This window comes from Burkholderia sp. AU45274, from assembly GCF_030482505.1.
Lineage (GTDB): Bacteria > Pseudomonadota > Gammaproteobacteria > Burkholderiales > Burkholderiaceae > Burkholderia.
The window spans coordinates 737,473-795,143 of record NZ_JAUJQE010000001.1; the positions used below are offsets into that span (position 1 = coordinate 737,473).

Sequence of the window (57,671 nt, forward strand, 5' to 3'; positions counted from 1 at the left end):
CCGAACGTCGAGATCATGGGCTACCAGCCGTTCGCGGTGCTGCACGACCGGATGCGGCGTGCGAAGGCGTTCGTGTTCGCGGCCGAGGAGGATTTCGGGATCTCGGTGGTCGAGGCGCAGGCGTGCGGCACGCCGGTGATCGCGTACGGCAAGGGCGGCGCGCTCGAAACCGTGCTCGACCCGCAATCGGACCTGAACCCGACCGGGCTCTTTTTCGACGAACAGACGCCGCACGCGATCGTCGCGGCCGTCGACGATTTCGAGCGTGCGCCGCAGCGCTTCACGCCGACCGCCTGCCGCACGAACGCGGAGCGGTTTTCCGCCGATACGTTCCGGCGGCGCTTTCTCGACTATGTGGAAGCGGCGCTGCCCGGCTCGACCGCGCAGCGCGGCACGGCGATCGCGCCGATGCCGGCCGCGCGCGGCCCGGCGACACTCGTGCTCGACCAGAGCGGCGTGCTCGGCGGCGCCGAGCTGTCGCTGCTCGAGATCATGAAGCACATGCGCGCGAACGCCGATGTCCTGCTGTTCGACGACGGCCCGTTCCGCGCGGCGCTCGACGAGATCGGCGCGCGCGTCGACGTGGTCGACCAGGGCGCGCTCGCGGGCGTGCGCAAGCAGGGCGGCGTGTCGGTCGGGGCGGTGAAACAGCTCGTGCGGCTGGTGCGCGACGTCGCGCGCCGCGCACGCCGCGCCGAGGTGATCTACGCGAACACGCAGCGCGCGATGGTGGTCGCCGCGCTGGCCGGGCGGCTCGCGCGCAAGCCGGTGGTGTGGCACCTGCGCGACATCGTCAGCACCGACCATTTCGGCAGCAAGCAGTTGATGGCGATCAAGTACTGCGCGCGGCTCGGCGTCACGCGCGTGATCGCGAACTCCGATGCGTCCGCGCAGGCGTTCCGGACGTTGACGGGCTTCACGCCGCAGCACGTCGACGTCGTGTTCAACGGCATTTCGGCCGAGCCGTTCGACGCGCTGGAAGGCGTCAGCCAGGCCGCGCTGCGCACGCGCCTCGGGTTGCCCGAAAACGCGTGGCTCGTCGGTTCGTTCAGCCGCCTCGCGCACTGGAAGGGGCAGCACGTGCTGCTGGAAGCCGCCGCGCGGCATCCCGACATGCACGTGGTGCTGGTCGGCGCGCCGCTGTTCGGCGAGGACGAATACGCGGCGCAGCTGCACGAATACGTCGCGCGGCACGGGATGGACGAGCGCGTGCATTTCCTCGGGTTCCAGCGCGACGTGGCCGCCTGCATGACGGCGGTCGACGTCGTCGCGCACACGTCGATCACGCCCGAGCCGTTCGGGCGCGTGATTGTCGAGGGGATGCTCGCGCGCCGGCCGGTCGTCGCGGCCCGTGCGGGCGGCGTCGTCGAGATCATCGAGGACGGCGACAACGGGCTGCTCTGCGCGCCGGGCGACGCGGCCGCGCTGGCCGACGCGCTGGCTACGCTGAAGCGCGACGGCGCGCTGCGCGAGCGGCTCGTCGCGAGCGGGCGAGCGACGGCGGTGCGCCGGTTCGGCACCGAAACCTACGTGGAGCGGGTCGAGAAGATCCTCGCGGATACGGCGAAGGCCGCGAAGGCGAAGAAGCGGTAAGCGGCGCGAGCCGGCGGGAAACGGGCCCTCATGCGGCGGTGTGCTGCGTGGGGGCTTTGTTTTTCAGCGCCGGGGGCCTTTGTCGGGCGGGTGGTGGGCAGGTTGTTGTGCGCCGCGTGGGGCGTGCTTGGCCGGTCGTTGATTGGGACGGCGTGGTTGGCGACGCGAGAAGGCGGCGCCAGAACGTGACGCCAGAACGTGACGCCAGAAGGCCGCGCCCAGGCAGTCCCGATGGTGAAAGGCGGTCGAGGGCGGCTCATGCGGGCCGTAGCGCGGCCCGACGCCCGAAGGCTACCCACCCCCCGCCAACCCGGTATGCCGGCGCGCTCAGGTCATGAAAAAGCCCCCGCGCAGCGCACCGCCGCGCGAGGGCTCGGGAAAGCGTTCCGGCCGGATCAAACAGCCCGTTCGGGCGCCGGCGTCACGACCCGAGCGGGGCGAGCCGGCTTGAAGCTGGCCGACCACGTCATCGCGGGCCGTTCGAACATCCGGTAGAACACATACGCGACCGGGATCGCGGCGGCCATGAACGCGAACGACGGCCAGATCGACAGCTGCAGCTCGGAATGGAACAGCACCGAGCCGAGGCAGACGAACAGCGGCAGGTGGATCAGGTACAGCGAGTAGCTGAAGTCGCCGAACCAGCTCAGCACGCGCAGCGGCGGCGTCGGGCGCGGCGGACGGGCAAGCGCGCGGTACAGGAAGCACGCGAAGCCGGCCGACCACAGCTGGAACGCGCCGTACTGGCCGAAATGGAACGCGCCGCAGCCGGCGGCCAGCAGCACGGCGGCCGCGCCGTACCACGCGCGCGACGGCACGGCGGCCGCGCCGCGGGCCGGCTGCGCGCGCACGTCGGCGATCCACGCGCCGATCGTCCAGGACAGCCAGTACGACGTGAAGAACTGCAGGTCGTGCCGTTCGAGCAGCCACGCCGACGCGACGTTGACGAGCGCGACCGCGGCCACGACCGCCGGCATGCCGATGCGCCGGCGGATCGCGAACAGCAGCGGGTAGATCGCGTAGAACTGCACTTCGAGCGACAGCGTCCACAGCGCGCCGTTCGACCCGTATGTGTAGCCGGCAACGCCCTGCAGCGAGAACAGGTTCACGAGGAACGCGACGAGGCCGACGTCGCGGATCTTGTGGCTGACGGGCTCGATCTGCAGGCTGACCGAGTCGAGGGCGAGCGTAAACAGCAGCGCGGCGAGCAGCACCGGGTAGATGCGCGCGAACCGGCGCACCCAGAAGTTCGGCGCGTCGAGCCGGTACGCGGGATCGGCCGCGAGCTTGAGCGCCGCGTTGCGATGGATGCAGTAGCCGCTGATCACGAAGAAGATCGGCACGCCGGCGGAGCCCCACGCGAACGGGAAGGTCAGGTAGCCGGCGATCGCGCTCGGGGTGAGCGCATGGCCGTAAGCGTGATGGAAGCTTTGCATGCCGACCCAGACGACCTGGCGGCAGTGGAAATAGGCGACGAGCAGCGCCGCGAAGCCGCGCATCGCGTCGATCACGTGTTCCTTGTGATCGGCGAAGGGCGGCGCGGTCAGAGACGATCCGCTGAAAGCTTGCATGCGATTCGATTCCTTGCGACGGATGGACGGGAAGTTTCATCCAATCGTAATGCGCAAGAATTCGATCAATGAATAAAAAAATCTCGCCGGGAAATATCGCAATTCCACATCATGGGTTTATCGCGATCAGAAAGCGGTTCCGCGAGGCGGGTCAATTATTTACCGATTTTTTTCTGATAGTTTGAAGCTCCAGTTGATTGATGCAAGGAGCGGCAAGATGGACATGCATTGGATCGCGAGCGCTGCAGTACTGCTGGTCATGGCCGTGCTGTCGGCGTACCGTGAGGCGCTGAAGAACGAACCGATTCGCCCGGGTCTCGAACGGGGCGGCGTGCCCTATATCGAGGAATTCGAATCGTAAGAATTTGTATCTGGAAAATCGGTAATTTGTTTCTGCCTCGGCACTCGGTTCGGCAATATCGACCGGGTTGAAAGGATTATATTTTTTCCGGAATCATTGGGCAATCAGTCCATATCGAAAATGAGCGGAGTCGAATTGGCAGTACCGTCGATTCTCGATATGCCGTTCGGAACACAATCGCGCCGGGTCGCTGGTCGACGCGGCGCAGTCAACGCAATCAGGATGCGAACATGTTGAAAGTCACCAAGGCCGTGTTCCCCGTCGCCGGTCTCGGCACGCGGTTCCTCCCGGCAACGAAGGCGAGCCCGAAGGAAATGTTGCCCGTCGTCGACAAGCCGCTGATCCAGTACGCGGTCGAGGAAGCGATCAACGCAGGTATCACCGAGATGATCTTCGTCACCGGCCGCAGCAAGCGCGCGATCGAGGATCACTTCGACAAGTCCTACGAGATCGAGGCCGAGCTCGAGGCGCGCGGCAAGGAAAAGCTGCTCGAACTGGTGCGCGGCATCAAGCCGAGCCACGTGAACTGCTTCTACGTGCGCCAGCCGGAAGCGCTCGGCCTCGGCCACGCGGTGCTGTGCGCGGAGAAGCTGGTGCACGGCGAGCCGTTCGCGGTGATTCTCGCCGACGACCTGCTGCACGGCGAACAGCCGGTGCTCAAGCAGCTCGTCGACGTGTTCGACCACTATCACAGCTCGGTGATCGGGGTCGAGACGATCCCGCGCGAGGACAGCCGTTCGTACGGTGTCGTCGAAGGCCGCGAATGGGAAGAGGACATCATCAAGCTGTCGGGCATCATCGAGAAGCCGGCGCCGGAAGATGCGCCGTCGAATCTCGGCGTGGTCGGCCGCTACGTGTTCATGCCGACGATCTTCGATCACCTGCGCAAGCTCAAGCCGGGCGCCGGCGGCGAGCTGCAGCTGACCGACGCGGTTCAGTCGCTGCTCGCGAACGAGCAGGTGCTCGCGTATCGCTACTACGGCACGCGCTTCGACTGCGGCAGCAAGATCGGCTATCTCAAGGCCACCGTCGAGCTCGCGCTCCAGCATCCGGAAGTGAGCCGCGAATTCGAGGCCTACCTGCGTACCTGCTTGCCCGCGCTGGCTGCTGTCGCCTAAGCAGCCGCGCGCTCCGTTGTTTCAGGTGGTGGTTGTTCCGTTGGCCCCGGCCGCTCGCGCGCCGGGGCTTTTTTGCGTGTGCGGGTGCACCAGTGCACGATCGCCGTGCGTGCGGTCGGGGTGCGTGTCGTGGCGGACCGGCTTCAGGATCGGGGTGGCGTGCGGAGCGGGGCGCGCCGACGAGAGCGGACGTCACGGCTGAAACCGGTGCCGCGACGGGCGCCCGGATCACAGGATCGGCGGTTCGATTGCGCGATGCGCATCGACGTTCGTGACCGCATCGTTTTTGCCGGCGCCGGTCGATGACGCGACGGCTCGAGTGTTGAGCGTCAGCGCCGGGGTGTGGCGTGAAGCACCGCTTCCCCGCTCAACCGTTGCCGCGAACGTGCCGTGTTCAACGCGCCGACGTGCTCGGCCGTGCGGCGAAATACCGGGCCAGCATCGCGGCGACCGGCTTCTTGAAATCGAGCAGCCGCTTTTCCAGATAGCGCCAGGACAGGTGCGCGAGCAGCACGGCGAGCGCGAACTGCAGCATCTCGGGTAGCGTGTCGCGGACGATTTCAGGGATGGCCACGTGCCCGACGTGCGCCGGCAGCACGCCGAAACGCGCCGGAATCAGATTGTGGAACAGGTAGAAGCCGTAGCTGATCGTGCCGAGATAGGCGAGCGGCGCCCAGTCGAGCAGCGCCACGACCGGATGCTCGGGTTCGCTGACGATCCACAGCAGCAGCGCGCCGAGCGATGCGGACAGGCCGAGATCCGCGAGCCCCGCGATCGCGTCGGGCAGGGGCGTGCAGGCAGGCAGCACGAGGAAGAACACGACGCCGGCCGCGCCGAGCCAGCCGGGCGGAACGCGGCGCACGGCGGCCGCTCCGCGATCGGCGAGCGCCATCGCGCCGACGCCGCCGAGCGCGATCAGCGCGAAATTCCACGGGGAAAACGCATAGATCAGCACCGGCGACGCGTCGCACAGGTAGAGCGCGAGATGCGCGAGCGCGCACAGTGCGATGGCTCCGATGCCGAGCGCGACGTGTCGCGCGGCGGGCACCGCGAGCAGCGCGAGCGGCGCGATCAGATAGAACTGCTGTTCAACCGCGAGGCTCCAGAAGTGCGACGTGGAGCCTGGCCAGCCGTCCTTGACGGCGCCGATCCAGTAATTCGACAGGAACGCCGCGTGCCACGCGAGCCCGAGATTGACGCCGCGCTGGTAGAACAGCGCGTGCGCGATCGCGAGCGCGGCGAGCAGCAGGTAATAGACGGGAAAGATCCGCAGCGCGCGTTTCGCGAGGAACAGCGCGAGCGCGTGGCGGCGCGTCATGGTGTCGCGCTCGACCGCCTGGCGGTTGCGATGCAGCTCGCCGACGATCAGGAATCCGCTGATGAGGAAAAACGTCCACACGCCAAGCTTGCCGACGTCGACGGCAAGGACGTGGCCCTTGTGGGACAGGAAAACGAGGATGACGGCGAGGGCTCGCAGGCCGTCGAGTCCTTTGACGTATCTGGCTTCGCGCATGGAGGCATCCGGGCATTGAGCGAGCCCAGTATAGGTGCGCAAATATCGAACGTAATTCGCATTCGGGTGCCTACGTGAAGGCGTTTTTTGATGCTGGAGCGTCGATGAAATCGGTCGCATGCAAAAAAACCTGCGGGAAACCCCGCGAAAACGCATAAAAGTACTGCACGAAGCGTCAAGGCGCTTGTAGAATCCGGCGTTGAAGCGCGCGCGTTGCACGCTTCGTGTATCCAACGACCACACCTGGTAGGAGAAACATGGCGACTTCCGCAAAAAAGGTGGCCAAGAAGGCTGCCGCACCGGCCACCAAGAAAGTGGCTGCCAAAAAGGCTGCGCCCGCGAAGAAAGTAGTGGCCAAGAAGGTCGTCGCGAAGGCGGCACCGGCCGCTCCGACGCCGCTGAAGGACAAGTTCACGAAGGCATCGCTCGCAACGCACATCGCTGAGCGCGCAGCTGTCGAAGTGAAGGCTGTCAAGGCAGTGCTCGTCGCACTCGAGAACGTCGTGCTGGGCTCGGTCCACAAGAAGGGCGCGGGCGAGTTCACGCTGCCGGGTCTGCTGAAGATCACGGCGCAAGTCGTGCCGGCGAAGAAGAAGCGCTTCGGCAAGGATCCGTTCACGGGCGAAGAGCGTTGGTTCCCGGCGAAGCCGGCCAGCGTGCGCGTGAAGGCACGTGCGCTGAAGAAGCTGAAGGACGCGGCAGCGTAATGCTGCGCAGTGGCTGCCGAATGCATATCGGCAGCCGCTGCGATGTCCGACGATCCCCGCACGCGAAAGCGTGCGGGGATTTTTATTGCGCTGCGCAAATCGCGCGGCAGCGAAGCAGCGAAGCAGCGAAATGGCGGAAGGCCGGTTCGACGCGTGACGCACGACGGAAGATGCGCCGCGCACGCGCGATGACGAACGGCAATCCTCCGCGCGCTTGCAGCAGATCCGCCGCTGCCCGTCGCGTGCGCTGTGCCGGTCGCGTGCGCATCGCGAGGCACGTGCATCGTGACTGAATGCATTCCCGACGAAATCGCCGCCCAGGTCGGCGCCGCGTGCGACACGATCGAGCGGCATCTCGGCGCGACGCTCACGGCAATCCACCTGTTCGGATCGGCGCTCGACGGCGGACTGAAGCCGCGCAGTGACGTCGACCTGCTGGTGACAGTGTCGACCCGGCCGGACGAATCGACACGGCACGCACTGATGCTCGACTTGCTGGCCGTGTCGGTGCCGCCTGGTCGCGCCGGCGGCATGCGCGCACTGGAAGTGACCGTCGTCGCGCACGATGCGGTCGTGCCGTGGCGTCATCCGGCGCGTCGCGAACTTCAGTTCGGCGAGTGGCTGCGTCACGACCTCGAGGCCGGCATCGTCGAACCGGCGCGTGTCGATCACGATCTGGCGATCCTGTTGACGAAGGTGCGGCAGCACAGTGTCGTGCTGGTTGGCCTGCCGGCGGCGGCGCTTTTCGAGCAAGTGCCCGCACGGGATTTTGTCGCCGCGCTGCTGGCGACGGTCGCGCAATGGAATGCCGAATCAGACTGGCGCGGCGACGCGTGCAACGTGGTGCTCGCGCTCGCGCGCATCTGGTACAGCGCCGCGACCGGCAGGATCGCGCCGAAGGCCGTCGCGGCGACATGGGTTCTGGAACGCTTGCCGCAAGCCTACCGGCCGGTTGTCGCGGCGGCGCGTGCCGCCTATCTCGGCGGCGAGGAGGACGCGGCGATCCTGTCGGGCGAACCCCTTGCCGCATTCATCGGCTACGCGCGGCGAACGGTCGAGTCGATGCTGTCGACGTAGCGGCGGATGCCGCGCGCGTGGCCGGCTTGGGGGCGACGCCGATGAAGATCATCGGCAATGGCGCGGCGGTCGCACGCGCATGCGGTCGAGCCGGATGCCTGTCGGCGACCCGGCGCGTCATCGCGCATGCGCCGTGCGACATGCTGCTTCGTCAGCCCGCCGTGCCGGCGTAGGCGGCCTTCAATGCGGCGTCGTCGAGCTTGATCATCTGCATCATCGCGGCGGCCACGCGCGTGGCCTTGACCGTGTCCCGGTCGGACACCATCGGGATCAGCGTTTCCGGAACGATCTGCCACGACACGCCGTAGCGGTCTCTCAGCCAGCCGCAGGCGTCGGCCGTGCCGCCGTTGTCGAGCAGGGCATGCCAGTAGCGGTCGAGTTCCGCCTGGTCGGCGCAGCTGACCAGCAGCGAGATCGCGTGATTGAACGTGTCGGTGCGCGGGTGGCTCATCGCGAAGAACGGTTGCCCGAACAGCTCGAACTCGACCATCCGCGTGCCGTCGGTGCCGGGCACCGTCGTGACGCGCACGACGCGCGAATCCGGAAAGATGCCCGCATAGAAGGCGGCGGCTTCTTCCGCTTCCGCCGCGTACCAGAGGAAAGGCGTGATCTTCTGAATCGTCATGGCGTATCTCCTGTATGAATGGGGCGATGCGCGAACCGCGTGCCGCCATCGAGACGACGGATGACGATTGCCGAAATCGACACGCTTCGGCACATTGCGGTCGCACCGGACGAGCGGTGCCGGCAGTGCGGATGGTAGTCGCTCGGCGGACGGATGGCGACCGGCGCGGCGCTTCGCAAACGGTGTTCCCGGTGCTTGGCAGCCGCCAGGCGCCGCTGCTGGCCGGCGGGCGTGGGTCGGGGCCCGGGTTCCCGTTCCCGGCCCGTGCGGGCGCTGCCGGCACGCGGGAGACGGACGAAAAAAAGCCAGCCGCGGCCGAAACCGGGGCTGGCTTTCCAGGTCGGCGGCAAGGCGTCGGAGACGCCATGCACGCCGGAAACGTACTTCTTAGAACTTGTGACGCAGGCCGAGTGCGACGATTTCCTGCGAGCTCTTGCCGGCGATGCCGTACGAGCCGACCGACGCTTGCGCATCGCTGCCGTCGGCGTTCTTGCCGCTTGCGTGCTGATATGCGCCAACCAGGTAGACGTCGGTACGCTTCGACAGCGAGTAGTCGGCGCCGAGCGAAACCTGATGGTACTTGGCGTCGGTCTGGCCGCTACCCTTCGTGTAGATGTAGCCGAGGCCGAGCAGCAGCGGTGCCGATGCCTGGTACGTGACGAATGCGCGACCCGTGTTGTACTTCTGGTTCGTGCCGAATGCCGAGTTCGCGTCCGCCTTGTACTGCGCGTTGCTGTAGCCGAGGCCGAACGTCACCGGGCCGAATGCATACTGGCCAGCCACTTGAGCGATACCGATCGACGACGACGACGTGTAGGCGTTGTTGATGAACGCGCCCGAACCGTCGAAGATCGCGTCCGACGTGCCGGCCCAGCCGGTGCGCACGCCTGCGGTGCTCAGCGGAGCCGAGTTGTTGGCGTGGAAGTAACCGGCAGCCAGGCCGAGGGGGCCGTTGTTGTAGGCTGCAGCTGCGGCCCACGTCTGACCCTTGCCCGTTGCGCCGGCGACACCGCCGAGTGCGTACATGCCTTCGAACTGGAGGCCGCCCCAGACCGGCGACGTGTACTTGATCGCGTTGCTGACGCGCAGGCTGTTGTCGTTGTTGTCGACGTCGCCCGGCGTGGCGAACACGCTGCCGAAGTAGTTGTCAGCCGTGACTGCCTGGACCAGGTCGACCAGCGGGTCGTACTGGCGGCCCAGCGTCAGCGTACCGTACTGGTCGCTTTGCAGGCCGACGAAAGCCTGGCGACCGAACATGCGGCCACCCTGGCCCAGTGCACCCGATGCCGAGTTGAAGCCGTTTTCCAACTGGAAGATCGCCTTCAGGCCGCCACCGAGGTCTTCCGAACCCTTCAGGCCGAAGCGGCTACCTTGCAGGTTGCCGCTACCCATCGACCACGAATTGTTACCTTGACCGTCGTTACCGTGAACATAGGTGATCGACGTATCGATCACGCCGTACAGCGTCACGCTCGATTGAGCGTGAGCAGCGCCAGCGGCGCCCAGCAGGGCGAGCGAGAGGGTCGAGAGAGCGAGTTTCTTCATCGTTGAGTATCTCCACGCAAGTGATTCATCGTTTTTTGTTGCGGATTGGAGAATAGCTCAGTGCCATCGACGCAAGAAAGCTTAAAAAATAAAGTGTCTCGAAAAGGTAACAGCGAGAAAAAGTCCATATATATCAAGTACATCAACGACTGTTTCTGTTTTTGAAAAAGTTGACAATTGCTGCGATGCGATTGTTTCACTAGTTGATGCGCATCGCGGCAGGAAGCCTGTTTCAGCCCGTCCGCGCACCGAAACGGAAGCGTGCAAACGTTTGCGGTTGCGGCAACGAATGCGCACGCATGCAAAGAACGTGTCAACGCCGCGCGAATGCGCGCGGGCAGCGTGGTTGCAAAGGGCAGACGCGTGTGCGGGGGCGTGCCGCGATGTTGCGCAAGCGGCGCCTCAGTCGTCGTGCGCGCGATCGCCGGGGCGATCGGTTTGCGCGGAAGCGCTCGGCGCGGCGGTACTTGGGAGCCGATGCGCGTTGCCGCGGGCGGCCGCGAATTCCGCGCCGAGCAGCAGCACGATCGCGGAGAAGTACAGCCACATCAGCAGGACCGCGAACGATCCGGCTGCGCCGAATGCACTTGCGGTGCCCGCACGCGCAAGGTACAGCGCGAACAGCTTCTTGCCGCCGGAGAACAGGATCGCGGACACGATGCCGCCGATCGCGGCGTCACGCCAGGCGACGCGCGCATCGGGCAGGAACTTCATCAGCGACGCGAACGCGCCCGCGAGCACCGCGATGCCGACGAAGAACTGCACGAGGTTCGTGACGATCACGTACGGCGAATTGCCCAGCAGCCAGGTGCCGACGAACGTGATCGCGGTGTCGAGCACGAGCGACACGATCAGCAGGAACGCGACGCCGAGCACGAGCCCGAACGAGATCAGCCGCACGCGCACGAGCCCGAGCATGCTCGACCAGCGGTTCTCGGTGGCCGGCCAGATCACGCTGAGCGCGGCGCTGAGCGACGCGAAGGTGGCCGACGCGCCGATCGCGAGCGCGGCGAACGAGATCAGGGTGGCCAGGCCGCCGCGCTCGCCCGCGCGGTGCGCGTTCTGCACGATCGTCTGGATGCTGGCCGCCGCGTCGTCGCCGATCAGCTGGTGCGCCTGTTCGAACACCTGGCCGCGCGCGGCATCGTCGCCGTAGAACCAGCCGGCCACGGCAATCACCATCACGAGCATCGGCGCGAGCGAGAACGCGGAGAAAAAGGCGATGCCCGCGGCCATCGCGGAGCAGCGGTCGGACGAGAAGCGCTTGAACGCGGTGAGGGCCCAGTTGGCCTGTTCTTGCGCGAGACGGGTGGCTTCGGAGGTGATCTGTCGTTTCATGACGGTTCGGTGGCGCGGGGAACGCGGATCATCGTTGGTAATCAGACAATTCAGTATTGATCCGAAGATTCGAACATAGTTGCGCGAACTGTCTATAATTCCTTTCAGTTTCCTCACCCCCACAATAACGCCGAGACCAGCCATGCTACAAATGTCCCGGCGCCAGTTCCTGAAGGTGACGGCTACGTCGCTTGCCGGATCGAGTCTAGCCCTGATGGGCTTCTCTCCGTCCGAAGCGCTTGCCGAAGTCCGACAGTACAAGCTGGCGCGCACCGTCGAAACGCGCAACACCTGTCCTTACTGTTCAGTGGGTTGCGGCATCCTGATGTACAGCCTCGGAGACGGCGCGAAAAACGCCCAGCCGAGCATCATCCACATCGAAGGCGATCCCGACCATCCCGTCAATCGCGGCACGCTGTGCCCGAAGGGCGCGAGCCTGATCGACTTCATCCACAGCCCGAACCGCCTGACGCATCCCGAGTATCGTGCGCCCGGCTCGGACAAGTGGGAACCGATTTCGTGGAATGACGCGCTCGACCGCATCGCGAAGCTGATGAAGGCCGACCGCGACGCGAACTTCGTCGAGACGGCGGAAGACGGTGCGAAGGTCAACCGATGGCTGACCACCGGCATGCTGGCCGCGTCGGCGGGCAGCAACGAGGTCGGCTACCTGACGCACAAGACCATCCGCAGTCTCGGGATGCTCGCATTCGACAATCAGGCGCGTGTCTGACATGGCCCGACGGTGGCAGGTCTTGCCCCGACGTTTGGCCGTGGAGCGATGACGAACCATTGGGTCGACATCAAGAACGCGGACGTGATTCTCGTGATGGGCGGCAATGCAGCCGAGGCCCATCCGTGCGGTTTCAAGTGGGTAACGGAGGCGAAGGCGCACCGCAAGGCGCGGCTGATCGTCGTCGACCCGCGTTTCACGCGTACGGCCTCGGTGGCCGACTACTACGCGCCGATCCGCACCGGCACCGACATCGTCTTCCTGGGCGGCGTCATCAACTATCTGCTGACGAACGACAAGATCCAGCATGAGTACGTGAAGAACTACACGGACTTCTCGTTCATCGTGCGCGAGGATTTCGCGTTCAACGACGGCATCTATTCCGGCTACGACGCGGAGAAGCACGCGTACCCGGACAAATCGAGCTGGGACTACGAGCGCGGCGACGACGGCTTCGTGAAGGTCGACCCGACGCTGCAGCATCCGCGCTGTGTTTACAACCTGCTGAAGCAGCATTACGCGCGCTATACGCCGGACATGGTCCAGCAGACGTGCGGCACGCCGAAGGAGAAATTCCTGAAGGTGTGCGAGATGCTCGCGACCACCGCCGTTCCCGGCCGCGCCGGCACGGTGCTGTACGCGCTCGGCTGGACGCACCACTCGATCGGCGCGCAGATCATCCGCACCGGTGCGATGGTGCAGCTGCTGCTCGGCAACATCGGCATCGCCGGCGGCGGGATGAACGCGCTGCGCGGCCACTCGAACATCCAGGGGTTGACCGACCTCGGGCTGATGTCGAACCTGCTGCCGGGCTACATGACGCTGCCGATGCAGGCCGAGCAGGATTTCGACGGCTACATCAAGAAGCGCGTGCAGCTGCCGCTGCGGCCGAACCAGTTGAGCTACTGGAAGAACTACAAGGCCTTCCACGTGAGCTTCATGAAGTCCTGGTGGGGCGATGCGGCGACCGCCGAGAACAACTGGGGCTACGACTATCTGCCGAAGCTGGACAAGCAATACGACCTGCTGCAGGTGATCGAGCTGATGAATGCCGGCAAGATGAACGGCTACATCTGCCAGGGCTTCAACCCGCTTGCGGCGTCGCCGTCGAAGGTGAAGACGGCGGCCGGGCTCGCGAAGCTGAAGTGGCTCGTGATCATGGACCCGCTCGCCACCGAAACCTCCGAGTTCTGGAAGCATCACGGCGACTACAACGACGTCGATTCGTCGAAGATCCAGACCGAGGTGTTCCGTCTGCCGACCACGTGCTTCGCGGAGGAAAACGGTTCGCTCGTGAGTTCGAGCCGCGTGCTGCAATGGCACTGGAAGGGCGCGGAGCCGCCGGGCGAGGCGCGCAGCGACCTCGAGATCATGTCGGGGCTGTTCCTGCGCATGCGCAAGATGTACCAGACGGACGGCGGCAAGTATCCGGATCCGATCGTCAACCTGACCTGGCCGTACGCGAACCCGGAAAGCCCGACGCCCGAAGAGCTCGCGATGGAGTTCAACGGCAAGGCGCTCGCCGATCTGCCCGATCCGAAGGATCCGACCAAGACGCTCGTGAAGAAGGGCGAGCAGCTGGCCGCGTTCGCGCAGTTGAAGGACGACGGCACGACCGCGAGCGGCTGCTGGATCTTCTGCGGTGCCTGGACGCAGGCCGGCAACCAGATGGGGCGGCGCGACAACTCTGACCCGACCGGCATCGGCCAGACGCTGAACTGGGCGTGGGCCTGGCCGGCGAACCGGCGGATCCTGTACAACCGCGCGTCGTGTGACGTTGCCGGCAAGCCGTTCGACCCGACCCGCAAGCTGATCGGCTGGAACGGCAGCGCGTGGAAGGGGGCCGACATTCCCGACTTCAAGGCGGACGAATCGCCCGAAAACGGGATGGGGCCGTTCATCATGAACCCGGAAGGTGTCGCACGCTTCTTCGCCCGGGCGGGGATGAACGAAGGTCCGTTCCCCGAGCACTACGAGCCGTTCGAGACGCCGCTCGACGCGAACCCGCTGCACCCGAACAACCCGCAGGCGCTGAACAACCCGGCTGCCCGCGTGTTCCCGGACGACCGCGCGTCGTTCGGCAAGGTGGCGGAGTTTCCGCACGTGGCGACGACGTACCGGCTCACCGAGCACTTCCACTACTGGACCAAGCATGCACGGCTGAACTCGATCATCCAGCCCGAGCAATTCGTCGAGATCGGCGAAGACCTCGCGAAGGAAGTCGGCGTCGCGCATGGCGAGCGCGTGAAGGTGTCGTCCAAGCGCGGCTACATCATCGCGGTCGCCCTCGTCACGAAGCGGATCAAGCCGCTGACGGTCGACGGCAAGAAGGTCCAGACGGTCGGCGTCCCGTTGCACTGGGGCTTCAAGGGTCTGACGAAGCCCGGCTATCTCGCCAATACCCTGACTCCGTCCGTGGGTGACGGCAACTCCTATACACCGGAATTCAAGTCGTTCCTGGTGAAGGTCGAAAAGGCGTAAGGGGAAAGAGATGGCATTGCAATCGCTGGATATCAAGCGCGTCTCGGCCACCACGACGCCACCGCCCACGGTGCGCGAACCGGTGACCGGGAGTGTCGCGAAGCTGATCGACGTATCGAAGTGCATCGGCTGCAAGGCATGCCAGACGGCATGCATGGAGTGGAACGACCTGCGTGACGAGGTCGGCACCAACGTCGGCGTGTACGACAACCCGGCCGACCTGACCGAGCATTCGTGGACGGTGATGCGGTTCTCCGAATACGAGAACCCGGCCGGTGACCTCGAGTGGCTGATCCGCAAGGACGGCTGCATGCACTGCGAGGATCCGGGCTGCCTGAAGGCGTGTCCGTCGCCGGGCGCGATCGTGCAGTACAACAACGGGATCGTCGATTTCCACGAGGAGAACTGCATCGGTTGCGGCTATTGCGTGACCGGCTGCCCGTTCAACGTCCCGCGGATCTCGAAGAAGGATCATCGCGCATACAAGTGCACGCTCTGTTCCGACCGCGTCGCGGTCGGCCAGGAACCGGCCTGCGTGAAGACCTGCCCGACGGGCGCGATCGTGTTCGGCACCAAGGAGGACATGAAGCAGCACGCGGCCGAGCGGATCGAGGACCTGAAGGAGCGCGGCTTCGAGCATGCGGGGCTGTACGACCCGCAGGGCGTCGGCGGCACGCACGTGATGTACGTGCTGCACCACGCGGACAAGCCGTCGCTGTACCACGGGCTGCCCGACAACCCGTCGATCAGCCCGATGGTGAAGCTGTGGAAGGGCATCGCGAAACCGCTCGCGGTGGCCGGCATCGCGCTGACCGCGCTTGCCGGGTTCTTCCACTATGTCCGGGTCGGTCCGAACGAGGTGAGCGACGAAGAGGAACAGGCCGCGCGCGACGAGGCGCGACGCATCAAGGAGGACGCGAAATGAACCACGACGACCCCAACCTGATCGTCCGCTACTCGGCGAACGAGCGCACGAACCACTGGATCACCGCGATCACGTTCGTGCTGCTCGCGCTGTCCGGGCTCGCGCTGTTTCATCCGTCGATGTTCTGGCTGACCGCGCTGTTCGGCGGCGGCCAGTGGACGCGGATCCTGCATCCGTTCGTCGGCCTCGTGATGTTCGTGTCGTTCGCGATCCTGGTGGTGCGCTTCTGGCACCACAACGCGCTCGACGCGGACGATCGCCAGTGGCTCAAGCAGATCGGCGACGTGCTGACCAACCAGGAAGACAAGCTGCCGCCGGTCGGGCGCTATAACGCCGGGCAGAAGCTGCTATTCTTTACGTTGGTCGCGTGCCTGCTGCTGCTCCTGCTGTCGGGAGTCGTGATCTGGCGGCGCTACTTCTCGTTCTACTTCCCGATCGGGGTGATCCGCGCGGCCGCTGTCGTGCATGCCGTGGCGGCCTTCGTGCTGATCGCGAGCATCATCGTGCACATTTACGCGGCGTTGTGGGTGAAGGGCTCGATCGGCGCGATGGTGCGCGGCACCGTCACGCTGGGCTGGGCTCGCAAGCATCACCCGAAGTGGTTCCGTGAAAGCGTGAAATAACGCACCGGAGCGGGGCGGCTCGCCGAATCGCGGCGAGTTGCCCCGTCAGCCGTCGGAACCGCCTGAAGCGCCGACCTGTCGGCGCTTGTTTTTTTGGAAGATATTTTTGTGACACAACGCATCCTCGAACCGACCGAGATCTCGACCCTCGATCATTCGGCCATCCCGCGCTTTCGCCTGCCGGAGCGCGCCACCGCGTTCTCGGCGCGCGCCGCGCGGCTGCGCAAGCTGGCCGACCTGAACCCGATCAGCGGCTACCTGCGGCTGATGGCCACCGTCGCCGATGCGCAGCACGCGACGCTGCAAACGCTCGAACTGCCGCTGCCGTCGAAGGAAGCGATCGCGCGTGCGCAGGAGCATTCGATGCCGCTCGTGCCGGCGCTCGACGGCGAGCGCGATCCGCGCTGGCGCGCCGTGCTGTACGAACTGCTCGACCGCGTCGAAGGCGCCGGGCTCGTCAACCCGCAGCTCGCGAAGCTGCTCGACCGGCTGCGCCTGATGGCGCCCGCCGAACTCGACGCGCAAGCCGACGCGATCCTCGCGCTGCGTTTCGCCGAAGTCGACCCGGCCATCGCGCCGTTCCTGATGGCCGCGCTGCAGGTGGTCTGGACGGACCTCGCCAGCCGCGTTCCGCCGGCCGACGTCCCGTATCTCGACCAGCCGGGGCTGTGCCCCGTGTGCGGCACGCATCCGGTCGCGAGCGTCGTGCGGGTCGGCGGCCAGTACCAGGGCTACCGTTTCCTGCAATGCGGGCTGTGCACGACCGAGTGGCACATGGTGCGCACGAAGTGCTCGCACTGCGATTCGACGAAAGGCATCGCCTATCACGGGATCGAAGGCGGCAGCGAAGCCGTCAAGGCCGAATCGTGCGACGAGTGCAAGACCTATCGCAAGATCGGCTATCAGGACAAGGACTACGAGTTCGAGCCGCTGGCGGACGATCTCGCGAGTCTCACGCTCGACCTGCTGATGAACGAAGCCGGCTACCAGCGCAGTTCACCGAACCCGCTGCTGTGGCCGGATGTCTCGCGGGACGCGAATTGACGGCACGGGCCGGCGGGGACGGTGCGCGAGCACCGGCGCCGGCCCGCTGCGAAGCATGAGACTGGAGCCACAACGACGTGACCGAACCGGGTGTGAATGAACTGAATGCGGTACTGGCGCGCGTGCCGTCCGTGGAGCGCGTGCTGTCGTCGGCGCCGCTGCAACCGCTCATCGCGGACTACGGCCGCACGCGCGTGCTGAACGCCGTGCGTGCCGAGCTCGAACGCTGGCGTACCGCTGCGCAACACGATCCGGCGGCGGCCGAGCCGCTCGACGAGCCGCGCATCGCCGCGGCCGTCGCGCGCACGCTGGCCGCGCAGAGCGCGGGCGCGGTGCGCGCCGTGTTCAACCTGACCGGCACCGTGCTGCACACGAACCTCGGGCGCGCTCTGTTGCCCGACGACGCGGTGCGCGCGGTGGTCGACGTGCTGACGCGGCCAGTCAACCTCGAATTCGATCTCGCCACGGGCCGCCGCGGCGATCGCGACGACCTGATCGACGATCTGCTGTGCGAACTGACGGGCGCGGAAGCCGCGACCGTCGTCAACAACAACGCGGCGGCCGTGCTGCTGGCGCTGTCGGCGCTGGCGACGAAACGGGAAGTCGTCGTGTCGCGCGGCGAGCTGGTCGAGATCGGCGGCGCATTCCGCATTCCCGACATCATGAGCCGCGCGGGCGCCAGGATGCGCGAGGTCGGCACCACCAACCGCACCCATCTGCGCGACTACGCGGAAGCCATCGGCCCGCGCACCGCGCTGCTGATGAAGGTGCATTGCAGCAACTACGCGATCAGCGGCTTCACGAAGGAGGCGACGCTCGCCGAACTCGCGCCGCTCGCGCGCGAGCACGGGCTGCCGGTGGCCGTCGATCTCGGCAGCGGCACGCTCGCCGACCTGTCGCAATGGGGCCTGCCGCACGAGACGACCGTGCAGGAAACCGTCGCCGCCGGCGCAAACGTTGTCACGTTCAGCGGCGACAAGCTGCTCGGCGGGCCGCAGGCCGGCCTGATCGTCGGCGATCGCGCGCTGATCGCGAAGATCAAGAAACATCCGCTCAAGCGCGCGCTGCGTGTCGGCAAGCTGACGCTCGCGGCGCTCGAGCCGGTGCTGCGCCTCTACCAGTCGCCCGAGTTCCTGCGCGACCGGCTCACGACGCTGCGGCTGCTGACGCGCCCGCAGCGCGAGATCGCCGAGGCCGCCGAACGCGTGCGTCCGGCGCTGCAGGCCGCGCTCGGCAGCGGTTTCGACGTGACGGTCGAGCCGATGTTCAGCCAGATCGGCAGCGGCGCGCTGCCGGTCGACCAGTTGCCGAGCGCCGGGCTCGTCGTACGCACGGCGGACGGCAAGCGCGGCGGCCGTGCACTGGCGCAGCTCGAGAAACGGCTGCGCGAATGGCCGCGCCCGGTGATCGGCCGCGTCGCCGACAATGCGCTGCGGCTCGACCTGCGCTGCCTCGAAGCCGCCGACGAGGCGGTGTTCGTCGCGCAATGCGTGCCGCTCGCGGGGCCGGCTGCATGATCGTCGGTACCGCGGGGCACATCGACCACGGCAAGACGACGCTGGTGCGCGCGCTGACGGGCGTCGATACCGATCGCCTGAAGGAAGAGAAGGCGCGCGGCATCTCGATCGAGCTCGGTTACGCGTATACGCCGCTCGACAACGGCGACGTGCTCGGCCTGATCGACGTGCCGGGCCACGAGAAGCTGATTCATACGATGGCGGCCGGCGCATGCGGGATCGACTTCGCGCTGCTCGTGATTGCCGCCGACGACGGCGTGATGCCGCAGACGCGCGAGCATCTCGCGATCCTGCAATTGCTCGGCGTCACGCATGGCGCCGTCGCGCTGACGAAGTGCGATCGCGTCGATGCCGCACGCGTGGCCGAAGTGCGTGACGAGATCGCCACGTGGCTGAACGACTCCACGCTGGCCGGCGTGCCGATTTTCGAAACGCGTGCGACGGCTGCGGACGATCCGGGCGTCGCCGCGTTGAAGCGTTACCTGGCTGACGCGGCGATCGCGTGGCGCGCCCGCCGCGACGACGGGCTGTTCCGGCTCGCGGTCGATCGCGTGTTCACGCTCGCGGGGCAGGGTACCGTCGTGACGGGCACCGCGTTCGCGGGCCGCGTCGCGACCGGCGACACGCTCGCGATCGTGCGCACGGGCGGCGCGGCGCGCGTGCGCAGCATCCACGCGCAGAACCGGCCGGTCGAGGCCGGCCGCGCGGGCGAGCGTTGCGCGCTGAATCTGGCCGGGGTCGACAAGGCCGATGTCGAGCGAGGCGACACCGTCGCCGATGCGCGGCTCGTCGCGACCTCGCCGCGTCTCGACGTCGAGCTGACGCTGCTCGTGGATGCGGGGCTCACGCTGACGCACTGGGCGCCGCTGCACGTGCATCTCGGCACGCTGCATCGCGTCGCGCATGTCGCGCTGCTCGACGGCGATACGCTCGCGGCCGGCCAGCGCATGCGCGTGCAACTCGTATTCGACGAGCCGGTGTTTGCGCTGCCGGGCGACCGGTTCATCGTCCGCAATCCGCAGGCGACGCGCACGGTCGGCGGCGGCCGCGTGCTCGATCCGTTCGGGCCGGCGCGCAAGCGTCGTACGCCTGCGCGCCGCGCATGGCTCGACGCGCTGGCCGAATGGCTCGACGCGGGCCGCCTCGATGCGCTGCTCGCGCAGGCGCCGCTCGGCATCCCGCGCGCGATGCTCACGCATCTGACGGGTTTCGCGCCGAATGCGCTGGCCTTGCCGGAAGACGCGCTGGCGATCGGGCCGCGCGACGCCGCGTCGAACGACGGCGCGGTGATTGCCCGGGCGCACTGGCGCGCACTGCAGACGCGGGCGATCGATACGCTGCGCGCGTATCACGAGCGCATGCCCGACGAGCAGGGGCTCGACGCCGCGCGGTTGCGGCGGATGTCAGCGCCGCTCGCCGGCGATGCGCTGTGGCGCGCGCTCGTCGATGTGCTGGTGGCCGGCGGCGAAGTCGCGCGAAGCGGGCCGTGGCTGCACCTGCCGTCGCATTCGGTAAGCCTCGAGCCGCGCGAGGAGGCGCTGGCGCAGCAACTGCTGCCGCTGATTCACGCGGGGCGCTTCGATCCGCCGTGGGTGCGCGACCTGGCCCGTGACACGGGCGCGGCCGAGGACGCGGTGCGCGCGTTGCTGCGCAAGCTCGCGCGGCGCGGTGACGTGCACCAGGTCGTGCGCGACCTGTTCTATCACGCGGACGTGGTGCGCGAACTGGCGGAACTGGTTGCGCATCTCGCGCCGTTGCGCGCCGGCGGGCTCGATGCCGCGACGTTCCGCGATGCGACGGGGCTCGGCCGCAAGCGCGCGATCCAGATTCTCGAGTTCTTCGACCGGGTTGGGTATACTCGCTTCCACCGCGATCTTCACCTCCTGCGGCCTGACAGCGGTTGGGCGGGTATTCAGGCGTAGGCACTCGTTGTTCTTTGGGTTCTTTTCCCCACGGAAGGCATTCGTATCCGGTGGTACGGCTGGACTTCAAATCCAGTTGGGGGTGTCAGACACTCCCGGGTAGGTTCGACTCCTGCTGCCTTCCGCCATTCGCCATTCCCGACGCGGAGTAAAATGGCGCGCATTGGTCGATTTTGGTGATTTCATGGATTCGTCCGTATCGCTTCTGCTGGAAGCCGTCGATGCCGACAAGGCAAAGCTGGACGCGGCGCGTCCGCTTCCGCCGCACACGCTGGCGTCTTTGCGCGAAAAGCTGATGCTGGAGTGGACTTATCATTCGAATGCGATCGAAGGCAACACGCTGACGTTGCGGGAAACGAAGGTCGTACTCGAAGGCATTACGGTCGGCGGAAAGTCGCTGCGCGAGCATTTCGAGGCCACCAATCATCGCGACGCGATTCTCTATGTCGAAGAAATCGTCGGCAAGCAGGAGACGCTGTCCGAATGGCAGATCCGGAATATCCACGGGCTGGTATTGAAGGGGATCGACGACGGCGAGGCCGGCAGATATCGCCGGGAGAACGTCGTGATCGCAGGCGCAAGCACGACGCCCCCGGATTTCCTGCATTTGCCGGCTGAAATGGCCGCGCTCATCGATTGGGATACGCAGGCGGGAGCAATGCATCCGGTGGCGCGGGCTGCCGAACTGCATACGCGGTTTGTGAAAATCCATCCGTTTGTCGACGGCAATGGAAGAACGGGGCGGCTGCTACTCAATTTCGAACTGATGAAGTCTGGCTATCCGCCAGCGGTCATTCGCAAGGAAGACCGGCTGGCTTACTACGATACGCTGGACGAGGCGTGCACGACCGGCGACTACAGCGGCATCACGCGCCTGGTGGCCGAGTCAGTGCAGCGCTCGCTCGACGCCTACCTCGGCGTGCTTGGATTGCGCACGTAACGGGCCATTCCGAACACCTCTCAGGCTGGTTCGATCACTGAGGCGTCGTGTCCGGGCCGGTTACTTCAACTCCTGCTGCCTTCCGCCACCCCGTTTCATCTTGTCGACCCGACGCGCTTCAATCAACGTGTAGTTGCACGACAGCACCGGCGATTGCATTCGCCAAAACTTGATCGGGAAAAGCACTAAAAGTTTGCGATTTTTTTCCGGGCTATAGTCGAATCACTGAAGGTAGACGCGGCGTCCCTTGCCGATACCGTTCAGGTAATGACTGTAGACGGGTGCTGTATGAAAAATAAAATCGACAAGACCGCCGGACCGATCTGGGGCGTGGCTGCAGGACTGCTTCTTGCTGGTGCAGGATTGAGTCTCGGCATTTTCCCGACGTCCCTGCAAAGCTCGGGAAGCGCGAACGACTTCATGGCGTCCGGTATTGCGATGCTGGGCATCTTCCTGGTCGTCTATGCCACACACGAGTTGCGAAGAAGGCGTCCGCACTGAGCGCTCATGTGCTGCTGATCCACCCAGGATGATCCGGGCCGGTTTGCCGGCTCGCGAATACGCACGTCCGTCGCGGGCTACGTCTTGCTGATTTCGTGTTGATAAACGAGTTCGACGATGCGCTTCGTCGGAATGCTGGCGCGCAACCCGTCGACGCTGTCGATCGGAAACCACTTGCATTTCTCGATCTCGTTGTTCGCTTGCGGCGTCTGGTCCGGGCCGACTTCGGCGAAGAACACGTGATGGATCTTCGCGAGGCCGGTGAACTGCATCGAGTAGACGAGATGCTGGCCGGTCATGCCGGTTTCTTCGGATAACTCGCGATGTGCGGCTTCGAGCGGCGTTTCCCCGCGCTTGATCGTGCCGCCGGGAAGGGCCCAGCGCGACGCCGCACGGGCAACGAGCAAGACTTTCTCACCGCGGTAGCAGACGATGGTCGCACGTTCCTTGACCGGGACGGTGCTCGCTTCGGGGGCGTTGGTGGGGGCGGGGGGTTGAGGCATGAAGCAATTCTAACCATCGCGGATCGATCGGCAAAGCGGGTCTGACGTGGTTTGACGATCGATCGTCACCGTCGCGTCTCCGGCCAGGCCGCCGCTGCGTTTCGCAGATTCGAATCCGTGCCCGGCCGGCGCCCGGTCGTCCGCGCCCAGGGGGCGGGACGTCGGCATGAAGTGTGCGATGGCTCGCCCTTCGCTTCGAATCGGGCGACGTTATCCCTCGATGCGGGACATGTCGACGAACATCACTTCCCAGATATGTCCGTCGGGGTCTTCGAAGCTTCGACCGTACATGAAGCCGAGATCCTGCCGGGCGTTGACGTCTGCCTTGCCGCCATGCGCGCCCGCAATGTCGGTCAGCCTGTCCACGCTCTCGCGATCGTCGGCGCTGAGCGCGAGCATGACCTCGCTTTCGCGCCGGGAATCGACGATCGGCTTCTTCGTGAAGCGCGCCCATTTTTCATGCGTCATGAGCATGACGAAGAGCGTGTCCGACAGCACCATGCAGGAACTCGTGTCGTCACTGAACTGCGGATTCATGCTGGCGCCGATGGCGGTGTAGAACGCCGTCGCCTTTGACAGGTCCCGCACCGGCAGGTTGATGAACAGTTGCCTGGACATAGGCGGTTTTCTCCTTCGGGTTGTGGTCGAAACAACGAGTCACGTGCCCGGGTTGCGGTCGCGCGGGAGGTTGCAATCCGGATGTCGTTCAATCAGTTCGTACGGCAGGGTGCCTTTCATGACGTCGCGGCGCCGGCGGCTGAACCCGCTTCTCCCGATCACAGGAGATGCAGGCCGCCGTCGCACTCGATGACGCTGCCCGTGGTGTAGCCATTTCCGATCAGGAAGGCGATGGCCTGCGCGACGTCGTCGGGCTCGCCGATGCGTCCCACGGGCAATGCGCTTGCGTGTTGCTCGAAGAAGGCTTGCCGGGCGTCGTCGGGTAGGCCGTTCCACCACGGCGTCTTCACCACGCCGGGCGAGACCGCGTTGACCCGGGTTGGCGCCAGTTCGCGGGCCAGTACCGGCACCATTGCCTCGATGGCGGCATTGATCGCGGCCAGGCCGCTGGTACCCGGGTTGGCGACGCGCGCGGAAATGGCGGTGACGAAGGTGATGCTGCCCCCGCTGCGCAAGGTCGGCAGGGCCGCCTGCGCCGCCTGGACATGTGGCCAGAACTTCGCGTCGAAGCCGCGCCGCAGGCTGCCCAGATCGAGTTCCCTGAAAGGGCCGGCTCCGTCGCCGCCACTCAATGCGATCACCAGGTGGTCGATGCTCCCGGCGCTCGCGAAGAAGCGCTCCAATTGCTCGCGCTGTGCCCCGTCAAACGCGTCGATACGCACCGATCCGTCGATCGATGCCGTCGCGGCCTGCAACTTGTCCGCATCGCGTCCCGTGGCGATCACGTCGTAGCCGGCGCCGGCCAGTCGCCGGACGGTCGCGAGGCCGATGCCGGACGAGCCGCCCAGTACCACCACCCTGCCAGTGTCGTTGTGCATTGCCTTCCCTGGTGTTTGCGCTACGGTTGTTGCAGCGCCTGGAGATAGCATGCATGCTTGACCGACTATCACTCCAATTGTTTGCGATGATGACTTCCATCATTGAGAATGATCTTCGTCGATTCGATCTCAATCTGCTGCTCGTCTTCCATGCACTCATGCAGGAGCGCCACGTCACGCGTGCGGCGGAGCGGTTGTTTCTTGGTCAGCCCGCGGTGAGCGGGGCGCTGAAACGACTCCGGGCGGCGTTTGGCGACGAGTTGTTCGTGCGCGGCCGGTCGGGCATGGAGCCGCCCCCACGCGCGCTGGAGCTTTCCCGGCAGATCGACGCGCTGCTGATCGGTCTTCACGAGACCATGCGGGCGGGGCAACCGTTCGATGCCCGAAACGCCAGCCGGACCTTCCGCATCGGTGTGTCAGAAGCGATAGCGGTCACGTTGTTTCCCGCGTTGTTGAAGATGCTTTCCGCCGAGGCGCCGGGCGTGAAGCTCATCTCCCTGGATACCGACTGCCACCGCGTCTCCAGCATGTTTGAACGAAACGAGATCGAGATTGCGTTGGGGGTGTTCAACGAGTGCGCGCCATGGCAACAGCAGCGCATTCTGCTCGACTGGCGCTTTGTCTGCCTCTACAACCCGAAGCTGATCCGGCCGCGAGGCGAATCGCTGAGCTTGCGCGAGTTTCTGGCGTATCCGCATGCGCTGACTTCGTTCAAGGGCGAGCTGCATGGATTCATCGACGAGCGGCTGGCGTCGCTGGGCAAGCAACGGCGCGTGATATTTTCCAATCCTCACTTTGCGACCCAGCCTTTCATCGCGCGCGACAATCCGGTGCTGGTGACGGTGCCCGACTATATCGCCCGGATCTGGAGCCGTAGCCTGGGCTTGCGCATCAGCCCGTTGCCGTTCGATACGCCGATGCATCAGGTCAGTGCGTTGTGGAAGACCGCGCATCAGGGGGATAGCGGCCTGCGCTGGCTCATCGGATTGACGGAGCAGGCGGCCCGCATGAACTGAGTGATTGGCGCGTGCGTGGCGCGCCGATCCCGGGCAACGCGGACGGGACATACTCGTCCGCCATGAAAAAAGCCGCGCGCCCGATGCACCGGGAGCGCGGCTTGCGGGGGGCGCCGGTCAGGCGTCGCGCCGTTACTTCTTTTCCGGCAGGAACCAGTTCATCACGAGCGCGCAGATGCCGCCCGTTGCCACGCCCGATTCCAGCACGTTCTTCAGCGCGTGCGGCAGGCTGTTGAGGATGTCCGGCACTTGCGACACGCCGAGGCCGAGCGCGAGCGACACCGCGATGATCAGCAGTGCGCGACGATCGAGATGGACGCCCGCGAGGATGTTGATGCCCGATGCGGCCACCGCGCCGAACATCACCATCGCCGCGCCGCCGAGCACGGGCTCCGGCACGGCCTGCAGCACGCCGGCGACGACCGGGAACAGGCCGAGCACCACGAGCATCCCCGCGATCCAGATGCCGACGTAGCGGCTGGCGACGCCGGTGATCTGGATCACGCCGTTGTTCTGCGCGAACACCGAGCTCGGGAACGTGTTGAACACGCCGGCCAGCAGCGAGTTCGCGCCGTTCACGAGCACGCCGCCCTTGATCCGTTGCATCCACACCGGGCCTTCGACCGGCTCGTTCGAGATCTTGCTGGTGGCCGTGACGTCGCCGATCGCCTCGAGCGACGTGACGAGGTAGATGATCAGCATCGGCACGAACAGCGCCCACGAGAAGCCGATGCCGAAGTGCAGCGGCGTCGGGACCTGGAACAGCGCGGCCTGGTGCATGCCGGTGAAATCGAGGCGGCCGAGGAACGCGGCCGCGAGATAGCCGATCACGAGTGCGATGACGAGCGCGGTGCTGCGCACCCACACGATCGGCACGCGGTTCAGCAGGATGATCGTGCCGAGCACGAGGCCGGACAGCGTCAGGTTCTCCGCGCTCGCGAAGGTGCCCTTGGCCATCGCGCCGTAGCCGCCGCCCATGCTGATCAGGCCGACCTTGATCAGCGTGAGGCCGATCAGCAGCACGACGATGCCGGTGACGAGCGGCGTGATCAGGCGCTTCACGAACGGCAGGATGCGCGACACGCCCATCTCGACGAACGACCCGGCAATCACGACGCCGAAGATCGCGGCCATCACGGTCTCGACCGGCGTGCCTTGCTTGACCATCAGGCTGCCGCCGGCGATCAGCGGGCCGACGAAGTTGAAGCTCGTGCCCTGGACGATCAGCAGGCCGGCGCCCAGCGGGCCGAAGCGCTTGCACTGGACGAAGGTGGCGATGCCGGAAATCACCAGCGACATCGACACGATCAGGGTCGTATCGCGGCTGGACACGCCAAGCGCCTGGCAGATCAGCAGGCCGGGCGTGACGATCGGCACGATGATCGCCAGCAGGTGCTGCAGCGCGGCGACGAAGGCGACCATCGGCGCCGGCCGGTCGTTCGGGCCGTAGACGAGGTCGCGGGCCGAATCTGCGGCGTCGGCGCCGTGGGCGGCGGGTTGGGCGGGGGAGGCGGGTTGCATGGCGAGCGGGCCGGACAAGGTGGAAAGTGCGGCATTTTAGCCGAACGGCCCGCCGGCACCGCTGCAATAGCGGGGATTCGGCGGATCGGGAAAACGGTGGCGGATCGGTGCCCGGGCCGGCCGTGGCCGCGGCGAGCGTCGACTAGCGGGCCCGCCGCGGTGCGGGCGCGGTCGGGGTGCGGGTCGGGGCGGTAATCGCATGGAACCCGGGCAGCTCGGGAATCCGCTGCTCCATGAACTGCAGGAACGTGCGGGTCCGCAGCGGCAGATACCGGCGCGACGCATAGACGAGGTGCAGCGCATGCGGTGGCACCATGTCCCACTTCGGCAGCAACCGGACGAGCTGGCCGCTGTCGATCAGGTCCTGAACGAGCCACGCCGGCCCGCTGCCCACCGCGTTCCCGGCCAGGAAGCATTCCCGCAGCGCCATCGAACTGTTCACGCGATACCGGCCGCGCACCGGAACGACGACTTGCTCGTCGCCGCGCGCGAAGGCCAGTTCGTTGCCGATGTCCGCGCGCGCGTAGCCGACATACTCGTGCTTCGCGAGGTCGTCCGGCCGGCGGAGCTTCGGCGCCCGCGCCACGTACGCCGGCGTGGCGACCAGCAGGCGCGGCGACGACGCGATGTGGCGCGCCACGGCATCCGGCGGCAGCAGCTGGCCGAGGCGAATGGCGACATCGACGCCTTCTTCGACGAGGTCGATCACGCGGTCGGTCAATTGGAGCTCGACCTCGATCTCCGGCCACGCGGCGAGGAATTCGAGCACGAGCGCGTTCAGTCTCAGCTCGCCCAGCCCCAGCGGCGCATTGACGACCAGCTTGCCGACCGGCCGCACCGTTTGCCCGCGCACCTCGGCCACCGCGCTCGCGTATTCGTCGATCACGCGCTTGCAGCGATCGTAGAACCGGCGGCCTTCGTCGGTGGGCGCGAGGCTCGTGGTCGAGCGTTCGAGCAGGCGAACGCCCAGTTCCTTCTCGAATGCGGCGACGATCTTGCTGATCGTCGGCTGGCCGGTACCTTCCTCCCGCGCGACCGCCGAGAAATTGCCGAGCTCGATCGCGCGGACGAACACGCGCATGGATCGCAGCGAATCCATCTCATTCCTTTATGGCATGACCCTTATTCAAGTCTCCCATATTCCTGCGCAATGGAGAATGACCTAACGTTCGCGAACCTTCAATCCCTGATGAGGAGTCGACATGAACGAGGCAACGCAATCTTCGGCACTGGACGGTGCGCACGTCGTGGTATTCGGCGGGAGTTCCGGAATCGGCCTCGAGGCTGCGGCCGCCGCGAAGGCAAAAGGCGCCAGTGTCACGCTGGTCGGCCGGGCCCGCGCGAAACTCGAATCCGCCGCACAGGCGATCGGCGGCGCGCGCGTCGCGGTGGCCGACATCGCGGACCGCCATGCCGTGCAGGCCGTATTCGACACGATCACGCGCGTCGATCACCTGGTCGTCACGGCCGGCCGGTTCATTGCCGGCAAGCTGAACGAGACCGATCCCGATCTCCTGCTCGCCGCGTGGCAGGAGCGTATCGCCGGGCCGGTCTACGCGATCCGCGCTGCGTTGCCGCTGATGCCCGCGACCGGCTCGATCGTGCTGACCGGCGGGCAACTGTCGGATCGTCCGGCCGCGCAGGGCACGTCGGTCATTGCCGCCGCCGTGCGCGGGGTCGAGGCGCTGGCGCAGTCGCTCGCGCTGGAGCTGAAGCCGATTCGTGTGAACGTCGTCGCGCCCGGCTTCGTCGAGACGCCGCTTTACGACGCGTTCGGTCCGGAAGCGCGCGATGCGATCCTCGCGGGCGCGGCGGCGGCATTGCCCGGCGGCCGCGTCGGGCGCGCCGATGAAGTGGGGGAAGCGATCGCGTTCCTGCTGGGCAACGGCTTCATGAATGGCGAGATCCTGCACATCGATGGTGGCGGGCGGCTGGTCTGAGCCGTGCCTCAGCCTGCCGCGCGCGTGCCGGTGCGACGTGCCGGTGGGCGCGGCGCGCGGCCGTCCGGATACGCGCGCTGGCAGACGGCGATGACCGCATCGCGCAGGCGACGGTGCACGGGGTCGCCGTGCATGCGCGGATGCCACAGCGCGGACACGAGGATCTCGGGCAGGCGCACCGGGATCTCGAAGCTGCGCAGCCTGAGGGCTTCCGTGAGCCCCGGCGAGAACGCGTTGCCGAGGCTCGAGCGCGGCACGAGCGCGATCAGGTCGGTGCTGGCCGCGACCCGCATCGCATCGGGGTAGCCCGGTACGACGACCTGTACGGAGTGGTTCGAGCCGGCCTTGTTGGTCGAGTCGTCAGCCGGACCGCCGAAATCGCCCAGCTGCGACGCGATCACGTGACGGCAGGCCGCATAGCGCGCGGGCGTGATCCGGCCCGATGCGAACAGCGGGTGCCCGGCGCGCGCCACGGCGACGTGCCAGTCGTGAAACAGCATGCGGGTGTGCAACTCGGGGGCATCGTCGCCGCGTTTGCCGATTTCCAGGTCGACGGTGCCGTCGCGCAACGCTTGCGGATCGCGGTCGGGCTTCGGGACGAAGCGGATGCGCACCTGCGGCGCGATTTCGCCGAGTGCGGCGACCACCGGGCCGGACAGCATTTCCATGAACGAGGCGGCCGCGCGGACGGTGAACGTGGAGGCGTGCGTCGCCATGTCCACGTCGGCCGTCGCCGGCCGCAGCACCGCGCGCGCATCGCTGGCGATCGCATGCACGCGGTCGCGCAACGCGGCGGCGTGCGGTGTCGGCACGAGCTTGCGCCCGGCGCGCACGAGCAACGGATCGGCGGTGGCCATCCGCAGCCGCGTGAGCGTGCGGCTCATTGCCGATGTGCTCAGGCCAAGCCGGCGCGCGGCGCCGGTCACGCTGCCTTCCGACAGCAGCACGTCGAGCGCGGTGACGAGGTTCAGGTCGATGTCTTCCATGGCGACAGGATACGCTTCCGTGCGATTTGACATGGCGTTGGATGCAACTACAAGTTGAATCGGGTGCGTCTGGCGCCTGTCGTGGTGCACACCTATAGTGGCTGCATGACGAAACCCGGCAAAGGCGGAAACCATGCAATCCACTGAATCGAACCGAAACGTCCCTGCGCTCCTGCTCGTCGCGGCCTCGCGCGGCCTCGGGCTCGCGATGGCGGAGGCGTTCCTGGACAAAGGCTGGCGCGTAACGGGCACCGTGCGCGCAGGATCGGGACGCACGAAGCTGCACGAACTCGCCGACCGGTTCGACGGCCGGCTCGACATCGAGACGCTCGACATTTGCGAACCGGTGCAACTGGCCGCGCTGCGCGAGCGGCTGGCGGGCCGGCGCTTCGACATGCTGTTCGTGAACGCGGGCACGACGAACGAGCCCACCGAAACGATCGGCGAAGTGACGACCGACGAGTTCGTGCGCGTGATGATCACGAATGCGCTGGCGCCGATGCGTGTGATCGAGACGCTGCAGGATCTCGTGACCGACGATGGCCTGATCGGTGCGATGTCGTCGGGGCAGGGCAGCGTCGCGAACAACGTCAGCGGGATGCGCGAGGTCTATCGCGGCAGCAAGGCCGCACTGAACCAGTTCATGCGCAGCTTCGCGGTGCGCCAGGCCGATACGCGGCGTGCGATGGTGCTGATGGCGCCCGGCTGGGTCCGCACGGAACTCGGTGGGCCGGATGCGCGCCTGACGATCGAGGAAAGCGTGCCGAGTCTCGTCGACGTGCTGATCGCAAAGCGCGTGCGCCCGGGGCTCGAGTATCTCGACTATCTGGGGCGGACGGTGCCGTGGTGACCGCGAACTGACACCGGAAGGCGCGGCCGCCACGAGCGGATTCACCGTCCCCGGGAAACTACCGATATGGTTGCGAGCGCAACTAGAATCGCTGCGTCGCACAACCGGATGCGCTTGACATGCCCGCGTCCGGCGCCGTAAATTGCCCCGGCAGATCTAGATAAGAGACTATCTGTAAGATGGTCTCTCCATGCGTCGATCGCATCTGCAATGTCGAGCCTCTTACAGAACAAATATACGGAGGCCGATTGTGCAAACGATCGCGGTCAAGCTTCATGGCATTGAAGACGTCATCTCCTTTCTCGACACGCGCCCCGGTATCGCGGGCAGGGCGGGACTCGTCTGGTGGCTGTCGCTCGGCGGGCTGTTTCTCGACGCATTTTCCAACTCGGCATTGAGCGCCGGCCTCGGGCCGATGACGCACGAATTGCATCTGTCGGCCGCGCAGGTCGCGTGGATGACGTCGTTTGCGTCGTGGGTCGCGATCGCGTTCAACCCGATCGGCGGCTGGATGGCCGACCGGTGGGGGCGCGTGCGGCCACTGATCGCCGCGAAGCTGCTGTCGGTGATCGGTGCGCTGCTGGTGGTATTCGCACCGGATTTCAACACGATTCTCGCTGGCCGCTTCTTCGTCGGGATGGCGTACGGGATCGATTTCGCGATCGCGATGGCGATGCTCGCGGAATTCACGCCGGGCCGCCTGAAGAGCCGGCTCAATACGTGGCAGGGCATGTGGTACACGGCCGTCTGCCTGAACCTGCTGCTCGCGCTGCTGTTTCACGCATGGCAGGTCGGCGATTCGATCTGGCGTTACTCGGTGGCGGCCACCGCGGTGTTCGGCGCTGCGATCCTCGCGCTGCAATGCGCATTCCTCGTCGAAAGCCCGATCTGGCTCGCGCGCAAGGAGCGTCTCGACGACGCGGCCCGCGCGATGACGCGCATCTACGGGCAGGCATTCGTTGCCGCGCCCGCGCATGAACGCACGCCGATCGTCAATCCGGCGACGCGCGGCTTCGCGAACGTGCTGCTGATCTTTCGCGGTGTCTACCTGCCACGCACGGTCCTGGCCGCGACCGTCCAGATCGGTCAATCGATCGAGTATTTCGCGATCGGCTGGTATTTGCCGCTGATCAGTGCCGCGCTGTTCGGCAAGGACTTCGTCTACGCGACGCTCGGCGCGCTCGTGTTCAACCTGTTCGGGATCGTCGGCGGCTTTTCGTCGTCGACGGTCGGCCGCCGGGTCGGCCTGCGGCGCGCGTCCGCGATCGGCTTCGCGGCGGTGTGCGCGATGCTGGTCGTGCTCGGGCTGTTCCATGCGCGCATGCCGCTGTGGCTGTCGGTGGTCGTGCCGTCGCTGTTCATCCTGTTCCACTCGGCCGGCCCCGGCGCGAACGGCAAGAGCCTGTCGTCGCTGTCGTTTCGCGGCGAGCTGCGCGCGGGTGCGAACGGCATCGTCGGCGCGCTCGGCTCGATCGGCGCGGCGCTCGGCCTGCTGGTCTTCCCGCTGTTTCGTGCGCGCTACGGCCTCGAACACACGTTCCTGATTCTGGCGATCGTGCCGTGCGTCGCGAGTGCGATCTGCTTTGCGATCCGCTGGGATCCGACGCGCACGACGATCAATCCCGACAACGAACCCGACGCGCCGCACTTCGGCGACGATGCACGCGTCACGTCGGCCTACCTGAACCCCGCCATCGAGAAAACGCCGCGATGACCGATTCCCGAAACGTCATTCTCGCCATCGACGAAGGCACGTCCGGCACACGTGCCGCGCTTGTCGACGCGAGTGGGCACGTGTCGTGCCTTGAATACCTGCCGCTGTCGGTCGACAGCCCGCGGCCGGGCGTCGTCGAGCAGGATGCGAATGCCATCCTCGACAAGACGCTCGCGGTCTGCCGCGCCACGCTCGCGCAAGCGCAGCGACTGGGCGTACGCGTCGTCGCGCTGGCGCTCGCGACGCAGCGCGCGACGGCCGTGCTGTGGGATACGCGGACCGGGCGCGCGCTCGTGCCCGCGATGGTCTGGCAGGACACGCGTCATGCCACCGAGCTCGACCGTCTCGCGGCCGACTGGGATCGCGTGCTCGTGCCGCAGGTCGGCCGGCCGGCAGGCGTGCGTTCGCCGTATCTGTGGGCCGTGCACCAGATGCGTACGTCGCAGGCCGTTGCCGATGCGCATCGCGCCGGCTGTCTCGCGTTCGGCACGATCGATACGTGGCTGCTGTGGCACCTGTCGGATGCGCGCGAGTGCGTGACGACACCGACCAACGCCACCTCCGCCAGCGCGTACCTGCTCGGCGAGCATCGCTATTTCGAATCGTGGCTCGACGCGCTGGGCTTTCCGCACGCGTTGTTGCCCGCGCTGCGCGAGGATGCCGACGCGTTCGGCCGTACGCGCGAAGACCTGCTCGGTATCGACGTGCCGATCCTCGCGTGTGCGGGCGACCAGTTCGCGGGCGCCGTCGGTCTCGGCTGCGTCGAGCGCGGCCAGGCGATGTGCGTGCACGGCACCGGCAGCTTCGTCGACTTGCTGACCGGCACGGCGCGCCCGGACGCCGGATCGCACGCGCAACCCGGGCACGCGCACGACGGCACGCTGGCGATGACGGCGCGGCGGCATGGCGGCGTGTCGCATTACTCGCTCGAAACCTTCGTCGCGACGACCGGCTCGGCGTTGCGCTGGGTCTGCGAAAAACTGCGCTGGTTCGACGATCCCGCGCAGATCAGCGCGCTGGCCGGCACGGTGCAATCGGCGCGCGGCGTGACGTTCGTGCCGGCGCTCACCGGCCTGCGCGTGCCGCGGATGGAGCCGAACGCGCGTGCACTGCTGTCGGGCATCTCGATCGCGACGACGCAGGCCGAGGTGGCGTACGCAGTGCTCGAAGGCATCGCGCATTCGGTCGCGTCGTGCATGGAGGCCAACCAGGCCGTCGCGCGGGCCGACGTCTCGGAGCTGATCGTCGGCGGCGGCCTCGCGGGCAGCGACACGCTGCTGCAGATCCAGGCCGACGTGAGCGGTGTACCCGTGCGGCGGATGCGCGAAGGCGATCGCGCGAGCCTGCGCGGCGCGGCGTTTCTCGCGGGTGCGTCGGGGCTGCTGTGGGATTCGCTCGACGCGGCCCGCGCGACGCTCGTCACCGACGCCGTTTTCGAACCCTCGATCGACGCGGACAGCCGGCAGCGCCGGCGCGCGGCCTGGCATGCGCGGATCGCATCCGAGCTCGCGCATGCGGCCGATTTCGCTCATGCGTGAGCACGGAGAACGACCAGCATGATGTTTTTGCCATCCAGAAAACCCCAGACGGACCGGGCCGGCATGACGGGCACCGAGCCGCTGCGCGTGAACCGCGACGACCACCTGGCGCGACTCGAGACGGACACGTTCGACGTGCTGATCGTCGGGGGCGGCGTGACGGGCGCGTATGCGGCGTTCGACGCGAGCCTGCGCGGGCTGCGCGTCGCGCTCGTCGAGAAGAGCGATTTCGCATCGGGCACGTCGTCGAAATCGTCGAAGATGGTGCACGGCGGGCTGCGCTACATCGAACAGGGCAATCTCGGGCTCGTGCGTCATTCGCTGCTCGAGCGGCAGCGGCTGCGGCGCAACGCCCGCCATCTCGTGCAGCGGCTGCCGTTCCTGTTCCCGGTGATGGAGCGCGAAGGCGTGTTCGACGCGCGTCTCGCGAAAGCCTTCGAAAGCCTGCTGTGGACCTACGACATCGCCGGCGGCTGGCGCGAGGGCATCCTGCACCAGAAGCTGACGAAGGCCGAGGTCCTCTCGCATTGCCCGACCTTCAACGAAACGTACCTGACCGGCGGCTTCCTGTACTTCGATGCGCGCGTCGACGATGCGCGCCTGACGCTGAACCTCGTGCGCACGGCCGCGTTTCACGGTGCGGCCGTGGCGAACCATGCGCGCGTGGTCGAGCTGACGCGCGATGGCCACGGCAAGGTCGACGGCGCGATCGTGCATGCCGACGGCCGCGAGCGGCGCGTGCGTGCGCGCGTGGTCGTGATGGCGACGGGCGTCTGGCTGCGCGACTGGACCGGCGCGCGCAAGGGCGACACGGCCGCGTTGCAGGTGCGGCCCGCGAAGGGCGTGCACGTCGCGATCCCGTGGCTGAAGATCCGCAACGACTGCACGGTGACGATCCCCGTGCCGGGCCGCAACCGCCGTGCGACGATCACGCGCTGGGGCAACGTGTCGTATCTCGGCACGACCGACGAAGACTACGACGGCGATCTCGACGACGTGCATTGCACGCGGCAGGAACTCGATTTCCTGCTCGAAGGCGCGCGTTCCGCGTTGAAAGTCGACCTGAATGCGGACGACGTGGTGGGCAGCATCGCCGGCTGCCGGCCGCTCGTCGGGCCGCCCGGCGGCAAGACGATCGAGATGAAGCGCAATCACGAGATCCACGTCGCGCCCGACGGGCTCGTGACGATCGTCGGCGGCAAGCTGACGACGTCGCGGCACATGGCCGAGCAGACGATCGATACGGTCGGCAAGCTGCTCGGCCGCCGCACGCGCTGCCGCACGAAATCGGCATACCTGCTCGGCGCGGCCGGCTATGACCCGCAGGCGATCGTCGCCTCGGGCGGGCTCGCCGCGCATCTCGGCGAACGCTACGGCACCGAGGCGCGCTTCGTCGGCGACCTCGCCGATGCGGCGCCGTCGCTGCTCGCGCCGATCGTCGAAGGGTTGCCTTACAGCGAAGCGGAAGTGCTCTACGCGGTGCGTCACGAATTCGCGCGCAGCGTCGATGACGTGCTGTCGCGGCGCACCCGCGCGCGGCTGATGGCGCGCGATGCGTCAGCGCGCGCGGCACCGCGCGTCGGAGCAATCCTCAAGGCGGAGCTCGGCCTGTCCGATGCGGCCGTCGCCAGCCAGGTGCGCGACTACGTCGCCGCCGTCGCCCTCGAAAAATCCATCCTCATGGGAGATAACGGATGATCAGCAAGGAAGCCATCAAGCGCGGCTACAACCGCGGCAACTACGTCGTCGGCGCGCACACGCCGCCGCCATACTCGCTGAACCTGCCGGCGGCAGGCAGCGCGCCGGTCGAGGCCGGCATGCAGCGGGCCCCGGTCACGGTGTCGCCGCAGCAGGTCGATGCGCTGCGGGCGGTGGCCGACGAGGTGCTGGCGCAGCCGGCCGACGTCATCGCGTGGACGCGCGACTGGTGGGCCGCGTCGATGGTCGCCGAGACGGGTGGCCGGCCGGCGACGCCGCACGCGGTCGTCGTGCGCGTGTCGACGGTCGAGCAGGTGCAGGCCGTAATGCGCATCGCGCATGCGGCGACGATTCCGGTGACGGCGTCGGCCGGCCGCAGCAACGTGACGGGCGCGGCGCTGCCGGTGCGCGGCGGCATCGTGCTCGATGTGTGCGGGCTGAACCGGCTGATCGGCGTCGACACCGAGAGCCAGATCGTCGACGTCGAGGCGGGGATGTTCGGCGACGTGTTCGAGGAAACGCTGCAGCGCGAACACGGGCTGACGATGGGGCACTGGCCGTCGTCGTTCGGGATCAGCACGGTGGGCGGCTGGATCGCGTGCCGCGGTGCGGGGCAGCTGTCGACGCGCTACGGCAAGATCGAGGACATGGTGTTCGGGATGGACGTGGTACTCGCGGACGGCAGCCTGGTCACGCTCGGCGGCCATTCACGCGCGGCGGTCGGCCCGGATCTGCAGCAACTGTTCATCGGCAGCGAAGGCACGCTCGGCATCATCGTGCGCGCGCGCCTGAAGCTGCATCGGCTGCCCGACTACGGCCGCGCGATCGCGTACGGCTTCGACACGTTCGCGGCCGGCCTCGACGCGTGCCGCGAGATCCTGCAGCGCGGCGCGAACCCGGCCGCACTGCGGCTCTACGACGAACTGGAAAGCGGCGTGCAGTTCGGCCTGCCCGATACGAACGTGCTGTTGATCGCCGACGAAGGCACGCAGGAGATCGTCGACGCGGTGATGGCGGTCAGCGCGCGCACCTGCGAGGAAAGCGGACGCAGGCTCGACGGCGACGCGATCTTCGAGAAGTGGCTCGACACGCGCTACCTGACCGGCAAGAGCGCGGAAGGCTTCAAGCGCAGCCCGGGCTTCGTCGCCGACACGCTGGAGATGTGCGGCCGCTGGCGCGACCTCGCGGCGATCTATCGCGACGTGGTGGCCGCGCTGCAGGCCGTGCCCGGAACGCTGGCCGGATCCGCGCACCAGTCGCATGCCTACGCGGACGGCGCGTGCCTGTATTTCTCGTTGCGCGGCGATGTCGCGGTGGCCGAGCGGGCCGCGTGGTACCGCGCGGCGTGGGACGCGGCGAACGCGGTGCTGATCCAATACAATGCGACGTTGAGTCATCACCACGGCGTCGGGCTGCTGCGTTCGCCGTACCTGCGCGATTCGCTGGGCTCGGCATTCCCGGTGCTGCAGACGGTGAAGCGCGCGCTCGATCCGAAACATATTCTCAACCCCGGCAAGCTCGGCCTCGGCGACGAGACCGGCCCGCGAGTCGACCGGTAAACGCCATGGACAAGTCGCTGGGCGCGCGCCTCGCCCGTCATCCCGTCATCGCCACGCTGTACGGCGTCGAGCAGGCGGACAGCTTCATCGACAGTGCGGCCGAGGTCGGCATCGTCGCGAACGTCGATCTGCGCCGGCTGCAGGCGGTGGTCGTGGCGCTCGCCCGGGCCGGCAAGGTCGTGATCGTCAACATCGACAGTTGCGACGGGCTGTCGCAAGACAAGGGCGGCGTCGAATATCTGGCCGATATCGGCGTCGCGAGCCTCGTCTCCACGCGCGTCGCGACGATCCAGCGTGCGAACCGCGCAGGGCTGATCACGATGCAGAAGGTATTCGTGACCGACCGCTCGACCTGGCCGCGCAGTGTAAAGGCGATCGAGCAGAGCGATCCGAACCTCGTGCAGCTGATGCCGGCGCCGATGCTCGCGCACCTGAGCGAGGCCGACCGGCAGGCGTTGCCGCCGATCGTCGCGTCGGGCTTCGTCGGCAACGCGGAAGACGTGCGCAGCGCGAGGCGGCACGGTGCAGTCGCGGTGTCGACGAGCGACAGCGCATGGTGGAATTTTGACCCGTCGTCGTGACGGCCCCCCTCGAACCCGGAGCGCAACATGAACGAACCTTACCTGCAGGTCATCGCGCATTTCCACGCCAAGCCCGGCAACGGCGACCGCGTGGTCGCATTGCTCGCGGAGCTCGCGCCCCTGACGCGCGCCGAGCCGAAGAATCTCGACTACGCGTATTTCCGGTCGCCGGAGGACCCCGACCACATCGTGATCCTCGAACGCTACCGCGACGCGGACGGCCTCGACGTGCATCGGGAAACGCCGCATTTCCAGCGGATCGGGTTCGGCGCGATCATTCCGTTGCTCGATCGCCGCGAAGTGTCCAGCTACATGGTGCAGCCGGGCACCGGCACGGCGACGCCTCCGGGAGGCGCCCGATGAACCCGTTTCAATTCCGTACCGTTCCGACGCAGGTCGTCGAATTCGGCGCCGCGCGCCAGCTCGGTGCATGGTTGCGCGAACGCTTTCCGGCGCTCGTGCGGCTCTGTGTCGTCACCGACGCGTTCCTGCATCGCAGCGGCGTACTCGCGCCCGCGCTGGAGAGCCTCGCTGCGCACGGCTGGCAGGTCACCGTGATCGACGACGTGATCGCCGATCCGCCCGAACACGTGGTGCTGGAAGCGACCGAGAGGGCCGTCGCGGCCGATGCGGAGATCGTGCTCGGCCTGGGCGGCGGATCGTCGATGGACGTCGCGAAGCTGATCGCGGTGCTCGCGCCGGGGCAGCAGGCGCTGGCCGACATGTACGGCGTCGACAAGGTCACGAGCGCGCAGCTGCCGCTCGTGCAGATGCCGACGACGGCCGGCACCGGCTCCGAAGTGACTGCCGTGTCGATCGTCACGGTCGGCGAGGCGCGCAAGATGGGCGTCGTGTCGCCGCACCTGTTCGCGGACGTCGCGATCCTCGACGCCGAACTGACGCTCGGCCTGCCGCGTGCGGCCACGGCCGCGACGGGCATCGACGCGATGGTGCATGCGATCGAGGCCTACACGTCCGCGCGGCTGAAGAACCCCATATCCGACATGCTGGCCGTGCACGCGCTGACGCTGCTGTCGCGCAACCTGCTCACGGCGTGCGACGACGGCCGGAACCGTCACGCGCGCGAGGCGATGCTGGTCGGCGCGATGTTCGCGGGGCAGGCGTTCGCGAATGCACCGGTCGCGGCCGTGCACGCGCTGGCCTATCCGGTCGGCGGGATCTTCCATGTGCCGCACGGGCTGTCGAATGCGCTCGTGCTGCCGCACGTGCTGCGTTTCAACGCGCCGGCCGCCGCGCCGCTGTATGCGGAACTCGCGGCGATCGTCGCGCCGTCGGCGACGGGCAGCGACGAAGCGCGCACGCACGCGCTGATCGCCGAGATCGACCGGCTGATCGTCGCGACGGGCATTCCGCGCACGCTGCGCGAGGTCGGCATCGGGGAAGGCGACCTGCCGAGGATGGCGTCGGATGCGATGCTGCAGACGCGCCTGCTCGTGAACAATCCGCGCGAGGTGACGGAGGCCGACGCGCTGGAGATCTACCGGCAGGCGTGGTGAGGCGGCAGGCGCGTCGCGCCGCCCGTCATGCATTCACGATGCGCTCGCGGCCTGCCGCGCGGGCCATGCCGCGATGCATGCGCATGCGAGCGCCACGGCCACGAGCCCGCATCCGGCCCACGGCGTGACGCGCAGCGCGTCGCGTTCGACGAGCACGCCGCCGAGCGCCGAGCCGAGTGCGACACCCGCATGCATGGCCGACACGTTGATGCCGACGCTTGCATCGGCCAGTGACGGCGCGGTGTGGATCAGGTAGTTCTGCACGATCGGCGAGATCGACCAGCTGATGCCGCCCCACAGCATCATCGCGGGTATGAACGCGAGCGGCGATATACCGGCCGCCGGCAGCACGGCCATCGCGACGAGAAACACGGCCGGGCATGCCCACAGCGCGCGCGACGCGCCGAGCCGGTCCGAGAAGAGTCCGCCCAGCCATGCGCCGGTCACGCCGGCGATCCCGAACGCGACGTACAACCCTTCGAGCGCGGCCGCGCCGGGTGACAGCACGGCCTGCAGATACGGCGTGAGATACGCGAACAGCGTGAAATGTCCGCCGATCATCGCGATGGAGACGAGTTGCGCGGCCATCAGCCGCGGGTGCGCGAGCACCGCGCGATATGACGGCGTGCCTGCTGCATCCGCGGCAGCGATGACAGCGGACGGCGCCATGCGCGGCAATCGCCGGCCAAGCCAGATCGCGAGCGGCAGCGCAGGCACCGCGATCGACACGAACACCGCGCGCCAGCCGGCCCAGTCGGCGATCCGCATCCCGATCGGCACGCCGAGCACGAGCGAGGCGCTGATGCCCATGAACACGATGCCGATCGCGCGGCCGCGTTGCGACGCCGGCGCGAGCTCGGCCGCGAATCGCGTCGCGACGAGGATCAGCGTCGCGCAGCTCGCGGCCATCAGCACGCGTGCGGCAAACAGGCTCGCATAGCCGGGGCTGGTCGCGGCGCCCAGGTTCGCGGCCGCGAACACGCCGAGCGACGCGAGCAGTGCGGTGCGCCTCTCGATACGCGCGACGCAGGCCGCCGCGACGAGCGCGGCCAGCGCGAAGACGGCGGAGAAGATCGTGGTGAGCTGGCTGGCGGCGGCGATCGACACGTGCAGGCCGGCGGCGATCGCCGGCAGGATGCCGACGCAGATGTTTTCGGCGACACCGGCCAGGAACACGGCGGCGGCCAGCAGATAGATGCGAACGTCCAACGGAACCCCTCCTGTACGCGCGACGTGGCAGCGCCGGGCAGGGGGCGGGCCGCATCGGAACGAATCGACGGATGGGTTTCGAGGCGAGGCTTCGGTTATCCCGGAAAGCAGGACGGTACCGCACGGTCAGGCGGTGCGCAAGTGTGGATGCTTGCACCCGCGCCGGTGCCTGTGCCGTGCTGCAGCCCGGTAGAAACGCCGAGCATGCCCGCCAGGCCGCCGTTACGCGGTAGACGCGTCGGCACCGGCCGCCACCACGTACGCCGAAGCCTGCTTCGTGCCGTCCGGCCGCGTTTGCAGATAGACGCCCTGGATTTCCGGCTCGAAACCCGGCAGCGCGTTGATCCCGGCTTCGAGCGCACGGAAGTAGTCGAGCGCCGGGCCGCCCCACCGTTCGCCGGGCACCACGCAGAAGATGCCGGGCGGATAGGGCAGCGCGCCTTCCGTCGCGATCCGGCCTTCGATGCGATCGAGCGTGACGAGCTCGACGTTGTTGCGGATCAGCTCGGCGTTCGCGGCCTGCGGCAGCATCGCCTGCTTCGGGAACTGCGCACGCCGGAACATCAGCTTCTGCAGATGCTTCATGTCGTGACTGCGATAGAAGTCGTGCATCCGCTGGCACAGCTGCCGCAGGCGCATGTTGCCGTACAGCTCAGGATATGCTTCGCACAGCGATGGAATCGCTTCGCGCAGCGGCGTGTCCTGGTCGAGATGGCGTTCGAACTGCGCGAGATGCGCGACCAGATGCTGCAGCTTGCCGAAACTTTCGGAAGGCGTGAGCAGGAACAGGATCGTGTACAGGTCGGCCTTCTCGGGCACGACGCCGTGCTCGCGCAGGTAGCGCGCCAGGATCGGCGCCGGCGCACCGAAAGCCGCGTATTCATGCGTGTCGCGATCGATGCCGGGCGTCGTCAGCAGCAGCTTGCACGGGTCGACGAAATACTGGTCGTCCGCATAGCCTTCGAAGCCGTGCCACGTGTCGGCCGGATGAAAGCGGAAGAAGCGCAGGTCGTCGACGATCTGCTCGGTCGGGTAGTCGGCCCACGGGCGGCCGTCGATAGTCTGGGGAACGAACGGTCGGATCTGGCGGCAGGTCTTCAGCAGCAGCTTGCGCGCGTCGACGCCATGCGCGACGCAGTCGCGCCACAGGCGCTTGCCGGCCGGGCCCGCATGCATCTGCGCGTTGACGTCGAGCGCGGCGAACATCGGGTAGAACGGGCTCGTCGACGCATGGATCATGTACGCGTTGTTGAAGCGCCGGTGATCGCAGAAGCGCTTCTGGCCTTCGATGTGGCTGTCCTTCTTGTGGATCTGCGACGTCTGCGAGAAACCGGCCTGCTGCTTGTGCACCGACTGCGTGACGAAGATGCCGGGATCGTCGGGGCCGAGCGTGAGCATCAGCGGCGAGCAGTCCTGCATCATCGGGATGAACTGCTCGTAGCCGACCCACGCCGAATCGAACAGGATGTAGTCGCACAGATGCCCGATCCGGTCGACGATCTCGCGCGCATTGTAGATCGTGCCGTCGTAGGTGCCGAGCTGGATCACCGCGAGCCGGAACGGGCGCGGCAGGCCGGCGCGCTCCGGTGCGACGTCGCGGATCGCGTCGCGAATGCGCGTTTCGTCGAGCGCCGCGCTGTCGACGCCGCCGATGAGGCCCCACGCGTTGCGCGCGGTCTCGAGGTAGACCGGCCGCGCGCCCGACAGCACGAGCGCGCCGAGGTGCACCGACTTGTGGTTGTTGCGATCGAACAGCACGAGATCGTCGGGCGCGAGCAACGCGCTCGTGACGACCTTGTTCGACGTCGATGTGCCGTTCAGCACGAAGTACGTCTTGTCTGCGTTGTAGATCCGCGCGGCATTGCGCTGCGCTTCCAGCGCGGGGCCTTCGTGGATCAGCAGGTCGCCGAGCCGGACATCGGCGTTGCAGAGGTCGGCGCGAAAGATCGTCTCGCCGAAGAAGTCGAAGAACATCCGGCCGAGCGGGTGATTCGAGAAAAACTGCCCGCCCTGGTGGCCGGGGCAGTCGAATTCGACATAGCCGCGCTGCACGTATTCGCGCATCACCTTGAAGAACGGCGGCAGCAGGTTCTCGCTGTAGATGTCTGCGGCGGCGGAGATCTGCCGGCCGTAGTAGTGGCGTCCGCCGTGGCGGAGCTGGATCACGCCGCTCGCGCTCGGCAGGATCGACGGCGGCACTTCCTGGTCGGGCTCGACCGCGACGAAAAACGGAATCGCGAATCCGGTTCTTTCGACGGTTTCAAGCACCTGTTGCGCCGAATCGATTCCGACGACGATGGCCGCGATATTCGTGAAATCGGTCTGGAATACGTCGACCTGTTCGTGCGTGGTGAGGAAGGCGCCAATCAGCGCCGGCTCGACTGCGATTTTCAACAGGCTCACGCGAACTCTCCCGTCAATGTGCGGAAAACGAGAGCCGCATTCGCACGGGCGCACAATCCGCGTCATCCGACACGCGCTGCAGCCGATTGAAACGCTCCCGCGAATGCTGAATGCCGAATGGCGCGCCGCACGAAGAAGCCTTGCGCGGCGCGGCGCAGCCGCCGCCGGTCAATGCACGGCGCAGCCGATCGTAGCAACAAAACCCGGCGAATTCAATCGACCGGAATCGCCAATCCGATTGGTGGGCGAAACCGCTCCAATAATCGGGAATCGGCGTGCTGCAATGCACATCAAAATGAACCGATTGTGAAAGGCGATTTGAAAACGTTCGACCGTTTCGCCGATTCGTCTGCTTTTCATCAAAAGGCATCTATGGCATAGTCGGCTCCGAATTGGATGGCGAATCAAACCGGATTTGCGAGCGTCTCATGCCGCTGCCCGTGGCCTGCTGTCCGCGTGCTCGTGAGACGAATTGAACCCAACGAAGCATCGGAACAACGAGGGCAGCAACATGAATACGTCCGTCGGTGGCATTCGTCGTCTCGGCATGCGCGCGTTATTGGTCGATGACGAGATCACGCAGGAAACCGCGACCGGGCGTGCGGTCCGCACGCTGAGCGCGGAGCTCGTGCAGCGCGATATCGACGTGCTCACGGCCACCTCGGCCGACGACGCGATCATGCTGATCCGTTCCGATCCGTCGATCCAGTGCGTGCTGCTCGACTGGGATCTCGGCGTGGACGGCCACGGGCCGTCCGAGGCCGTGGTCGATGCGATCCGGCATCGCAACGCCAACGTGCCGATCTTCCTGCTGGCCGACCGCAGCGTCGCATCGTCGGTGCCGTCCAGGGTGATGGGGCAGGTCGACGATTTCGTGTGGCTGCTCGAGGACACGGCCGACTTCATCGGCGGGCGCATCCATGCGGCGATCGAACGCTATCGCGCCACCGTGTTGCCGCCGATGTTCGGCGCGCTCGCGAAATTCTCGCGCGTCTATGAATACTCATGGCATACGCCCGGCCACACGGGCGGCACGGGCTTCCTCAAATCGCCGGTCGGCCGCGCGTTCTTCGAATACTTCGGTGAAGCGCTGTTCCGTTCCGACCTGTCGATCTCGGTCGGCGAGCTCGGCTCGCTGCTCGACCACTCGGGCCCGATCGGCGAAAGCGAGCGCTACGCGGCGCGCGTGTTCGGCGCGCATCGCACGTATCACGTGACGAACGGCTCGTCGACGTCGAACCGCATCATCCTGATGGCGAGCGTGAGCCGCGACCAGATCGCGCTGTGCGACCGCAACTGCCACAAGTCGGCCGAGCACGCGATGACGATGTCGGGCGCGATCCCGACCTACCTCGTGCCGACCCGTAACCGCTACGGGATCATCGGGCCGATCGCGTCGGAGCGCCTCACGCAGGCGGCGATCCGCGAGGCGATCACGTCGAACCCGCTGACGGCCGGGCTCGCCGACCGCCAGCCGAAGCACGCGATCGTCACGAACTCGACGTACGACGGCCTGTGCTACAACGTCGCGCGCGTCGAGGAGTTGCTCGGCGCGAGCGTCGATCGGCTGCATTTCGACGAAGCGTGGTACGGCTACGCGCGTTTCAACCCGATCTACCGCGATCGCCATGCGATGCACGGCGACCCGCGCGACCATCGTGCGGACCGCCCCACGGTGTTCGCGACGCAGTCGACGCACAAGCTGCTGACCGCGCTGTCGCAGGCGTCGTACATCCACGTGCGCGACGGCCGCAACCCGATTCCGCATGGCCAGTTCAACGAAACATTCATGATGCACGCGTCGACGTCGCCGAACTACGCGATCATCGCGTCGAACGACGTCGCGGCCGCGATGATGGACGGCCCCGGCGGCGCGGCGCTCACGCACGAGTCGATCGAGGAGGCCGTCGCGTTCCGGCAGATGATCGCGCGGATGAACAGCGAGTTCGGCGCGAAGGGCGACTGGTTCTTCGAGTGCTGGCAGCCCGACACCGTGCTCGAGACGCGCACCGGCCGCACGCTGCCGTTCCACGACGCGTCGCCCGAGCTGCTCGCGAGCGACCCGTCGTGCTGGGTGCTGCGCCCCGGCGCGCAATGGCACGGCTTCGGCAATATCGAGGACGGCTACTGCATGCTCGATCCGATCAAGGTGTCGATCGTCACGCCGGGCGTCGCGCCGGCCGGCGGCCTGATGCCGGTCGGCATTCCGGCGAGCGTCGTGACCGCGTATCTCGATGCGCGCGGGATCGTCGTCGAGAAAACCACCGACTTCACGATCCTGTTCCTGTTCTCGATCGGCATCACGAAGGGCAAGTGGGGCTCGCTCGTCAGCGCGCTGTGCGACTTCAAGCGCGACTACGACGCGAACCTGCCGCTCGACATGGCGATTCCGTCGCTCGCGAAGGCGCATGGCTCGCGCTATGCGGGCATGGGGCTGAAGGACCTGGCCGACACGATGTTCGCGGCGATGGAGCAGCTCGGCACGACGCGGTTGATGTCGGAGGCGTTCTCGATCCTGCCGAAGCCGGAGATGAGCCCGGTGCGCGCGTACGAGCATCTGGTGCAGGGCCGCGTCGAGCAGGTCACGCTCGAGGAACTGGCCGGACGCACGGTCGCCACCGGCGTCGTGCCGTATCCGCCGGGCATTCCGCTGTTGATGCCGGGCGAGAACGCGGGGCCGGCGGACGGCCCGGTGCTCGGTTACCTGAAGGCGCTCGAAGCGTACGACCGGCGCTTCCCGGGCTTCGCGCACGATACGCACGGCGTGGAAGTCGAGGACGGCACGTACCGCGTGTATTGCCTGACGGCCTGAACGCGCGACCGGCCACGCAACGGCCTTACATCGAGGGATCGACATCATGGAAAACACAGCGCGCATGTCCGACGCGGCCGCCGCGGCCGCGCCGAAGAACCGGATGAACGTCTGGCAGCTGACCATCCTCACGGCGGTCAACATGATGGGCTCCGGCATCATCCTGCTGCCGTCGAAGCTCGCGCAGGTCGGCACGATCTCGCTGCTGTCGTGGATCGTCACGGCCGGCGGCTCGCTCGCGCTGGCCTATGCGTTCGCGCGCTGCGGGATGCTGAGCCGCAAGCCGGGCGGGATGGGCGGCTACGCGGAATACGCGTTCGGCAAGGCCGGCAACTACATGGCGAACTACACGTACGGGCTGTCGCTCGTGATCGCCAACGTCGCGATCGGCGTCACGGCGGTCGGCTACGGCACCGTGCTGTTCGACGCGACGCTGTCGCCGCTGCAGACCGGCCTGTGGACGATCTTCCTGCTCGTGCTGACGACGGTCGCGAACTTCGGCGGCTCGCGCATCACCGGCCGGATCGGCGCGGTGACGGTGTGGGGCGTGATCATTCCGGTCGTCGTCGTGTCGCTGATCGGCTGGTTCTGGTTCAGCGGCGCGACCTGGGGCGCCGCATGGAATCCTAACAACCTGCCGTTCGGGCCGGCCGTCGGCAGCTCGATCGCGGTGACGCTGTGGGCGTTCCTCGGGCTCGAATCGGCGTGCGCGAACTCGGACGCCGTGGAGAACCCGGAGCGCAACGTGCCGATCGCCGTGCTCGGCGGCACGATCGCGTCGGCGATCTTCTACATCGTGTCGACCAACGTGATCGCGGGGATCGTGCCCAACGCGCTGCTCGCGAAGTCGAATGCGCCGTTCGGCATCGCGTTCGCGACGATGTTCACGCCGACGGTCGGCACGATCGTCACCGCGCTGATGGTGATCGCGTGCATCGGCTCGCTGCTCGGCTGGCAGTTCACGGTCGCGCAGGTGTTCAAGAGCTCGGCGGACGTCGGCTACTTCCTGCCGGTGTTCGCGCGTGCGACGCGCACCGGCACGCCGATCGTCGGGATGGTGATCCTGCTGGTCGCGCAGGTCGCGCTGGCGCTGATGACGATCAGCCCGGAGCTGAGCAGCCAGTTCCAGAAGATCGTCGATCTAGCGGTCGTCACGAATCTCGTGCCTTACGTGATGTCGATGGCTGCGCTGATCACGATCCAGAAGGTCGCGAAGGTGCCGCCGGCGAAGGCGCTGCTGACCAACGTGATCGCGATGGTGGCGACCGCGTACAGCTTCTATGCGCTGTTCAGCTCGGGCGAGCAGGCGCTGATGCTCGGCGGCCTGTGCGTGTTCCTGGGCTGGACGCTGTTCGGCTTCGTCAGCGCGCGCTTCTACCAGATGGAAGTCGATGCCCACGTGAAGGAGCCGGGGAAGTCGCTGCAGGCGTGACGGGGGCGGCGCGCGCCGCCGTTATCGGGCAGGGCGGGCCAGCAGCGGCGGGAGGTCCTGCTTCAGCAGGTCGACGACGGCCCGCACGCGCGGCGGCAGCGGCCGCTGCGCATGCACGAGCACGTTGAGCGCGAAATCGGGAATCACGTAGTGCGGCAGGAGCTCGACGAGCGTGCCGGCCGCGAGCGCGTCGGCGCAGGCCGGCTGCTGGACCACGCCGATGCCGCCGCCGGCCACGATCGTGTCGAACATCGGGCGCCAGTGGCTCGTCGTCATGATCGTGCGGATGCGCGCGTAGTCGAGCGCGTCGCCGTCGCGCCGCAGCGGCAGTCGTTCACTCGCGAAGACGCCTTTCACACGGACGAACGGATGGTTCGCGAGATCGGCCGCCGTGTCGATCGGGCCGTGCCGCTCGAGATAGGACGGCGCGGCAACGAGCCGGCGGCCGACCGCGCCGACCGGATGCGCGACGAACCCTCCGTCGCCGAGCTGGCCGACGCGGATCGAGATGTCGACGCCTTCCGTGACCGGATCGACGATGTCGTCGTTCAGGACCAGGTCGATGTGCAGGTTCGGATACGCGCTGCGGACATGCATCAGCACACCCGGCAGCACGACCTCGCCGATGCATTGCGGCGCCGCGAGCCGGATCGTGCCGTCGAGTGCGTTCTCCGTCTTCGACACCGATGCGACCGCGTCGTCGGCCGCTTCGAGCAGTTCCTTGCTGCGTTCGTAGAAGATCCGGCCTTCTTCGGTGCACGTGAGGGTGCGGGCACTGCGCAACAGCAGCCGTGTGCCGAGATGCTTCTCGAGCCGCTCGATGCGCTCGCTGACGGCCGGCTGGCCCATGTCGAGATCGCGCGCCGCGCCGGACATCGTGCCGCGCTCGACGACCCTCACGTAGATGCGCATCGTCGCCAGCAAATCCATGAAGTCGCGCCCCTTGTCCGGTTCCGGTTGATGCCGATCGACGGATGGTATCAAAGCAGGGCCGCCCGATGGTGCGCGACGAACCGATACTGACCATCGGTTGGCGAAGCCGCGTGTGTTCGCCGGTGCGATGGGGGACAATCGGCATCCGTGCGATCGACGGGAGACGACGACATGACGCAACAGGATGACGCGGTGCGCACGCGCTGCGTCGCATGGCAGATCGTGCAGACGTGGCAGGCAGCCGAATGGTGCCGGCTCGTCGAGTCGCGCACGGGAATCGATCTGTCGGGATCGGTGTCGGGTGCGGTCGACGGCTCGCCGTTTCGCATCGATTACGCGATCGCATGCGACGCCGACTGGCTCACGCGCTCGGCAAGCATCACGCAGTGGGGCGGCACGCAGCCGCCGCGGCAGTGGGATATCCGCCGTGACGCAGGGCGATGGACGATCGACGGCGTCGACGTCCCGGCGCTCGCGGGCGCGACCGACCTCGATCTCGGCTTCAGCCCGTCGACGAATACGCTGCCGATCCGGCGGCTCAGGCTGGCCGACGGCGAAGCGGCGGTGATCCACACCGCGTGGCTGCGCTTTCCGGATGTCGCGTTCGTGCGGGGCGAGCAACGCTATACGCGTACGGCGGAGCGCGTGTACCGCTACGAAAGCGGCACGTATGCGGCCGATATCGCGGTCGACGAAGCAGGTCTGGTCACCGACTACGACGAATGGCGGCGCATCGGCGCGGCACCCGCACGCTGAATCACGCGTACCGCGCCGCGCGTCAGCGTGCGCTCGCGACCGACAGCTTGCCCGGAATCAGCTTCAGCGCGCTGAATGAATCCGCGATGTTCTGCTGATACGCGAGCGTCGCGTCGCTGATCGGCTGCACGCCGTAGCCGGCGCGCTTGAGCGCGACTTCGAGCGTCGGCGCATCGAGGCCGACGAGCGGCGACAGTTGCGTGGCGACTTCGGGCACATGGTCGCGCGCCCAGCGGTCGACCGCGTCGACTTCATCGAGCAGCGCGCGTATGACCTGCGGGTGGGCCGCCGCGTATTTGCGTGCGGCGAGGTAGTACTGCGTATTGCGCACGAGCCCTTCGCCGTTCGCGATCACGCGCGCGCCGATCTGCCGTTCGGCGGCGGCCAGGTACGGATCCCAGATCACCCATGCATCGACGTTGCGCTGCACGAACGCGGCGCGTGCGTCGGCGGGCGTCAGGTAGATCGGCTGGATGTCGGCATACGTGAGCCCCGCATGTTCGAGCGCCTTCACGAGCAGGTAATGGACGTTCGAACCCTTGTTGAACGCGACCTTCTTGCCGCGCAGCTGCGCGACGTTGCGGATCGGCGAATCGGGCAGCACGACGATCGCCTCGCCCTGCGGCGCGGGCGGCTCGTTGCCGATGTAGACGAAATCGACGCCGCCCGCCTGCGCGAAGATCGGCGGCGTCTCGCCGACCGTGCCGACGTCGATCGCGCCGGCGTTCAGGCCCTCGAGCAATTGCGGGCCGGCCGGAAATTCGAGCCACTGCACGGTGACGCCCTGGCTCGCGAGCCGTTTCTCCAGCGTGCCGCGCGCCTTGAGCACGACGAAGTTGCCGTATTTCTGGAAACCGACGCGCAGCCGCGTGCCGCTGTCTTGCGCATGAGCCGGCAGGCCGGCGAGCGGGCCGAGCGCGAGCCCGGCCAGCCCGGCGGCCGCGCCTTGCAGCCACTGGCGGCGATGCGGGTTCGCCGGTGTCGGTTCAACGTCTGCGTGCGGTGTGTCGTTCATCGAGGCGTCCTGCGTGCGGGTTCACGGGCCGCGCGCGAAAGACGGCGCGGCCGGCGCAGGGCGGGCCCGATGCGGGCGCTGCGCGCAACGGGCCGGCCCTGCGCCGGATTCAGGACGATACGGCCGCGCAGGCCGGCGGCCAACCAACGAATCCGCATATGCAAATCAGCGGCGAACCAGGTGGACGGGTTCGGGCCGGTGATCGGCACGCGAACCCGCCGGCACGGCCCGCCGTGCCGGCGAGTTCGCACGCGTGCACACGCAGCCGCCGGGCGTTCGATGAACGGCTGTCACGACCCTCAATCGGAGCCGACCGGGCTTTCCTCGATCGAATCGACGCGATCCGGATAGAACGCGAGGTGCCCGCGGATCGCGTCGACGGCCGGATAGGGCGCCTCGTAGGTCCAGACGGCATTCACGGCGCGCTCGCCGCCGACCGGGATCGAGTAATAGGCGGCGTCGCCCTTGTACGGGCAGTACGTCGCGTGGTTGGTGCGTTGCAGCAGCGTCAGGTCGGCGTCCTCGCGCGGGATGTAGAGCACCGCCGGGTAGGCGGCTTCGCGCAGCGCCAGCGCGCGGCGCGTATCCGCGACGACCCTGCCGGCCGCCTTGACCACGACGCGCCGCGGGTGCAGTTCGACCGTGATCGGGTGATCGGGGCCCGGCGTCTTCACCGGGCGAGCAGACGTTTCGGAGCTGACAGGCATCGTGTGTCCTCCTGGAATCGGCGGCGCGGCGGCGTCGGGCGAATCCCGGCGCGCCGGTGCCGGCGTTGGCCAGCCGATACGATGCGCCATTTCGGGCGAGTCTGCACGGGGCCGGAAGACGGCGGCGCGAGACGGCCGCCCGGCGCTCGCGTGGACGTTTTCATGCACGGGCAGCGGGATGCAGCCACGACGATAAGCAACGCGAAATTAATTGGTAAGCGATCGGCGGGAGGCGCGCGAAGATCGGCCGTCGTCATTTTCATGACAGCTCTTTCCTGTCTCCGTCACCATGAAGAACGCTTTCGTTTCGTCAGCCGCGCGTCGTGCGCGTGGCGTCCCCCATGCCGCGATCGCCCTGCGTTGTCTCGCGGCGTCGCTGCTGCTCGCCGGCGCGGCCACGCACGCGCTTGCCGCGCCGTCCGGCAAGACGCTCGTGTATTGCACCGAAGGCAGCCCGGCCGGCTTCGATCCGGGCCAGCATACGACGAGCACCGATTTCGATGCGAGCACGTACCCGGTCTACAACGGGCTCGTGCAGTTCAAGCGCGGCACGCTCGATCTCGAGCCGGCGCTCGCGACGCGCTGGGACGTGTCGCCCGACCAGCGCACGATCACGTTCCATCTGCGGCGCGACGTGAAATTCCAGACCACCGCGTGGTTCAAGCCGACGCGGCCGTTCCAGGCCGACGACGTCGTCTTCACGTTCCACCGGATGCTCGATCCCGACGATCCGTTCCGCAAGGCCTATCCGGTCAGCTTCCCGTATTTCAGCGACCTCGGCTTCGACCGCAACGTCGAGCGCATCGACAAGGTCGACGACTACACGGTGCGCTTCGTGCTGAAGACACCCGACGTCGTGTTCGTGCGCAATCTCGCGATGGCGTTCGCGTCGATCCTGTCGGCCGAGTATGCGTCGCAGCTCGCGGCGCGCCATCGCGAGGCCGACATCAACCAGTTCCCGGTGGGCACGGGGCCGTTCCTGCTGCGCACGTACCAGAAGGACGCGCTGATCCGCTACGACGCGAATCCCGACTACTGGAAGCCGGACGACGTGAAGCTCGCGCGCCTCGTGTTCGCGATCACGCCCGATCCGGCCGCGCGCCTGCAGAAGCTGGTGGCCGGCGAATGCCAGGTATCGGCGTTTCCGCGGCCGGCCGATCTCGACACGGTGCGGCGCGACCCGAAGCTGACGTTGTTCTCGGGGGTGGGTTTCAACGTCGGCTTCGTCGCGTACAACACGCAGCATGCGCCGCTCGATCGCGTCGACGTGCGGCGCGCGCTCGACATCGCGATCGACAAGTCGGCGATCATAAAGACCGTGTTCAACGGCGACGCGACGATCGCGACGAACCCGATGCCGCCCGCGCAATGGTCGTACAACCCGCGGCTGAAGGATGCGCCGCGCGACCCGGCGGCCGCGAAGGCGCTGCTCGCGCAGGCCGGCTTCCCGAACGGCTTCGACCTGACGCTGTGGGCGATGCCCGTGCAGCGCCCGTACAACCCGAATGCGCAGTTGATGGCGCAGCTGATCCAGCAGGACTGGGCGAAGATCGGCGTGCGCGCGAAGATCGTCAGCTACGAATGGGGCGAATACAACCGCCGCGCGAAGCATGACGGGCAGCACGACGCGATCCTGTACGGATGGTCGGGCGACAACGGCGACCCCGACAACTGGCTCGGCACGCTGCTCGGCTGCGACGCGGTGCACGGCAGCAATCTCGCGAAGTGGTGCAACCAGGATTTCGAGAAGCTGGTGGACGCGGCGCGTTCCAATGGGGATGTCGCAAAGCGCACGGCGCTGTACGAGCAGGCGCAGGTCGTGTTCAAGGACCAGGTGCCGTTCACGCCGATCGCGACGTCGATCGTGTCGCTGCCGGTGTCCAAGCGCGTGCACGGGCTGACGTTCTCGCCGCTCGGCGGGCATCGCTTCGACGGGGTCTGGCTGGATTGACGGGCGGGCCGCGCGGACGGTGCTGTCGTCCGCGCGGTGGGGCCCGAACCGGGAAAGGCCGGCGCGATGCAGTGCGCGCCGGCTGCCGGCAGAGCGGTTCAGTTCAGTTGAGCGCGACCGCCGCCGCGGCTTCGACCGGCGAGCCTTCGAGCGCGACCGACGGCCGGCCGTCGGGGCCGACCGGCACGTCGCCGATGAGCGTCGTGCGATACAGCTGGCGATCGAAGTCGAGATCGAAGATGTCGACCGGCGCGAGGTGGGCGGTCGCGCGGTTGTCCCAGAACGCGATGCTGCGCGGTTCCCACTTGAAGCGGATCGTGAATTCCGGCCGTGTCACGTGCTCCCACAGCAGTTCGAGCAGCGCCAGGCTCTCGCGCGGCGTCAGCCCGACGATCGATTTCAGGAAGCTCGGGCTCACGTACAGCGCGCGTTCGCCGGTCTCCGGATGCACGCGCACGAGCGGATGCTCGGTGACGAGCGGGCGGCGCTCGACCGCGTCGTCGAACGCACCGGTGGCGCGCGCGCCGGCCGGCGGCGTGAAGCGGTGAATGCCGCGCAGGCCGTCGACGAAGCCGCGCAGCGGCGCCGACAGCGTTTCGTACGCCCGCACGAGGTTCGTCCAGTGCGTGTCGCCGCCGTACGGCGGGATCGTCACGCCGCGCAGGATCGACGCCCACGGCGGGTTCACGGCGGCCGTCACATCGGTGTGCCAGCCGGTCCACGGGCGGCGCACCGGTTCGCCTTCGAAGCGCGTCGCCTTGCGATGCTTCGCGATCGAGTAGACGGCCGGATGCCCGTCGACGTGCCCGAACACCGGGTGGCCGACCGTCGGTTCGCCGAACTGCGCGGAGAACGCGACATGCTGCTCGTGCGTGAGGAATTGCTCGCGAAAGAAGATGACGCGCCATTTCAGCAGCGCGGCGCGGATCGCCGAGATTTGCGGCGTGGTCAACGGTTGCGTGAGGTCGACGCCGCGGATTTCCGCGCCGATATGGGCGGACAGCGGAATCACGTCGACCGGCTGGGCGGCGGGTTCGAGTAGGGCGCTCATGCGACGCTCCTGGCGGAAGTGGAGGGGGCGGAGGGCCGACATCGTTGCGCGTGCAAGCGTCGGTCCGGAGGCGGGAAGGGCATGGTCGGTGTCCGGTAGCGGAAAGCGGGGGCAGGCGCGGCGGCGCACGGAGCGCCGCCGCCGCGCGACGCGGGCGTTACTGCAGCGTCGCGCCCGGCCCCTTCAGCACGACGCTCTGGCGGCCGTCGATGCCGACCGGCACGTCGCCGTGCACGGTCGCGCGGCGCACGACGCGGCGCGCATCGCCGTAGTCGTTGATCGCGTAGTGCTGCGTCGCGCGGTTGTCCCAGATCGCGACGTCGCCTTCCTGCCAGTTCCAGCGCACGGTGTTCTCGAGACGCGTCACGTGTTCATGGAACACCTGCAGCAGGTGCGCGGAATCCTGCGCCGACAGCCCCTTGAGCCGCTGCACGAAATGCCCGAGCACGAGCGTGCGTTCGCCGGTTTCCGGATGGACGCGCACGACCGGGTGCTCGGTTTCGTAGACGGTCGACGTGAACACTTCGCGGTAGCGCTTCAGTTGCGTATCGTCGGCATGCACGTGCGTCGACGCGTAGTCGTACGCGTTGGTATGCAGCGCCCACAGCGTGTCGGCGAGCGCGCGCAGCGGGTCGGGCAGGTTCGTGTACGCGGCGGCCGTGTTGGCCCACACGGTGTCGCCGCCGAACGGCGGAATCACGACAGCACGCAGGATCGAGATCTTCGGGTACGCATCGACGAAGGTCACGTCGGTGTGCCACGAATTGGCGCGCGCGCCGTGCGCGGAATCGAGTTCGAGCAGGGCTGCGCTGCCGTCGACGGACGGCACGGTCGGGTGCGCGACGGTTTTGCCGAAGCGGCGTGCGAACGCTTCCTGCGCGGTGTCGTCGAGATGCTGCTGGCCACGGAAGAACAGCACCTTGTGGCGCAGCAGCGCGGCCTGGATCGCGTCGAACGTCGCGTCGTCGAGCGTGCCCGACAGCCGCACGCCGGCGATCTCGGCGCCGATCCGGCCGGCGACCTGGCGAAGCTGGAGCGGCATGGCGGCCGTGCGCGGCGCGGCGTGCGAAGCATGCGAAGACGGGTGAGCGGCGTGCTGGACTTCGGACATCGGGAGTCTCCTGGAGTCGGGTCGGTCGAGTCTCCATTCAAGCAGGGACCGCGCGCAATCGGAACCGATGAATCGTCACAACCTTAGCGTGTGCGCAGCGATGATCGATATGCGTCGTCATGCTGAGCAATGCGGTGCGGCATGCGTGCTACCACGCAAGCCGCCATTCGCCGATCCGGTGCGGGCGCGGCGTGTCGATGCGCTTACCGCCCGGGCGATCGTCGCCCGGCGGTTCGTGGTCGTCGAAATCGGCGAGCACGGTGTCGCGCAATCGCGCGAATTCCGGCGAATCACGCCGGCGCGGGCGCGGCAACGCGACATCGACGATGCGTTCGATGCGGCCCGGGCGCGGCGCCATCGTCACGACGCGGTCGCCGAGATACACGGCTTCGTCGACGTCGTGCGTGACGAGGATCATCGTGATGCGCTCCTGTTCCCAGATGCGCAGCAGTTCGTTCTGCATCCGCGCGCGTGTCTGCGCGTCGAGCGCGCCGAACGGTTCGTCGAGCAGCAGCACGCGCGGGCGGTTCACGAGGCCGCGCGCGATCGCGACGCGCTGCGCCATCCCGCCCGACAGCTGGTTCGGATACGCGTGCTCGAAGCCGTTCAGCCCGACGAGCGCGACGTGATCGGCAACCGCGCGCCGCTTCGCGGCCGCGTCGAGCGGCGCGTTGCGCAGCGCGGCCTCGATGTTCTGCGCGACGGTCAGCCACGGGAACAGCCGGTGATCCTGGAACACGATCCCGCGCTGCAGCGACGTGTCGCGCACGCGTTCGGCACCGGCCCGGATCTCGCCCGCGTAATCGGTATCGAGCCCGGCGATCAGCCGCAGCAGCGTCGACTTGCCGCAACCGCTCGAGCCGACGATCGTGACGAATTCACCGGCGCGCACGTGCAGCGACACGTCGTCGAGTACGGCGAGCGCGGCGCCGCGTTGCGCGTAGTGCTTGCTCACGTGGAGGATGTCGAGCGAATCGGAGGCGAGGGTCGTCATGGCGGTGCGAGGAAGAGGGTGACGAGAAAGGAAACGGCGATCAGCGCGTCAGGTCGCCGCGCCGGGCCAGCACCTTGCGCTCGATCGCCCGCGCAATCGCGTTCAGCGCCCAGCCGGTCACGCCGACGACGATGATCCCGAACAGCACGAGATCCATCCGGAACTGTTCGCTGCCGTCGATCAGCGTGTTGCCGATCCCGCTGCCGGCGACCAGCAGGTATTCGGCGCCGAGCGTCGCGAGCCACGAATAGATCAGGCCGAGATACAGCCCGGTGAAGATCGATGGCAGCGCGGCCGGCAGGATCACGTAGCGCACGAGCTGGAGCCGCGAGTAGCGCAGCGCACGGGCGACGTCGACATACGCGCGCGGCACCGCGTGAATGCCGTCGCAGGTGTGCGCGGCGACGGGCAGCAGCGCGGCGAGCGACAGGAACACGACCTTGGCGACGTCGCCGAGGCCGAACCACACGGAAATCAGCGGAATCCACGCGAACAGCGAGACCTGCTTGAACGTGTCGAAGCTCGGGCCGACCATGCGTGCGGCGACGCGCGACAGCCCGAGCACGGCGCCGAGCAGCAGCCCGCCCGTCGCGCCGAGCACGAAACCGCAGGCTTCACGCGCGAGCGACGCGGACAGCGCGCGGCCGAGTGCGCCGCTCGTGGCTTGCGCCCATGCGGTGCGCAGCACGTCGGCGGGGCCGACGAGCAGCCCGCTGCTCACGAGGTGCGCGGAAGCGATTGCCCACCACAGCGCGAACGCGACGAGCGGCAGCACGAAGCCGCGCCAGTCGGGGGCGCGCAGGCGACGGGCGGTCGCGGTGGCGGGCGGGTTGGTGTCAGGCGCGGCAGCAGGATACGTCAACGGTGGGACTCCTTCGATTGCGCGGGCAGGGGCGGCGCTTCAGCCGCGGAACGCGGACGGCACGCCGCGGCGCAAGCGCGCTTCGAGCGCATCGAGCAGCCGGTTGATCAGCAGGCCGACCGCGCCGACGACGATCACGGCCGCCATCACGAGGTCGAGCTGGAACAGCTGCCGGCCGTACACGATCAGGTAGCCGAGCCCTTCGGACGACGCGACGAGCTCGACGACGACGAGCGCGAGCCACGACTTCGTGAACGCGAGCCGCACGCCGGTCGCGAGCGTCGGGATCGCGGCGGGCAGCACGACGTGCACGATGCGTTGCCGCCGCGTGTAGCCGAATACGCTGGCGACTTCGTCGAGCGCGGGCGGCGTCTGGCGAAACCCTTGCAACGTGCTCAGCGTGACGGGGACGAGCGCCGCATGCGCGATCAGCAGGTACTTGAGCGGTTCGCCGACACCGACGAGCAGCAGCAGGAACGGCAGCCAGCCGAGCACCGGAATTTGCACGAGCGCATTGAAGCTCGGCAGCACGTAGGCTTCCAGCGTGCGCGACAGGCCGAGCGAGACGCCGGTCGCGAAGCCGAGCAGCGTGCCGGCGGCGAAGCCGACCAGCACGCGCTGCAGGCTGATCAGCGTGTGGCGCACGAGGTCGCCGCTCGTCGCGAGATCCTTGAGTGCGTCGAACACGCGTTCGGGCGGCGGCAGGATCTGCGGCGCGATCCAGCCGCGCGCGCTGCCGATGCTCCACAGCGCGAACAGCAGTGCAGGCAGCAGCCACGGCGCGAGCCGCCACGACCACCGCTTCACGGCCGCCGCACGGTGCGGCGGCGCGGCGAGCGCGTGGCGCCCGGATGACGGAATGGAAAACGCGGTGTCGCTCATCGTGGCGGGTCCGGGTCAGGAAAGCGGCTTGCCGGCCGCGTCGTAGCGTGGCCAGTAGCTTTCGAGCTTCAGCGTGCGCAGCGCATTGTCGAGATACTTCGGCTCGAACCAGCCATCGACGTCGACCGGCTGGCGGATCAGCTTCAGCGCCAGCGCATCCTGCGCGACGGACTTGTAGCGTGCGACGAAGAACGGATCGATCAGCGGCGACAGGCGGTCCTTCAGGCGCTGGTTCGCATAGTCGGCCTGCCACGACGACACCGGCACGCCGCTTTTCGCCCACAGCTTGAACAACGCGTCGCGGTTCGCTTCGTCGGACGACCATTGCGCGCCCTTCACGACAGCGGTGACGACGCGCTGCACGATGTCCGGATGCGCGCGCTCGAACTCGTCGAGCACGAGCAGGTGAGTCTGGCGCGTGAGTTGCGGGCCGTCGTTCTGCGATTCGTAGATGATCTTCGCGAGCCCCGCGTCGCGCAGCTTGTACAGCTGGTAATCGC

General features: G+C 67.3%; 50 protein-coding genes and 1 tRNA gene (2 of these 51 only partly in view). 28 read left to right on the top strand and 23 right to left on the bottom strand.

Features of this window, described 5'->3' with window-relative positions:
• Positions 1-1,593, top strand: the 3' portion of a protein-coding gene (locus QZM35_RS03390) for a glycosyltransferase family 4 protein (protein ID WP_174971929.1). 873 nt of this gene lie to the left of the window's left edge; the window shows 1,593 of its 2,466 coding nt (coding positions 874-2,466); its start codon lies off the left edge, out of view; it ends in the stop codon at positions 1,591-1,593.
• Between the two features lie 395 nt (positions 1,594-1,988).
• Here the strand turns inward: QZM35_RS03390 and QZM35_RS03395 are convergent, their stop codons facing one another.
• Positions 1,989-3,164 carry an acyltransferase gene (locus QZM35_RS03395; protein WP_174971927.1) on the bottom strand — a complete coding sequence of 392 codons (1,176 nt, stop codon included), beginning with the start codon at positions 3,162-3,164 and terminating at the stop codon, positions 1,989-1,991.
• A 217-nt stretch (positions 3,165-3,381) separates the two neighbouring features.
• On the opposite strand from QZM35_RS03395, the gene QZM35_RS03400 reads away from it, so the two are divergent.
• Together QZM35_RS03400 and galU are read left to right on the top strand one after the other, a co-directional pair.
• On the top strand, positions 3,382-3,525 hold the full coding sequence (locus QZM35_RS03400; RefSeq protein ID WP_006479318.1) for a hypothetical protein: 144 nt from the start codon (positions 3,382-3,384) through the stop codon (positions 3,523-3,525).
• Positions 3,526-3,755: 230 nt separating this feature from the next.
• Entirely contained in the window at positions 3,756-4,643 is an 888-nt protein-coding gene (galU, locus tag QZM35_RS03405) for a UTP--glucose-1-phosphate uridylyltransferase GalU (protein WP_011548079.1), read from the top strand.
• Between the two features lie 394 nt (positions 4,644-5,037).
• Here the strand turns inward: galU and QZM35_RS03410 are convergent, their stop codons facing one another.
• Entirely contained in the window at positions 5,038-6,156 is a 1,119-nt protein-coding gene (locus tag QZM35_RS03410; RefSeq protein WP_301775389.1) for an acyltransferase, read from the bottom strand.
• Between the two features lie 257 nt (positions 6,157-6,413).
• On the opposite strand from QZM35_RS03410, the gene QZM35_RS03415 reads away from it, so the two are divergent.
• Entirely contained in the window at positions 6,414-6,863 is a 450-nt protein-coding gene (locus QZM35_RS03415) for an HU family DNA-binding protein (protein WP_011355701.1), read from the top strand.
• A 285-nt stretch (positions 6,864-7,148) separates the two neighbouring features.
• Positions 7,149-7,940, top strand: coding sequence for an AadA family aminoglycoside 3''-O-nucleotidyltransferase (locus QZM35_RS03420; RefSeq protein ID WP_301775390.1), 792 nt, complete (start codon positions 7,149-7,151; stop codon positions 7,938-7,940).
• Between the two features lie 151 nt (positions 7,941-8,091).
• Here the strand turns inward: QZM35_RS03420 and QZM35_RS03425 are convergent, their stop codons facing one another.
• The 3 genes from QZM35_RS03425 to QZM35_RS03435 all read right to left on the bottom strand — a co-directional run bounded on the left by QZM35_RS03425 (position 8,092) and on the right by QZM35_RS03435 (position 11,448).
• On the bottom strand, positions 8,092-8,565 hold the full coding sequence (locus QZM35_RS03425; RefSeq protein ID WP_089427924.1) for a VOC family protein: 474 nt from the start codon (positions 8,563-8,565) through the stop codon (positions 8,092-8,094).
• A 387-nt stretch (positions 8,566-8,952) separates the two neighbouring features.
• Complete coding sequence (locus QZM35_RS03430; RefSeq protein ID WP_089427923.1) at positions 8,953-10,110, bottom strand: porin; 1,158 nt, start codon at positions 10,108-10,110, stop codon at positions 8,953-8,955.
• A gap of 402 nt (positions 10,111-10,512) precedes the next feature.
• On the bottom strand, positions 10,513-11,448 hold the full coding sequence (locus tag QZM35_RS03435) for a YihY/virulence factor BrkB family protein (protein ID WP_089427922.1): 936 nt from the start codon (positions 11,446-11,448) through the stop codon (positions 10,513-10,515).
• Positions 11,449-11,590: 142 nt separating this feature from the next.
• Between QZM35_RS03435 and fdnG the strand changes: the two genes are divergently transcribed.
• The 9 genes from fdnG (at position 11,591) to QZM35_RS03480 (ending at position 22,134) form a co-directional block, all read left to right on the top strand.
• Entirely contained in the window at positions 11,591-14,662 is a 3,072-nt protein-coding gene (fdnG, locus tag QZM35_RS03440) for a formate dehydrogenase-N subunit alpha (protein ID WP_089427921.1), read from the top strand.
• Positions 14,663-14,672: 10 nt separating this feature from the next.
• Complete coding sequence (gene fdxH / locus QZM35_RS03445; protein ID WP_011355694.1) at positions 14,673-15,587, top strand: formate dehydrogenase subunit beta; 915 nt, start codon at positions 14,673-14,675, stop codon at positions 15,585-15,587.
• Positions 15,584-16,210, top strand: a complete 627-nt coding sequence (locus tag QZM35_RS03450) for a formate dehydrogenase subunit gamma (protein ID WP_011355693.1) — start codon at positions 15,584-15,586, stop codon at positions 16,208-16,210. Before fdxH ends, QZM35_RS03450 begins: the two co-directional genes overlap by 4 nt.
• A 108-nt stretch (positions 16,211-16,318) precedes the next feature.
• Positions 16,319-17,254 (top strand): formate dehydrogenase accessory protein FdhE, encoded by a 936-nt coding sequence (gene fdhE / locus QZM35_RS03455; RefSeq protein ID WP_174971920.1) that lies wholly within the window; start codon positions 16,319-16,321, stop codon positions 17,252-17,254.
• A gap of 77 nt (positions 17,255-17,331) precedes the next feature.
• Complete coding sequence (selA, locus tag QZM35_RS03460) at positions 17,332-18,771, top strand: L-seryl-tRNA(Sec) selenium transferase (RefSeq protein ID WP_089432413.1); 1,440 nt, start codon at positions 17,332-17,334, stop codon at positions 18,769-18,771.
• Entirely contained in the window at positions 18,768-20,693 is a 1,926-nt protein-coding gene (gene selB, locus QZM35_RS03465; protein WP_301775391.1) for a selenocysteine-specific translation elongation factor, read from the top strand. Before selA ends, selB begins: the two co-directional genes overlap by 4 nt.
• Before the next feature lie 32 nt (positions 20,694-20,725).
• Positions 20,726-20,821, top strand: a tRNA-Sec gene (locus tag QZM35_RS03470).
• A gap of 56 nt (positions 20,822-20,877) precedes the next feature.
• Positions 20,878-21,633: a Fic family protein gene (locus tag QZM35_RS03475; RefSeq protein ID WP_089427918.1), complete on the top strand. Its 756-nt coding sequence runs from the start codon at positions 20,878-20,880 to the stop codon at positions 21,631-21,633.
• A 288-nt stretch (positions 21,634-21,921) separates the two neighbouring features.
• A complete protein-coding gene (locus QZM35_RS03480; protein ID WP_089427917.1) occupies positions 21,922-22,134 on the top strand; it encodes a hypothetical protein in 213 nt (70 codons plus the stop codon).
• Between the two features lie 77 nt (positions 22,135-22,211).
• Here the strand turns inward: QZM35_RS03480 and QZM35_RS03485 are convergent, their stop codons facing one another.
• The 3 genes from QZM35_RS03485 to QZM35_RS03495 form a co-directional block, all read right to left on the bottom strand.
• Positions 22,212-22,637 (bottom strand): NUDIX hydrolase, encoded by a 426-nt coding sequence (locus QZM35_RS03485; protein WP_301775392.1) that lies wholly within the window; start codon positions 22,635-22,637, stop codon positions 22,212-22,214.
• Positions 22,638-22,847: 210 nt separating this feature from the next.
• The gene (locus QZM35_RS03490; protein ID WP_089427915.1) at positions 22,848-23,255 is read right to left on the bottom strand and encodes a VOC family protein; all 408 of its coding nucleotides are present in this window, start codon (positions 23,253-23,255) and stop codon (positions 22,848-22,850) included.
• A gap of 158 nt (positions 23,256-23,413) precedes the next feature.
• The gene (locus QZM35_RS03495) at positions 23,414-24,133 is read right to left on the bottom strand and encodes an SDR family oxidoreductase (RefSeq protein WP_089432414.1); all 720 of its coding nucleotides are present in this window, start codon (positions 24,131-24,133) and stop codon (positions 23,414-23,416) included.
• Positions 24,134-24,186: 53 nt separating this feature from the next.
• On the opposite strand from QZM35_RS03495, the gene QZM35_RS03500 reads away from it, so the two are divergent.
• Positions 24,187-25,149 carry a LysR family transcriptional regulator gene (locus QZM35_RS03500; protein ID WP_301775393.1) on the top strand — a complete coding sequence of 321 codons (963 nt, stop codon included), beginning with the start codon at positions 24,187-24,189 and terminating at the stop codon, positions 25,147-25,149.
• Positions 25,150-25,281: 132 nt separating this feature from the next.
• On the opposite strand, the gene QZM35_RS03505 is transcribed toward QZM35_RS03500, so the two are convergent.
• Together QZM35_RS03505 and QZM35_RS03510 are read right to left on the bottom strand one after the other, a co-directional pair.
• A complete protein-coding gene (locus QZM35_RS03505) occupies positions 25,282-26,670 on the bottom strand; it encodes a nucleobase:cation symporter-2 family protein (RefSeq protein WP_089427913.1) in 1,389 nt (462 codons plus the stop codon).
• A 142-nt stretch (positions 26,671-26,812) separates the two neighbouring features.
• The gene (locus QZM35_RS03510) at positions 26,813-27,769 is read right to left on the bottom strand and encodes a LysR family transcriptional regulator (RefSeq protein WP_089427912.1); all 957 of its coding nucleotides are present in this window, start codon (positions 27,767-27,769) and stop codon (positions 26,813-26,815) included.
• A gap of 103 nt (positions 27,770-27,872) precedes the next feature.
• On the opposite strand from QZM35_RS03510, the gene QZM35_RS03515 reads away from it, so the two are divergent.
• On the top strand, positions 27,873-28,610 hold the full coding sequence (locus QZM35_RS03515; protein WP_301775394.1) for an SDR family oxidoreductase: 738 nt from the start codon (positions 27,873-27,875) through the stop codon (positions 28,608-28,610).
• 8 nt (positions 28,611-28,618) lie between these two features.
• On the opposite strand, the gene QZM35_RS03520 is transcribed toward QZM35_RS03515, so the two are convergent.
• Complete coding sequence (locus tag QZM35_RS03520) at positions 28,619-29,596, bottom strand: LysR family transcriptional regulator (RefSeq protein ID WP_301775812.1); 978 nt, start codon at positions 29,594-29,596, stop codon at positions 28,619-28,621.
• 133 nt (positions 29,597-29,729) lie between these two features.
• Between QZM35_RS03520 and QZM35_RS03525 the strand changes: the two genes are divergently transcribed.
• The 8 genes from QZM35_RS03525 (at position 29,730) to QZM35_RS03560 (ending at position 39,053) form a co-directional block, all read left to right on the top strand.
• Entirely contained in the window at positions 29,730-30,446 is a 717-nt protein-coding gene (locus tag QZM35_RS03525) for an SDR family oxidoreductase (RefSeq protein WP_089427909.1), read from the top strand.
• Positions 30,447-30,696: 250 nt separating this feature from the next.
• A complete protein-coding gene (locus QZM35_RS03530; RefSeq protein WP_301775395.1) occupies positions 30,697-32,160 on the top strand; it encodes a nitrate/nitrite transporter in 1,464 nt (487 codons plus the stop codon).
• Positions 32,157-33,698 (top strand): FGGY family carbohydrate kinase, encoded by a 1,542-nt coding sequence (locus tag QZM35_RS03535; protein ID WP_301775396.1) that lies wholly within the window; start codon positions 32,157-32,159, stop codon positions 33,696-33,698. Before QZM35_RS03530 ends, QZM35_RS03535 begins: the two co-directional genes overlap by 4 nt.
• An 18-nt stretch (positions 33,699-33,716) precedes the next feature.
• Positions 33,717-35,396, top strand: a complete 1,680-nt coding sequence (locus QZM35_RS03540) for a glycerol-3-phosphate dehydrogenase/oxidase (RefSeq protein ID WP_089427906.1) — start codon at positions 33,717-33,719, stop codon at positions 35,394-35,396.
• Complete coding sequence (locus QZM35_RS03545) at positions 35,393-36,955, top strand: FAD-binding oxidoreductase (protein ID WP_301775397.1); 1,563 nt, start codon at positions 35,393-35,395, stop codon at positions 36,953-36,955. Before QZM35_RS03540 ends, QZM35_RS03545 begins: the two co-directional genes overlap by 4 nt.
• A gap of 5 nt (positions 36,956-36,960) precedes the next feature.
• Entirely contained in the window at positions 36,961-37,536 is a 576-nt protein-coding gene (locus tag QZM35_RS03550) for a glycerol-3-phosphate responsive antiterminator (protein ID WP_301775398.1), read from the top strand.
• 27 nt (positions 37,537-37,563) lie between these two features.
• Positions 37,564-37,899, top strand: coding sequence for a putative quinol monooxygenase (locus QZM35_RS03555; protein ID WP_089427904.1), 336 nt, complete (start codon positions 37,564-37,566; stop codon positions 37,897-37,899).
• Positions 37,896-39,053 (top strand): iron-containing alcohol dehydrogenase, encoded by a 1,158-nt coding sequence (locus QZM35_RS03560; RefSeq protein ID WP_301775399.1) that lies wholly within the window; start codon positions 37,896-37,898, stop codon positions 39,051-39,053. Before QZM35_RS03555 ends, QZM35_RS03560 begins: the two co-directional genes overlap by 4 nt.
• 33 nt (positions 39,054-39,086) lie before the next feature.
• Here the strand turns inward: QZM35_RS03560 and QZM35_RS03565 are convergent, their stop codons facing one another.
• The 3 genes from QZM35_RS03565 to QZM35_RS03575 all read right to left on the bottom strand — a co-directional run bounded on the left by QZM35_RS03565 (position 39,087) and on the right by QZM35_RS03575 (position 43,035).
• Entirely contained in the window at positions 39,087-40,262 is a 1,176-nt protein-coding gene (locus QZM35_RS03565) for an MFS transporter (protein WP_301775400.1), read from the bottom strand.
• A gap of 222 nt (positions 40,263-40,484) precedes the next feature.
• Complete coding sequence (locus QZM35_RS03570) at positions 40,485-42,665, bottom strand: ornithine decarboxylase (protein ID WP_089432422.1); 2,181 nt, start codon at positions 42,663-42,665, stop codon at positions 40,485-40,487.
• A 13-nt stretch (positions 42,666-42,678) separates the two neighbouring features.
• Complete coding sequence (locus QZM35_RS03575; protein WP_174971894.1) at positions 42,679-43,035, bottom strand: hypothetical protein; 357 nt, start codon at positions 43,033-43,035, stop codon at positions 42,679-42,681.
• A 141-nt stretch (positions 43,036-43,176) separates the two neighbouring features.
• Between QZM35_RS03575 and QZM35_RS03580 the strand changes: the two genes are divergently transcribed.
• Together QZM35_RS03580 and potE are read left to right on the top strand one after the other, a co-directional pair.
• The gene (locus tag QZM35_RS03580) at positions 43,177-45,477 is read left to right on the top strand and encodes an Orn/Lys/Arg decarboxylase N-terminal domain-containing protein (RefSeq protein ID WP_089427899.1); all 2,301 of its coding nucleotides are present in this window, start codon (positions 43,177-43,179) and stop codon (positions 45,475-45,477) included.
• 46 nt (positions 45,478-45,523) lie between these two features.
• Positions 45,524-46,909 (top strand): putrescine-ornithine antiporter, encoded by a 1,386-nt coding sequence (gene potE, locus QZM35_RS03585; RefSeq protein ID WP_089427898.1) that lies wholly within the window; start codon positions 45,524-45,526, stop codon positions 46,907-46,909.
• A gap of 21 nt (positions 46,910-46,930) precedes the next feature.
• On the opposite strand, the gene QZM35_RS03590 is transcribed toward potE, so the two are convergent.
• Positions 46,931-47,839, bottom strand: a complete 909-nt coding sequence (locus QZM35_RS03590; protein WP_089427897.1) for a LysR family transcriptional regulator — start codon at positions 47,837-47,839, stop codon at positions 46,931-46,933.
• A gap of 174 nt (positions 47,840-48,013) precedes the next feature.
• Here QZM35_RS03590 and QZM35_RS03595 point away from each other — a divergent pair, with 174 nt between their 5' ends.
• Positions 48,014-48,598, top strand: coding sequence for a putative glycolipid-binding domain-containing protein (locus tag QZM35_RS03595; protein ID WP_089427896.1), 585 nt, complete (start codon positions 48,014-48,016; stop codon positions 48,596-48,598).
• A 22-nt stretch (positions 48,599-48,620) separates the two neighbouring features.
• On the opposite strand, the gene QZM35_RS03600 is transcribed toward QZM35_RS03595, so the two are convergent.
• Entirely contained in the window at positions 48,621-49,613 is a 993-nt protein-coding gene (locus QZM35_RS03600; RefSeq protein ID WP_089427895.1) for a sulfonate ABC transporter substrate-binding protein, read from the bottom strand.
• A 299-nt stretch (positions 49,614-49,912) separates the two neighbouring features.
• Positions 49,913-50,320, bottom strand: a complete 408-nt coding sequence (locus QZM35_RS03605; protein WP_301775401.1) for a DUF427 domain-containing protein — start codon at positions 50,318-50,320, stop codon at positions 49,913-49,915.
• 289 nt (positions 50,321-50,609) lie between these two features.
• Here QZM35_RS03605 and QZM35_RS03610 point away from each other — a divergent pair, with 289 nt between their 5' ends.
• On the top strand, positions 50,610-52,271 hold the full coding sequence (locus QZM35_RS03610) for an ABC transporter substrate-binding protein (RefSeq protein WP_301775402.1): 1,662 nt from the start codon (positions 50,610-50,612) through the stop codon (positions 52,269-52,271).
• Positions 52,272-52,374: 103 nt separating this feature from the next.
• On the opposite strand, the gene QZM35_RS03615 is transcribed toward QZM35_RS03610, so the two are convergent.
• The 6 genes from QZM35_RS03615 to QZM35_RS03640 form a co-directional block, all read right to left on the bottom strand.
• The gene (locus QZM35_RS03615) at positions 52,375-53,322 is read right to left on the bottom strand and encodes a TauD/TfdA family dioxygenase (RefSeq protein ID WP_301775403.1); all 948 of its coding nucleotides are present in this window, start codon (positions 53,320-53,322) and stop codon (positions 52,375-52,377) included.
• A gap of 157 nt (positions 53,323-53,479) precedes the next feature.
• On the bottom strand, positions 53,480-54,433 hold the full coding sequence (locus QZM35_RS03620) for a TauD/TfdA family dioxygenase (RefSeq protein WP_301775404.1): 954 nt from the start codon (positions 54,431-54,433) through the stop codon (positions 53,480-53,482).
• A 148-nt stretch (positions 54,434-54,581) separates the two neighbouring features.
• Positions 54,582-55,427, bottom strand: coding sequence for an ABC transporter ATP-binding protein (locus QZM35_RS03625; RefSeq protein WP_089427890.1), 846 nt, complete (start codon positions 55,425-55,427; stop codon positions 54,582-54,584).
• A gap of 40 nt (positions 55,428-55,467) precedes the next feature.
• Complete coding sequence (locus QZM35_RS03630; protein ID WP_301775405.1) at positions 55,468-56,289, bottom strand: ABC transporter permease; 822 nt, start codon at positions 56,287-56,289, stop codon at positions 55,468-55,470.
• Between the two features lie 39 nt (positions 56,290-56,328).
• Positions 56,329-57,171: an ABC transporter permease gene (locus QZM35_RS03635; protein ID WP_301775406.1), complete on the bottom strand. Its 843-nt coding sequence runs from the start codon at positions 57,169-57,171 to the stop codon at positions 56,329-56,331.
• Positions 57,172-57,186: 15 nt separating this feature from the next.
• On the bottom strand, positions 57,187-57,671 hold the end of the coding sequence (locus tag QZM35_RS03640) for an ABC transporter substrate-binding protein (protein WP_089427887.1). 583 nt of this gene lie beyond the right edge of the window; only the last 485 of its 1,068 coding nucleotides appear in the window; its start codon lies beyond the right edge, outside the window; its stop codon occupies positions 57,187-57,189.

Excerpts from the sequence above, each read along its gene's own strand:
- QZM35_RS03415 (WP_011355701.1), top strand. The coding sequence starts at position 6,414 with ATGGCGACTTCCGCAAAAAAGGTGGCCAAGAAGGCTGCCGCACCGGCC.
- QZM35_RS03485 (WP_301775392.1), bottom strand. The coding sequence starts at position 22,637 with ATGCCTCAACCCCCCGCCCCCACCAACGCCCCCGAAGCGAGCACCGTC.
- QZM35_RS03555 (WP_089427904.1), top strand. The coding sequence starts at position 37,564 with ATGAACGAACCTTACCTGCAGGTCATCGCGCATTTCCACGCCAAGCCC.
- QZM35_RS03550 (WP_301775398.1), top strand. The coding sequence starts at position 36,961 with ATGGACAAGTCGCTGGGCGCGCGCCTCGCCCGTCATCCCGTCATCGCC.
- QZM35_RS03450 (WP_011355693.1), top strand. The coding sequence starts at position 15,584 with ATGAACCACGACGACCCCAACCTGATCGTCCGCTACTCGGCGAACGAG.
- QZM35_RS03635 (WP_301775406.1), bottom strand. The coding sequence starts at position 57,171 with ATGAGCGACACCGCGTTTTCCATTCCGTCATCCGGGCGCCACGCGCTC.
- fdxH (WP_011355694.1), top strand. The coding sequence starts at position 14,673 with ATGGCATTGCAATCGCTGGATATCAAGCGCGTCTCGGCCACCACGACG.
- QZM35_RS03525 (WP_089427909.1), top strand. The coding sequence starts at position 29,730 with ATGCAATCCACTGAATCGAACCGAAACGTCCCTGCGCTCCTGCTCGTC.
- QZM35_RS03475 (WP_089427918.1), top strand. The coding sequence starts at position 20,878 with ATGGATTCGTCCGTATCGCTTCTGCTGGAAGCCGTCGATGCCGACAAG.
- QZM35_RS03540 (WP_089427906.1), top strand. The coding sequence starts at position 33,717 with ATGATGTTTTTGCCATCCAGAAAACCCCAGACGGACCGGGCCGGCATG.
- QZM35_RS03435 (WP_089427922.1), bottom strand. The coding sequence starts at position 11,448 with ATGAAACGACAGATCACCTCCGAAGCCACCCGTCTCGCGCAAGAACAG.
- QZM35_RS03615 (WP_301775403.1), bottom strand. The coding sequence starts at position 53,322 with ATGAGCGCCCTACTCGAACCCGCCGCCCAGCCGGTCGACGTGATTCCG.
- QZM35_RS03520 (WP_301775812.1), bottom strand. The coding sequence starts at position 29,596 with ATGGAAGACATCGACCTGAACCTCGTCACCGCGCTCGACGTGCTGCTG.
- QZM35_RS03510 (WP_089427912.1), bottom strand. The coding sequence starts at position 27,769 with ATGGATTCGCTGCGATCCATGCGCGTGTTCGTCCGCGCGATCGAGCTC.
- QZM35_RS03500 (WP_301775393.1), top strand. The coding sequence starts at position 24,187 with ATGCTTGACCGACTATCACTCCAATTGTTTGCGATGATGACTTCCATC.
- QZM35_RS03595 (WP_089427896.1), top strand. The coding sequence starts at position 48,014 with ATGACGCAACAGGATGACGCGGTGCGCACGCGCTGCGTCGCATGGCAG.
- QZM35_RS03425 (WP_089427924.1), bottom strand. The coding sequence starts at position 8,565 with ATGACGATTCAGAAGATCACGCCTTTCCTCTGGTACGCGGCGGAAGCG.
- QZM35_RS03580 (WP_089427899.1), top strand. The coding sequence starts at position 43,177 with ATGAATACGTCCGTCGGTGGCATTCGTCGTCTCGGCATGCGCGCGTTA.
- QZM35_RS03490 (WP_089427915.1), bottom strand. The coding sequence starts at position 23,255 with ATGTCCAGGCAACTGTTCATCAACCTGCCGGTGCGGGACCTGTCAAAG.
- QZM35_RS03620 (WP_301775404.1), bottom strand. The coding sequence starts at position 54,433 with ATGTCCGAAGTCCAGCACGCCGCTCACCCGTCTTCGCATGCTTCGCAC.
- QZM35_RS03505 (WP_089427913.1), bottom strand. The coding sequence starts at position 26,670 with ATGCAACCCGCCTCCCCCGCCCAACCCGCCGCCCACGGCGCCGACGCC.
- QZM35_RS03495 (WP_089432414.1), bottom strand. The coding sequence starts at position 24,133 with ATGCACAACGACACTGGCAGGGTGGTGGTACTGGGCGGCTCGTCCGGC.
- QZM35_RS03410 (WP_301775389.1), bottom strand. The coding sequence starts at position 6,156 with ATGCGCGAAGCCAGATACGTCAAAGGACTCGACGGCCTGCGAGCCCTC.
- QZM35_RS03590 (WP_089427897.1), bottom strand. The coding sequence starts at position 47,839 with ATGGATTTGCTGGCGACGATGCGCATCTACGTGAGGGTCGTCGAGCGC.
- QZM35_RS03625 (WP_089427890.1), bottom strand. The coding sequence starts at position 55,427 with ATGACGACCCTCGCCTCCGATTCGCTCGACATCCTCCACGTGAGCAAG.
- QZM35_RS03395 (WP_174971927.1), bottom strand. The coding sequence starts at position 3,164 with ATGCAAGCTTTCAGCGGATCGTCTCTGACCGCGCCGCCCTTCGCCGAT.
- QZM35_RS03515 (WP_301775394.1), top strand. The coding sequence starts at position 27,873 with ATGAACGAGGCAACGCAATCTTCGGCACTGGACGGTGCGCACGTCGTG.
- QZM35_RS03560 (WP_301775399.1), top strand. The coding sequence starts at position 37,896 with ATGAACCCGTTTCAATTCCGTACCGTTCCGACGCAGGTCGTCGAATTC.
- galU (WP_011548079.1), top strand. The coding sequence starts at position 3,756 with ATGTTGAAAGTCACCAAGGCCGTGTTCCCCGTCGCCGGTCTCGGCACG.
- QZM35_RS03480 (WP_089427917.1), top strand. The coding sequence starts at position 21,922 with ATGAAAAATAAAATCGACAAGACCGCCGGACCGATCTGGGGCGTGGCT.
- QZM35_RS03600 (WP_089427895.1), bottom strand. The coding sequence starts at position 49,613 with ATGAACGACACACCGCACGCAGACGTTGAACCGACACCGGCGAACCCG.
- QZM35_RS03400 (WP_006479318.1), top strand. The coding sequence starts at position 3,382 with ATGGACATGCATTGGATCGCGAGCGCTGCAGTACTGCTGGTCATGGCC.
- QZM35_RS03605 (WP_301775401.1), bottom strand. The coding sequence starts at position 50,320 with ATGCCTGTCAGCTCCGAAACGTCTGCTCGCCCGGTGAAGACGCCGGGC.
- QZM35_RS03545 (WP_301775397.1), top strand. The coding sequence starts at position 35,393 with ATGATCAGCAAGGAAGCCATCAAGCGCGGCTACAACCGCGGCAACTAC.
- potE (WP_089427898.1), top strand. The coding sequence starts at position 45,524 with ATGGAAAACACAGCGCGCATGTCCGACGCGGCCGCCGCGGCCGCGCCG.
- selB (WP_301775391.1), top strand. The coding sequence starts at position 18,768 with ATGATCGTCGGTACCGCGGGGCACATCGACCACGGCAAGACGACGCTG.
- QZM35_RS03430 (WP_089427923.1), bottom strand. The coding sequence starts at position 10,110 with ATGAAGAAACTCGCTCTCTCGACCCTCTCGCTCGCCCTGCTGGGCGCC.
- QZM35_RS03535 (WP_301775396.1), top strand. The coding sequence starts at position 32,157 with ATGACCGATTCCCGAAACGTCATTCTCGCCATCGACGAAGGCACGTCC.
- QZM35_RS03575 (WP_174971894.1), bottom strand. The coding sequence starts at position 43,035 with ATGCCTTTTGATGAAAAGCAGACGAATCGGCGAAACGGTCGAACGTTT.
- QZM35_RS03610 (WP_301775402.1), top strand. The coding sequence starts at position 50,610 with ATGAAGAACGCTTTCGTTTCGTCAGCCGCGCGTCGTGCGCGTGGCGTC.